Source organism: Hyphomonas chukchiensis (assembly GCF_000682695.1).
GTDB classification, from domain to species: domain Bacteria; phylum Pseudomonadota; class Alphaproteobacteria; order Caulobacterales; family Hyphomonadaceae; genus Hyphomonas; species Hyphomonas chukchiensis.
This window is the reverse complement of record NZ_AWFG01000018.1, coordinates 1-52770: the sequence shown is the minus strand read 5'-3', so window position 1 is coordinate 52770 and position 52770 is coordinate 1. Positions and strand designations below refer to the sequence as shown.

Genomic DNA, 52770 nt, shown 5'->3' with positions numbered 1-52770 from the left:
GGAAATTGCCCGCGTGGACTCCGTCATCCGGAAATGGGCACAGAGTTTCAGCGCATCGAAGGCTTTCGAAGATGCGGACAGGATCAGGATATCGACGCCCATTTCGGAAAGGTTCGACATGTCGCCGGCCTCGAGCAGCGTGGTCGCGGAATGCCCGGCATCGCGCAGCATGCTTGCCACGCGCGCCGATGTACGGGGATTGTCGTCGATCACGAAGGCCCGTGCCGCGCGGTTCAGCTCTTCTTCGCTGATCGCCTCAACAGCGCCCGCCTTCAGTCCGCTCGCCTGCCGCTGGCGCAGTTCTGATGCCACCGCATTGTACCGCATCAGCGCCCCAACGCGCGACATGAGCGCGAAATCGTCCACCGGCTTGGTCAGGAAGTCTTCCGCGCCGACTTCGAGCCCGCGGATACGGTCTTCCGTATCGTTGAGCGCGGTGACCATGACGACCGGAATGTAGGACGTGCGGGCATCGGCCTTCAGCCGCTGGCAGACCTCGTACCCGTCCATGCCGGGCATCATTACGTCGAGTAGGATGATATCGGGCAATTCAGTCCGGGCGAGGTCGAGCGCCTGCTTGCCGTTCTCGGCATGTAGGACATTGAAATAGTGGGCCTCCAGCTTCGCCTGCAGGAGGCGGCGGTTGGCCTCAATGTCATCGACGACGAGGATCCTGGCGCTCATGCCGGTTCCTTGGGCATCAGCGCTTCCACCGCCTTGATGAAAGTCATGATCTGGATCGGCTTGGAGAGATATCCCTCGCAACCGGCTTCCCGAACCCGCTGCTCGTCGGCCCGCATGGCAAAGGCCGTGACAGCCAGCACGGGGATATGGGCAACCTTGTCGTCATCCTTCAACCAGCGCGTGATATCGAGACCCGAGACTTCGGGCAGCTGGATGTCCATGATGATGAGATCAGGCAGCTCGCGCCGGGCAATTTCGACGGCCTTGGCGCCGTCTCGGCACTGGTAGGTTGCAAATCCATAGGCGTCCAACAAGTCGCAAAAGAGGCGCATGTTGAGTTCATTGTCCTCAACAACCAGCACTTTTCTGGTGCGCTTTTCCGCCATAATTCCCCGTAACGACTAATGATTCGGCCGGATTCTATTCGATCTATTTCAGCTATACCCCAAATACTTAATTTGGCTTTACACTAGCGTACACATCTCATTGCTGCGAGTCGCAGAACATGGCATGAACATTCTTGTCATGTACGCCCTTTGCCGTGATTGCCTGCATCTGGAAAACGGTGCCGTTTCAGCCTGTACGCGCTGCGGACGGGGCCGGATCATTGCACATCCCGCCCTGACGCAACTCAGCATTGCGCATCTCGACTGCGACGCCTTCTTCGCCGCCATCGAGAAGCGTGATGATCCGAGCCTCAAGGACAAGCCCGTCATTGTCGGCGGCGGCCAGCGGGGCGTCGTGTCCACCTGCTGCTACATTGCGCGCCTCTATGGCGTGCGGTCGGCCATGCCCATGTTCACGGCGCTAAAGCTCTGCCCGGATGCGGTCGTCATCAGCTCCAATTTCGGGAAATACCGCGAAGCAGCCGCGATGATGCGCGAGAAGATGGATGCGCTGACGCCACTGGTCCAGCCGGTGTCCATCGACGAAGCCTGTATGGACCTCTCCGGCACAGAGACGACCCATCACGCCCCACCCGCCGTCAGCCTGGCCCGCCTCGCCCGGGATATCGAACGCGACATCGGCATCACCGTCTCCATCGGCCTCTCGTCCAACAAGTTCCTCGCCAAGACGGCCAGCGAACTGGACAAGCCGCGCGGCTTCGCCGTCATCGCGCCGGAAGAGGCAGAAGCCCTGCTCGGCCCGAAACCAATCGACTTCCTGCACGGCGTTGGCCCGAAATTCGCCCAGAAACTCGCCGCCGACGGTTTCGATAGGGTACACGACATCCAGCAGGCCGAACTGAAGGCGCTGATCCGTCGCTATGGCGAGACTGGCATGTGGCTGAAACAACGCGCCCACGGCCTCGACAACCGCCCTGTGCGCAATGACGAGGAACGCAAGTCCGTCTCAAGCGAGACCACGTTCCGCACCGACATTTCCGATCCCGCCGCGCTCGAGGACCAGCTCTGGCAGCTCTGCGTGAAAACCGCCGACCGCGCCAAGGCTGTGGGCGTCGTTGGCGTGGTCGTCACGCTGAAGCTCAAGACCGCCAATTTCCGGGCCCTCACGCGCCGCATCTCGCTCTCGGAACCCACCCAACTCGCCCAGGAGATCTTCCGCGCCGGCCGGCCCCTGCTGGCACGTGAAGCCAATGGCCGCGAACGCTTCCGCCTCATCGGCATCGGCATTTCCGGCCTCGACGACCACCGTGCCGATACGGTCGACCTGCTCGACCCGAGCATTGCTAAGCGCGCTGCTGCCGAGCGCGCCTCCGACGCCGCAAGGGCGCGCTTCGGCACGGATGCCGTCGTCACCGGCCGGGCCGCCCGCATTGCGAAACTGCGCGAGTCAGATGGCTGACTTGCCCCCTTCCGCAACGTGCGGCATGCAGGGCCCACACCGTCATTCATGCACCGGAGCACTCCCCATATGACCACCCCAGAAGCCCGCCTCGACGCCCTCGGCATTGAACTTCCTGCCCCCATGGTGCCCGTCGCCAATTACGTGCCCTACGTGATCACCGGCAACATGCTGTTCGTCTCCGGCCAGGTCAGCGCCACGCCCAATGGCCGCATTACGGGCCGCCTCGGCGAGGACATGGAACTCTCCGCCGGCCAGCACGCCGCCCGCCAGTGCGGCATCAACCTGATCGCCCAGTGCAAGGCCGCTGTCGGAGACCTGTCGCGCATCAAGCGCGTCGTGAAGCTTGGCGGGTTCGTCAATGCCGCCGGCGATTTCACCGACATCCCGCAGGTCATCAATGGCTGTTCCGACCTGATGGTCGAAGTCTTCGGCGATGCCGGCAAGCATGCCCGTTCGGCCGTGGCCTGCCCGGTCCTGCCGCTTGGCGTCGCGGTGGAAGTCGACGGTGTGTTTGAAATCGAAGGATAGTTTCCGATGGCCCGGCACTTTGACCTGACAGCCTTCACCTATGCGCATCGCGGTCTCTGGTCCGCCGATGGCCACCCGGAAAACTCCCTTGCCGCCTTCGAGGACGCCATCAATGCCGGTCTCGGCATCGAGTATGATGTGCGCCCCTCGAAGGATGGCGAGGTCATGGTCTTCCATGACCCGACCCTGATGCGCATGACCGGCGTGGAAGCCGTGTTCGAGGACATGACGGCGAATGATCTTCAGGCCGTCCGCCTCGCCGGCACGGACCAACCTGTGCCCACTTTGCACGCCCTCCTCGACATCTGGCCAGCCAATCTGCCCCTGCTGACCGAGATGAAGATCGACGGCAACACGGACCCAGCCGCCTTCGCCCGCAAGGTCGGCGAGCTGCTGACCGGCCATCTCGGCCCGGCCGCCGCGATGAGCTTTTCGGAAGCCGCCGTCGACGCCCTGCCGGAAGCGGTGATGCGCGGCCAGCTGATCCATCCGATCAGCCGCACCAGCGAGGCCGAATTCGACGCCAAGCTGGCCCGCGCCCTTGCGCGCAAGGTCGACTACCTCGCGATCAATGTCGCCGATGCCGAGCGCGCCGCCGTCTCGCTCGCCGGCAAGCTGCCCTTTGTCGTCTGGACCGTGCGCACGATTGAGGATGTCCGCCGCATACATGTGCTGAACGGCGCCGTGATTTTCGAACACCTGCCCGTTCCGCTGGCAACATGACGCCGCGCGCCCTAGATTGATGGGCATGGACGACACCGCGCTCAAGATCACCATCGTCCCGGCCCTGGCCGAGGTGTCGCCCGACGAGTGGAACGTCGTCGCCAATCCGCCGGGCGCGCGTTACGACCCCTTCCTGACATGGGAATTCCTGGAGGCCATGGAGAGCAGCGGCGCCGCGACGCCGCGTACGGGCTGGGTGCCGCGCCACTTGCTGATCCGCGGCGATGACGGGCGCCTGCGCGCCGCCATGCCGCTCTATGCCAAGATGCATTCGCGCGGCGAGTTCGTGTTCGACCATAGCTGGGCCGAAGCGTTCGAGCGCGCGGGTGGGTCCTACTATCCGAAGCTCCTCGCCGCCGTGCCCTTCACGCCTGTTACCGGACGCCGCCGCCTCGTGCCCCCAGGACCGGACGAAGCCCAGCTGAAAGCCGCCCTCCTCGCCGGTGCCATCCAGCTCGCCGAAGAGAATGATCTCTCCTCGCTGCATATCAATTTCATCGATCATGACGATGCCGACGTGCTGGAGAATACCGGTCTCCTCTCACGCACCGACCAGCAGTTTCGCTGGGAGAATGACGGCTACGAAAACTTTGACGGCTTCCTTGCCGCCCTCTCATCCGCCAAGCGCAAGAACCTCCGCAAGGAGCGCGCCAAGGCGCAGGACGGGCTTGAGTTTGTCCACCTCACCGGCGACGCGATCACCGAGGACCATCTCGACCATTTCTTCCAGTTCTACATGGACACCGGCAGCCGCAAGTGGGGCACGCCCTATCTTACACGGCTGAGCTTCTCCCTGCTGCGCGAGCGCATGGCCGATGACTTGCTCTTCGTCTTCGCCCTGGAGGATGGCGAGCCCATCGCCGGCGCCATGAACCTGATCGGGTCCGACACGCTCTATGGCCGCTACTGGGGCTGCAGCGACCAGCGCCCGATGCTCCACTTCGAGACCTGCTATTACCAGGCCATCGACTTCGCCATCGCGCGCGGCCTCAAATACGTCGAGGCAGGCGCGCAGGGCGGCCACAAGCTCGCGCGCGGCTATGTGCCGGTGCTCACGCGTTCGGCCCACTGGATCGCCCATCCGGGCCTGCGCAATGCCGTCGCCGACTATCTGACCCGCGAACGCGATGCCGTTGAATCCGACATGGACTATCTCACAGAGCGCACACCCTTTAAGAAAGACTCATGACCCTTCACGACACCTACGATTCCACCAATATCTTCGCGAAAATCCTGCGCGGCGAGATGCCCGCCGTCAAAGTCTACGAGGACGATACGGCCCTCGCCTTCATGGATGTTTTCCCGCAAGCCGAAGGCCACACGCTGGTCATCCCCAAGGACGTTGAAGCCCGTAACCTGCTTGAAATGCCGCCGGAGAAACTCGGCCCCTACATGCTCGCCGTGCAGAAAGTCACCAAGGCCGTCGAAGCCGCGCTGAAGCCTGACGGCCTCGTCGTCACCCAGTTCAACGGCGCCCCCGCCGGGCAAACCGTCTATCACCTCCACTTCCACGTGATCCCGCGCAATGAGGGCGTGCCCCTCGGCCGCCACGGCGCCGGCGGCATGGCGGATATGGGTGAGCTGGAAAAGCTGGCGGTTAAGATTCGGGCGGCGGTTTAGAAAATCGGCCCGCTTGAGCCATGGAGACGGAGGTTGGCTGCACTGATTTCTTTCGATGGCCCAGTCTGGCGACTCTTGCCGGAAGCTCTGGTTGCAACACCCTGCGAACCAGCGAGGGCACCGGAAGGTCGTTTCCATCACTCGGGCCAGATCGCGGCGTACGCGTCGCTGACCGCCGAAGGCGCCCACGTGGCCATCAACCGCTATATTCAGGACGGCGTGAAGCGGAAACTCGTGTCATTGTGGCTAAAGTCGGATCGCGTGGTTGATCAGCGTGGAAACAAGCTTGCGTCTGTCGTCTGGCAAGATGTGCGCGCCGCTGGCGCAATTTCACCCACCTGGGCGTGGTCTGACGCGGCCCGAGATATTGGCGCGCAGGCCATGCTCTATTCTTCCAGATCGAGGCCGGACTTGGCTCACGTTGTCGTTTTCCAACCTGATTGCTTTACAACAATCGGATGAATGCACGCGCGTCCTTTTGAGGCTTGCCCGACTAAAGCCCCAGCTTCGCCTTCAGGATGTCGTTGACGGCTTTCGGGTTGGCCTTGCCACCTGAAGCCTTCATCACCTGTCCGACGAACCAGCCGAGTGTCTGAGGCTTCTCTTTGACCTTCTCGACCTGTTCCGGGTTGGCCGCGATGATCTCGTCGACCACCTTCTCGATGGCGCCGGTATCTGTCACCTGTTTCAGGCCGTGTTTCTCGACAATCGCCGCCGCTTCGCCCTCGCCCGCGATCATGCGCGCGAACACGTCCTTGGCAATCTTGCCGCTGATCGTGTCGTCGCTGATCAGCGCGATCAGGCCGCCCAGTGCCTCGGCCGAAACAGGGCTGTCGCCCAGCTCGAGCCCTTCCTTGTTGAGATAGCCGAACAGTTCCTGCGTCACCCAGTTGGCGGCCAGTTTCGCGTCACGGCCCTTGGCGACGGTCTCGAAATAGGCGGCCTTGTCGGCGTCCGCGATCAGCACGCCCGCATCATAGTGCGAAATGCCGTATTCGGACTCAAAGCGCGCACGCTTCTGGTCCGGCAGTTCCGGCAGGCTTGCCTTGATCTCGTCGATCCAGGCCTGTTCGATTTCGAGTGGCAACAGGTCCGGGTCCGGGAAGTAGCGGTAATCGTGCGCGTCTTCCTTGGAGCGCATGGAGCGCGTCTCGCCCTTTACCGCGTCGAACAGGCGCGTTTCCTGATCCACTGTGCCGCCGCCTTCGATGATCTCGATCTGGCGGCGCGCCTCGTATTCGATGGCCTGCTGGATGAAGCGGAACGAGTTCATGTTCTTCAGCTCGCAGCGCGTGCCGAGATGGCTGAAATCGCCCGTCTCGCGGAATTTCTCGTACTGGCCGGGCTTGCAGACCGACACGTTCACGTCGGCGCGCAAATTGCCCTTGTCCATGTCACCGTCGCACGTACCGAGGGCGATCACGATGGCGCGTATTTTCTTCACATAGGCGGCGGCTTCGGCCGGCGAGCGCACGTCAGGCTTCGACACGATTTCCATCAGCGCAACGCCGGACCGGTTCAGGTCCACATAGGTCGCGTTCGGGTCCATGTCGTGGATCGACTTGCCGGCGTCCTGTTCCAGGTGCAGGCGCTCGATACGGCACGGGAAGCTGTAGGCCTCGCCGCCATGGGCGGGCTCGACGTCCACATCGATCTCGCCTTCGCCGACGATGGGGTGCGCGAACTGGCTGATCTGATAGCCCTGCGGCAGGTCTGGGTAGAAGTAATTCTTGCGGTCAAACCGGCTGTAGAGATTGATCTCGGCCTTGAGGCCAAGGCCCGTGCGCACGGCCTGCTCGACGCATTTCCTGTTGATCACAGGCAGCATGCCCGGCATCGCCGCATCGACCAGCGAGACGTTGCAGTTCGGGTCGGCGCCGAATTCCGTCGAGGCGCCCGAAAACAGCTTAGCATTCGAGGCCACCTGCGCGTGGATCTCCAGCCCCATGACGACTTCCCAGTCGCCGGTGTCGCCTTTGATTACGTAGGGTGTGCGCGCTGACATGGCTTGCCTTCTGATCCAGTTGAAAATCTGGGTTCTTTTAGCGGCAAGCGGCCCGGCCTGTCGAGCCGCGAAGGCTGCTCATTAGGGCCTGACTTCCCTTTTGCGCCGGACTGGTCAAGAATGCGGCCAAGCGTAATAGCGCATCGGGAGGGAAAGCATGTTGTTCAAGATGATCCTGGACGGGTCCGGGGAAGAGGAACGGCCGATTGTGAGGGGCTTCCTGAAGCACCTGATCGCGGGCTTTTCGGTGGGCCTGCTGGTCGGCGCGGTCGGCCTGTTCATGGTGATCGCCGCGTTTGGCAACCTCAAGCTCGACATGCCCATCCTGTTCATCGCGGCCATGATGCTGCAATTCGGCCCCATCGGCGGCCTTGTTGGCGTCGGCATCTATCTCTCGCGCATCACTGACAGGTCGCGCGCGGACGATGAGGATGACGGCCCCGGGGGCGGCACGAAAGTGCGGGTTGAGGCCGCGGCCAGCGCCCATCCGGCGCCACCACGACTACAGGCTGCGACCGCCAGCTAGATCTTGCCTTCTTCCTTCGCGCGGCGATAGCGCTCGCGGCGGGCCGCCATCTTGTCGGCCACGGAGGCAGACTGAGGCACGCGGGTCGGCTTTTCACCTGCTGGTGTCGGCGCCACTTCAGGCTCGGCTGGCGCCTCTTCTTCCAGCTTGCCCTCGGCGATCAGCTGCTTGCGGCGGGCGGCCACGCGAGCCTCCCGTGCCTGAAGGGCCGCGCTCTTGGAATTGAACAGGCCGGACAGTTTGGACTTCTGCGCGCCCTTCAGCGGCGAGCCGCTTTCCGCGCGCTCGGCCCGTTTGGCGAGTATCCGCGAAATTCGGAAAGACACATACATGGCCACCAGAACGGCCACGAGCATCATGCCGGACATTCTGGGGTCAAACAGGTCATACCCGTTCTGCGCCATCATGGCCCACATCAGGCCGACCGAGACAACGAGCATGATGGCGAAGAGAATGAGAAAACGTTTCATGAGTCTAACCTAGCATTCCGAAACGGATTTGCCACGAAACGTGCAGCAATCGTGAAGCAAATGTGATCGCCTTATTCCGGCGCAGCAGGTGATTCCGACTGTGCGAGCAGGTCCTCGGCGCCGACAGCCTCTTCGACCACGCTGAACAGGCCCTGCAATTTGGTCTCGTCGGCGAATTCCGAACAGCCGGTGTAGAACTCGACCCGTTTGGTGAATTCGGTCGTGCGTACTTCGAGGATTTTCGAGGACGCATCTGTGCGGCAGCGGCCGTCCGTCATTGTGTTCGTATAGTTGCCGTTCAGCTCGGACAGGCCCTGCGATTGCAGCTGGTCGACCAGTTCCCGGAAACCTTCAGGCGTTGCGAACGCATCTTCCTTGACGATCACGTCCACATCCGGCGTGTCGCGATGGCTGCGCCGGAACAGCAGGATGCCGTCGTCAAACAGGTTGACCGAATAGGCCGGGCACGTGCCGTAGCAGGGTGTGACCGTGAAGATGAGGCCGGGCCCGCCAGCCGGCATGGCGTAGGCAGGCGCTTCCGGCTCGGGAGGCATTTCCGCCTCAACCGGGGCTGCAACGTCCGTTGCGGGCTCGGCAGCCGGAGCAGGCGCTTCTGCTGGCGCACAGGCGGCGAGCATGGTCGCGAGGCCCATGCCGGTAAATACGGAAACGATCGTTTTCATTGTCATCACCACCACTTGTCCGGCTTTGCGACGAAGCCCGCAGCCCGTTCCAGTTCGCCGCCGACGCGGAAGCATGCTGCCTCGTCGAGCGCTTTCCCGATGACTTGCAGGCCCAGCGGCAGGCCGCTTTTGGACAGGCCCGTCGGTACCGAGATGCCCGGCAGGCCGGCGAGGTTTGCCGTCACCGTGAACACGTCGTTGAGATACATTTCCACCGGGTCGCCGCTCTTCTCGCCAAAGGCAAAGGCAGGGCTCGGGCAGGTCGGCGTCAGCACCGCGTCACAGCCTTCGAACGCGCAAACGAAATCGTTGAGGATCTTGGTCCGCACCTTCTGTGCGCGCAGGTAATAGGCGTCGTAATAGCCGCTGGAGAGCACATAGGTGCCGATCAGCAGGCGGCGCTGCACTTCCGCGCCGAAGCCGCCAGCCCGCGTGCCTTCATAGGTCTGCGTCAGGTTGTTGCCTTCGATGCGCGCGCCATAGCGCATGCCATCGTAACGGGCGAGGTTCGAGGAGGCCTCGGCGGGTGCCACGATGTAATAGGCAGGCAGCGCGTATTTCGTGTGCGGCAGGCTGATCTCGACGATCTCGGCACCGGCATCCTTCAGCCAGGCAATGCCCTGGTCCCATAGCGCGTTCATCTCGTCCGACAGGCCGTCGATCCGGTATTCCTTCGGAATGCCGATCCGCATGCCTTTGACGCCCTTGGACACATCGCTGCGCCAGTCCGGCGTCGGGATGTCCAGCGATGTGGAATCCTTGGCGTCGTGGCTGCACATCACTTCCAGAAGGATGGCGCTGTCTTCAACGGTCTTGGCAATCGGCCCGGCTTGGTCGAGCGAGGAGGCGAACGCCACCATGCCATAACGGCTTGCCCGGCCATAGGTCGGCTTGATGCCAACCGTGCCCGTGAAGGCGGCCGGCTGGCGGATCGAGCCGCCTGTGTCGGAAGCTGTCGCCGCGAGGCAAAGGTTCGCTGCCACGGACGCCGCGGAGCCGCCCGACGAACCGCCCGGTGTCAGGCCCTGATTGTCGCCGGCACGGCGCCACGGGTTGATCACATTGCCGAAATGCGAGGTCTCGTTGGACGAGCCCATGGCGAACTCGTCCATGTTGAGCTTGCCCAGCATGACGGCGCCTTCGTCCCACAGGTTCTGCGTGACGGTGGATTCATAGGTCGGTGTGAATTCGCCGAGTATGCCGCTGCAGGCCGTCGTTCGCACGCCCTTGGTGCAATAGAGGTCCTTGATGCCCAGCGGCGCCCCTTCAAGACGCCCGGCCTCACCCTTGGCCAGTTTCGCATCCGACGCATCGGCCATAGCCAGCGCCTTCTCGGGCGTTTCCACGACATAGGCGTTCAGCACCCGGGCGCCCTCGATGGCGCTCACGAAGTCCTGCGTAATCTCGCGCGACGAAAACTGCTTGGCCTTCAGGCCATCAAGCGCTGCTGCGAGGGTGAGTTTGGTCAAATCGGTCATGTATAATCCCGCGAAGAAATCTGCCCGCCTGCTATGACGGCTTGGGGAGAAAGTTCAAGTCTCCGTGACCGCGCTTGTCAGTTTCGGCGGCCCGGCGCATCAATGGATTTCGGAACATTTGCCCGGAATTCCCCCTTATTCACCGGACAGCACACCCGATAAAGGACCAGATCATGCGCCTCATCGCCCTTACCCTCTCAACGGCCCTCCTCGCCGCCTGCACCAGTCACACGCCGACGCAACCCAATGCCAAGGGCGTCGCCCAGTTCGCGGGCGACGCGCGGCTCGGGGAAGAGGTCAACAAGGTCTGCTTCGCCTCCACCATCGACGGTTTCCACGATGCCACGGATGACACGGTCGTCCTCTCCAAGGGCCGCGACGACTACCTTATCGAAACCTTTGGCGGCTGCTTCAACCTGGACCAGGCCCAGCGCCTGGCCGTGGATTCCACAACCGGCTGTCTCGGCAAGGGCGACCATATCATCACCTCAGATTCCATCTCCGGGCATAGCGATACAGGCTTTGGCGTCCAGCGCTGCACCATCAAGGCGATGTACAAGTGGGATGCAAAAGCCGAGGCCCCCGCAGAAACCGAAGAATCCCAATAGCGTCGCACATGGCCTGTGCTAGACAGGTGCCCATGCCCTATCCAGCACAGGCCTCGTTCGTCGAGGTAAAGACCTCCCCCTTCCACGGCCGCGGCCTGTTCGCGGCCGCGCCCATTTCAGCCGGCCAGACCATTGCGGTCTACCCGCTGCTGGTGCTTTCGCATGAAGACACGGCCACCGTGCGCTCCACGCTGCTGCACCATTACGTATTCTATGTAGACGAGACAGACGACGGCACGATGCGCGCCGCCGTCGCTTTCGGTGAAATCTCGATGTGCAATCACAGCCCCGAGGCCAATGCCGATTTCGTCGTTGACGGCGAGGCGCACACTGTCACGCTCACGGCCCGCCGGGCCCTGCAGCCCGGCGATGAAATCCTCATCGACTACGAGGAATTCGCCGAAGAGATTATCTGAGGCCTAGACCTGGCCGGAATTCACCAGCGCGCGCAGTTCGCGGCGCAAGACCTTGCCAATCGGCGACTTCGGTAGCTCATCGACAAAATGCACCTTGCGGGGCCGCTTGTAGGCCGTCAGTTGCCGCGCGCAGTGCGCCAGCACGTCCTTCTCGGTCAGTTCCGGGTGACGGCGCACCACGAAGGCATGCATGACATCGCCTGTATCGCCATCCGTCACACCTGCAACCGCAGCCTCGGCAATACCCTTATGCTCGGCCAGAACCGCGTCGACTTCACTCGGGAACACGTTGAACCCGCCGACCAGCAGCATGTCCTTGCTCCGATCAACGATGAACAGGTAGCCCTCGTCGTCGAGATAGCCGACATCGCCGGTCTTCAGCATGCCGGACTGATAGGCCGCTGCCGTCGTCTCCGACCGGCCGAGATAGCCCGCCATGACCTGCGGCCCTGCCACGGCAATCTCGCCGACTTCGCCGGCTTTGGCAAAGCCGCCATCCTCGCGCAGGATCGCGACGCCCGTGCCGGGCAGCGGCAGGCCGGCCGAGCCGACCTTGGTGCGCGCGTCCGGCGGGTTCACGCTGATCAGCGTCGTCGCCTCGGTCATGCCATAGCCTTCAATGACGCTGGAACCGGTGAGGCCGGTCCATTCCTTGCGCACTTGCGGGCTCAGCGCCATGGCGCCCGAAATCGTCAGCGTCAGGCGGGGCGGGTTCTCGTAGAACCATTTCTCTTCCATCAGCTTGGCAAACAGCGTGCTGACACCCGGGAACACATCCGGCCGGAATTTCCTGAACGCCGCCTTCAGGTTCGACAGCGGCTTCGGGCTCGGCACCAGCACCAGATGGGCCGCATTACGCAGCGCGATGACGGACGCAAACAGGCCGAACACATGGTAGACCGGCAGGACCAGCAACATGGTCTGGCCCGGCTTGTCGATCATGTGAGGCGACAGGCTGGCGAACTGGTCGACATTGGTCACGAGGCCAGCTTCGGTCAGTCGCACGCCTTTGGAAATGCCCGTCGTGCCACCGGAATACTGGTAGATCGCGTCCTCATCGGCTTCGCGGTCGTCCGCATAGTCAGACACGGGCGTCGCATGCGCGGCACCAAGCTTCAGCGCTTCAGCCATAGGCACATGATCCACGATCAGGGGCCGGCCCATTTTCTTCACATGCTGAAGCATGAAATCCATCACGGCCTTTTTGGCCGGCGCGAAAAAATCTGTCAGCGACAACGACACGACGGTATGAATGCGTGTGCCGGTCAGCGCCTCTTCCGTCATTTCGGGAAACAGGCTCGACGTGATCAGGACGCAGGCCTGCGCATCGCGCAACTGGCGGCGCGTCTCATGCGCCGTGTAGAGCGGGTTCACATTGGTCAACACCAGGCCGGCGCGCAGAACGCCCAGCATGGCCACCACGTAGGAGATGCAGTTTGGCGACTGGATCGCCACGACATCGCCCTTCGAGAGGCGCAGCTCATCGCGCAGGTAGCGCGCAAGGTTTGCTGAATGCGTCTCGACATCGGCAAAGCTCAGTGTCGCGCTGGCGCCGTTCGGCAGGGCGGTGGAAAGGAAAGGTTCACGCGCATGGTCGCGGGCCGCCGCCTCCATGAGCGCTTCGATGCGGCGGGGCACATAGTTGCCCAGCTCTGTCTGGAAGGTGGCCGCTTCCCGGTTGTAGAATGTCGGGACCGGCTGGTCCTGATACGGAACGGCACTGATTGGCAAAGCGGCAGACATGTATTCTCCAGCCCCGTGGCAAATCGGGATCGTCCCAACCTGACACATTGCTTTTGAAACATGCTGAACCCGATCGATGAAATTTCACCGATCGGCGCACTATCTGCCTGTAAACACGGGCTTTCGCTTCTCCAGGAAGGCGGCGGCACTTTCGGCGGCATCTTCGGTCTCCATCAGGGACCGGATTTCCTTGATCGCCCAATTGCCCACATCGCGCCAGTCCGGGTCCAGCGTGCGGCGCAAGCCCGCCTTGATCGACTGCACGGCGCGCGGCGGGTTGGCGGCGATCCGGCGCGCTATCTCCATCGCCGTCGGCAACAGGTCATCCGGCGCGACGACCCGCGAGACAAGGCCGATCTCCTTGGCCGTCTGCGCGTCAATGATATCGCCCGTGAACAGCATTTCCGCCGCCCGTTCGCGCCCCACCACCTGTGCCAAGCGGCCAAGACCCGGCGCGTCGCAACAGAGCCCGCGCTGCACGAACAGCTCGCCGAACTTCGCCGTCTCCGATGCCACGCGGATATCCGCCATCAGGGCCAGCTCCATGCCCCAGCCGAGCGCAAAACCATTGACCGCGGCAATCACCGGAATGTCCGTATAGAGCAAGGCGTCCGCCGCCGGGGTCAGCCCACCCGTGCGGCGCCCGCGCGCCTTCATCTCGGCCGGGCCTTTCGCCTTCTGGCTCAGGATTTCCTTCACATCGTCACCCGTGCAGAAGCCGCGCCCCTCGCCGGTGATCACGATCACCCGCGCCTCGCTGTCCCGCACGGCGTCTTCCAGCGCCATGTAGAGTTCATAGTTCAGCGCATTCATCACCTGCGGCCGCCGCAGCGTCAGCAGCGCAACATGGTCCTTCATCTCAATGGTCATTACCGTCATGGCGGCCTCCCTAGTTATTTTGGGAGACTATGCGGGCGCTGTAGGGGCCTGAACAAGCGACGACGTCGGGTAAGGCTCAGGGCGTCATGCGCTTGTGGGCGAGCGTGTTGCCGCGCGCACTGTAGCTATAGTCGAGCCTGTCAGCGCCGGCATCGATGATGTCGAAACAGCGCGGTTCGTCATCACCCTCGGCTTTCAGCGTGAAGGACATGCCGTCAGCTTCCGGCGTCATCGCCGTGCAATCGGTCACGACCGTAATCGTCTCGTCGCCCAGCGGCTCATCATTGTAGACGCTGCTCATCTTGTCGCCGCTGATCGTGAAAACGTTCAGAGGGTCTTCCAGAGACTGCCATGTGCCCTGCATCATCGCCAGCAGGCGCGGCTCGTCCTCCATCTGCACGGCAGGGGCCGGCTCAGCGGCCACGGGTTCAGCCGGCGTGTCCTTCGGTGCCGGGCTGCAGGCGGCCAGCGCGGCGATCCCGGCGCCAGCGAATACTGCTCGAAACATCATGTCCATTCATCCCTTGCGATACGTTTGCGCCGCCAATCCCATCAGGACTCGCGGCGCAATGCACGTGACAAAGTTGAGGGGTCTAGCGCTTGAGGTGCTCAAGGCCCTTGATGGTGCCCGGTTTTACCGAAGGGTTCGACGCGTTGGTCTTCACCTTCTCGGCTTTCGGCTTGCGGACTTCCTTGTTCGTCTTCTTCTGACCTTTGGCCATGATCGTGTTCCTGTGTTCGGACCGGAAATTGGTCCTGCATCACAGGTGGGGGTGATCAGGTGCTTAAATAAGGCAGGCGCAGACTTATGTTTCGCGGCGCAGCGCCGGGCTGCCTACTCGACAGCCTTCGGCACGACGAAGAAGCCATCCTGGCTGCTCGGCGCATTGGCCAGAACCTGGTCCTGGATATCACCATCGGTCACCACGTCATCGCGCATGGGCAGCCTGGTCGCCACAACGGACGTCATCGGCTCCACGCCCTCGACATCCACTTCGTTCAGCTGGTCGATCCAGCCGAGGATGCCATTCAGCTCGCCAGCCATCTCTTCGAGGCGCTCTTCGGGCACCGCAATGCGCGACAGGCGGGCAACCTTGCGGACGTCTTCCTTGGTAACGCTCATTTTATGGGCTCCGGTGGCTAGGCTTCGTTCCCGCCCGAATACGCGATAGGCAACAAGGCTTCAAGGCGCTATGTGAGCGGCCAATGGCCGTTACAGATATCGATTCCCTGCCGCGCACCGGCGTCCTCCTCGGCATCGATCCCGGCACCAAGACCATGGGCGTCGCTGCAACCGACGGCATCCGCATGCTCGCAAGCCCGGTCGAGACCATCCATCGCGGCAAGGCGCTGGGGCCCATGATCACCCGTCTCTTCGAGATTTACGACGATCGCAAGGCCGTCGCCCTTGTCATCGGCCTGCCGCTCAACATGGATGGCAGCGAGGGCCGCCGGGCCCAGTCGACCCGTGCCCTCGCCTGGAACATCCTGCAGAAGCGGGACGTGCCGATCTTCTTCCAGGACGAACGCCTCTCCAGCGCCGAAGCCGAAAACGCCATGTGGGAGGCGGAAGTTTCCCGCAAGCGCCGCGACGACCGAATCGACGCGCAGGCCGCCGCCATCATCCTCAAATCAACCCTGGACCTTCTGGAGCGCCGCCCATGACATCCTTCATCTTCGCGCTCCTGCCGGTCATCATTATCGTCGCCATTGGGCGACTGATCGCAGCCAAGAACTGGATCACGCCCGAAGGGTGGCGCGCCATCGAGCGGATCTCCTATATCCTGCTCTTCCCTGCGCTCATCATCCGCTCGCTCGGCAATGCCCCGTTTGACACCGCGCCGTGGAAGCTCGCTGCTGCGCTGATCATCGCCCAGCTCGTCCTCGCTGCGATTGGTTTCGGCGCCCGAATGTGGCCCGGCATGGAACGCCCGGCTGTCGGCTCGATCATCCAGTCAAATGTCCGCTGGAACACGTTCGTCGCGCTCTCGCTCGGCTCCATCCTGTTCGGTGACGAAGGTCTCGCGCTTGTTACCATCGCCGCCGCCGCGATGATCCCCACGGCCAACGTACTCTCTGTCTACGGCCTCATCCTCAACGCGGAACATGCCTCCGGCACCAAGCCCCGCCCCTTCCGCGCCCTGATGACCAACCCGCTGATCATCGCCTGCGTCATCGGCGGCATCGTCGCCGCCACGCATTTCCAGAGCCCGAAAGTGCTCGATGACACGCTCCGCATCCTCGGTCAGGGCACCATCGCGCTCGGCCTGCTCAGCGCCGGTGCGGGGGTCGACCTTGCTGCCTTGCGCCGGGCCGGCGTGCGCACCTTCACCTGGGCCCTCGTGCGTCTCCTCGGCCTGCCGGCTGCAGCCCTCGCAGCAGGCCTCGCCATCGGCCTCAGCGGCACGCCCCTCGCCATCATGCTCATCTGCGCCAGCGTTCCGACCGCCACCAATGGCTATATCCTCGCCCGCCAGCTTGGCGGCGACGGCCCGCTTTCGGCCAACCTGATCGCTGTGGAAACCGTACTCGCCATGATCACCCTGCCGCTGATCTGGTTCACCGCGATACATTTCGGCCTCGCCTGAGGCTTGCCGCCGACCGGAATCGCGCCTAAACCGCCCCAAATCGAAAGGGCTTCCATGCCGATGGCGGGATACACTTACAGTTTCGATCACGCGCACTTGCTGGGAATCGAAGGCCTTCACCCTCTGGATATCACCCACATTCTGGACCTCGCCGACCGCTATGCGGATGCCACGCGCGCGGGCCAGCGCGCCGATCCGGTCCTGACCGGGCGCACGGTGGTGAACCTCTTCTTCGAGAATTCCACCCGCACGATGAGCAGTTTCGAGATCGCCGCGAAACGCCTGGGTGCCGACGTCATCAACATGCCGGTCGCCAATTCGAGCGTGAAGAAGGGCGAGACCCTGATCGACACGGCGATGACGCTGAACGCCATGAAGCCCGACGTTCTGGTCATCCGCCACTCGGCCTCGGGCGGCGCCAAGCTGCTCTCGCGCAAGGTCGACTGCGCGGTCATCAATGCCGGCGACGGCACCCATGAACACCCCACCCAGGGCCTGCTCGACGTCCTGACGATCCGGCGCAACAAGGGCCGCGTCGAGGGCCTCAAAGTCGTTATCTGTGGGGACATCGCCCACAGCCGCGTCGCCCGCTCCACCACGATGGCCTTGCACCTGCTGGGCGCAGAGGTTCATCTCTGCGGCCCGAAAACCCTGCTGCCACCCGGCACCGATACATGGGGCGCCGCAAGCGCGACAACCGACTTCGACGCCGCTCTCAAAGGGGCCGACGTGGTCATGATGCTGCGCCTGCAGATGGAGCGCATGGACGGCGCCTTCCTGCCGAGCCGCCGCGAATATTTCCGCTATTTCGGCCTGACGCAGGAACGCCTCGCGCTGGCCCTGCCGGATGCCACGGTCATGCACCCCGGCCCGATGAACCGCGGCATCGAGATCGAAAGCGCCATTGCGGACGGCCCGCGCTCCGTGATCACGGAACAGGTCGAAATGGGCGTCGCCGTACGCGAAGCCGTGCTGGACCTTCTCGCGGGGACACGACCATGAGCCTCTCGATCCACAATGCCCGCCTGCTCGACCCGGCCACCGGCCTGGACGAACCCGGCGCGATCTTCATCGACAAGGGCAAGATCAAGGATATCGCCAAGGGCCAGACCGGCCCTCACGCGGATGCAAAGGAAAGCCTCGATGCCGGCGGCCTCTGCCTCGCGCCCGGCCTGATCGACCTGCGCGTCAAGACCGGCGAGCCGGGCGACGAGCAGAAGGAAACGCTCGCCACCGCCTCACGCGCCGCCGTTGCCGGCGGCGTCACCAGTTTCGTCGTCATGCCCGACACGCGCCCCGTTGTGGATGATGTCGCCCTCGTGCGCTTCATCATCGAGCAGGCCCGCAAGACCGCAAAGGCCCGCATCTATCCCTCCGGCGCGCTGACGGTTGGCCTCAAAGGCGAGCAAATGGCCGAGATCGGGCTGATGGCGGACGCCGAGGCGATCATCTTCACCAATGGCGACATGCCCATTGCCAACGCCTCGATCATGAAGCGCGCCATGTCCTATGCCGCCAGCCGCAATGCGCTGGTCATGTCACGGCCGGACGAGCGGGCACTGTCCGGTTCCGGCGTCATGAATGCGGGCGCCCTCGCCGCGAGGATCGGCCTCTCCGGCATCCCGCCCGAAGCGGAATGGATCGGCGCGGCCCGCGATGTGATGCTGGCCGAAGCCACAGGCTGCCGCCTCGTGGTTGATCAGGTCTCCACCGAGCGCACGCTGCAGATCATCGCCGCTGCACGCGCCCGTGGCGCCAGCATCCACGCCACCGTTGCCGCGCATACGCTCTTCTTCAACGAACGCGACGTCGGCGACTATCTCACCTATTGCAAGGTCAACCCGCCCTTCCGTGACGAGGAAACCCGTCAGGGCCTGATCGCCGCCCTCAAGCGCGGCGAGATCGACGCGGTCGTCTCCGCACATGACCCGCAACCCCCGGAAGAGAAACGCCTGCCCTTCGGCGAAGCGGCCTTTGGCGCGGCGGGCCTCGAGACCACGCTCTCGGCGCTGATGAGCCTCGTCAATGACGCAGACCTGCCACTGCTTGACGCGCTCGCACCGGTCACCTGCCGTCCGGCAGACTTGCTCGGCCTGCCGCAGGGCCGCCTCAAGTCAGGCACACCGGCTGACCTCATCCTGTTCGATCCGGGCAAGCCCTGGCTCTGCGTGCGCGAAGACCTGCGCTCGCGTTCGACCAACTCGCCCTTCGACGGCCGGCGCCTGCAGGGCCGCGTGATGCGCACGCTCGTCGGCGGCGAAACCGTGTTCGAATACGCACCGGCAGGCTGATGCCTCGAAATGCAGCGACAGGGCATGTGTGCAGATGTGGTGGCCACTTCTGATTGACCGCCTGTCGGCATCCTGCCAGATGCATTTCATGGGGAATCTGCAACACAGAATCAAACGCTACGCGGTCGCCCTGGCCTGGGTTATGGCGGCCTCGACCACCCTGACGGCGTGCAGCGAGACGTCCAGCCTGCGCCAACCCTCCCCCGTTCAGCGCTGCATCAACATGAGCGGCGCGCTGGAAGCTCCCAACGAGGGCGAATGGGGCTACACGATCCGCCTTGAGGACATCGACCGGATCAAGGCCGCAGGTTTCGACACGATCCGGCTGCCCGTCAACTGGTCGGGTCACGCCGGCACCTGGGGCCGCTACAGGATCGAAGACCACCTTCTGGAGCGCACCGACGAGATCATCGACTATGCCCTCTCGAAAGACCTGAAAGTCATCCTCGACGTCCATCACTATTACGACCTGAACATGGACCCGGCGCGGCATGAGCGGCGCCTCGAAAGCATCTGGAAACAGCTTTCGGCACACTATGAGACCTATCCTGACACGCTGATCTTCGAAGTGCTCAACGAGCCGCACACGAACATGACGGCGAAACGGACCGATGACCTGAACAGGCGCATCGTCCGCCAGATCAGGCAGTCTCAGCCCCATCGCTGGATCATCCTTGCAACGCCGGACTGGGGCTCGCTCACGGGACTCCTTCAAAGCGCCCCGCCAGCCGATTCGCGCATCATCCTCTCCTGGCACTATTACGACCCGTTCAGCTTTACCCATCAGGGCGCAGAATTCTTCAAACCCACGCCGCCTGTCGGCGCCCATTGGGGCACCAAGGCAGACATGGACCAGGTCAAGGCCGACTTTGCCCGTGCCGCCGCCTTCCGGGATTTGCATAGCCATCCCCTCCTGCTCGGAGAATTCGGGGTCTATGATGCAGCGCCCATGGAAGACCGCGCCCGGTGGACACGCACTATGCGGGAATTGGCCGAGTCGAATGAGTTCGGCTGGTGCCATTGGGGATTCGCGTCGAATTTCCGCTCCTACGATCCTGACAAGGAGGCCTGGATTGAGCCGGTCCGCGCCGCATTGCTGGACGATTGATCCGAAACCCTTGCCGCAGGCTGGCAGGGTTCGTAGACCATCTGACAGAACATCGCAGGGAGAAAACGGATGCAGGCATGGATGGGATATGGCGCGGCGGCCGCCTGCGGTTATCTCGCAGGCTCGATTCCCTTCGGACTGCTGATCACCAAGGCCGCAGGTCTCGGCGATATCCGCAGCATCGGGTCAGGCAATATCGGCGCGACCAACGTGCTACGCACCGGCCGCAAGGACCTCGCCCTTGCGACGCTCCTGCTCGACAGCCTCAAGGCAGGACTTGTTGCCCTGGCCTTCACGTATTTCTTCGGCCGCGAGATCGGCTTCGTCGCAGGTGCCATGGCTTTTGTTGGCCATTGCTACCCCGTCTGGCTGGGCTTCAAGGGCGGCAAGGGCATCGCCACCTATGCCGGCCTGCTGCCCTTCACGACGCTGCCCGGCTTCTTCGTTGCTGCGCCCGTTTGGCTATTTCTCTTTGCGATCACGCGTATTTCGTCGCTTGCGGCCCTTACGGCGGCGGCTCTTGTCCCACCCGGCGCCTACCTGCTTGGCGAGGGCAATCCGGTCGTCCTCATCGGCCTGACGCTCCTCTCCCTCCTCGTGTTCTGGACCCACCGGACAAACCTGGGTCGCCTGCTCAAGGGCACTGAACCCAGATTCGGCACACCCAAGGCCAAACCTGAAGCATGAGTCCAGCGCGGCGCCTGTCCGAGAGTGAGCGTCGTGATTGGATCCGCGAGCGGGGCCGTGAAGTGACGGACGTAGCTGACTCCCTGCTCGCCCCACCGGCGCCCGGAATAAATGCACTTATTTATCAAGGGTCTTCTCTCGTTCGGCATACCGATACGTGCTCACGATCCTGTCCTCGCTCCGCTTTGCCCATGTCGCCGCCCTCGAGAACGGACCGTACGATGCTGAAATGCATGGCGACTCCCTTCCCGAAAGCCAGCTCGAACAGTTTCTCGATGCCCTTTCCATTATCCCATGCCCATCGAAGAAATCGCCCGGGCCTGCAGCCTCGGCGCCGCTCAATGTGCCGCCATCCTTGTCGAACTGGAGCTTTCCGACCGCGCCATGACGCTGCCGGGCGGGCGATCTGAGCACGGCCGCTGTGTTCTGAAAGCACCGCGCTGCGCAGGAAAATGCCGCCAGAAGCCGCCTATGGCTGGACGGCCTTCGCCATCACCTCTAAGCCTCCTGTCTGATCAACAATCCGGCGCAGGCATATGATGCCCATCCAAATGCGCAGACGTGACTGAGGTAATCCGGACTTGGCGAATTGGCTTCTCTACGCCGCGGCATTGGGTCTGGTGTCATCCGGGGCCCTTTCGGCGCACGCACAGGAAACATCCGAAGTGGCTGCGCCGGCTGACAAGCCGACGGAACATGTCGTTCTTGAAGCCGACTATATCTATGAAATCCGGGAAGAGAACAGCGTCGTTGCCGAAGGCAATGTCGAGGCCCTTTACGAAGGCCGCGTGCTGCGCGCCGACCGGATCATCTACAATAAGACGACAGATCGCGTCCGTGCCACAGGCAATGTCGTCATCGTGGATACCGACGGATCCCAGCAGTTTGCCGACGAAGTCGAAGTGAATTCCGATCTCGCGGACGGCTATGCCATCGGCTTTTCAGCCCGCCTGCCGGAAGGGGCGACGATCGTCGCCAATTCTGGGATTCGCAAGAGCAATGGCGTGAACGCACTGGAGCAGGTGATCTATACGTCCTGCGAGCTCTGTGGCGACGATACGACCCCAACCTGGTCACTGCGCGCCCGCCGTGCGGTGCTGGACACAGAAAGCCAGATGATTTCCTACCGCGATGTGGTGCTTGAGGTTGGCGGCATTCCGGTCTTCTACCTACCCTATCTGTCCCACCCCGATCCTACATCCGATAGGCGGTCCGGGTTCCTTGTGCCGTCGGGCGGCTTGTCGTCCAAGCTCGGCGCTTTCTACCAGCAACCCTATTATTGGGCGATTTCGCCGTCGCAGGACCTGACCATCTCACCGATGGTGAGCGCGAACGTGAACCCGATGGTGGAACTCGACTATCGCAAGCGGTTCTATTCCGGCGGTATCAAGATCAATTCAAGCATTACCCGCGAAGCCGATTTCGATAGCGACGGCGTCAGGTTTGGCGATGAGAAATGGCGCGGCCATATCTATGGCAAAGGCCTGTTCGCGATCAGTCCTGAATGGAAATGGGGCTTCGGGGTCGAGACCCAATCCGACGACCTTTATGACCGGCGCTATGATATCAGCGGCCAGGGGGAACGCCGCGGACTTTACACAAGCCAGCCGCGCCGACTGATGTCCCAGCTTTTCGCGGTCGGTCAGGGCGACAGCTACTATACAGATATCGCCGTACTCGATTTCCAGGGGTTGCGGGGCTCCGACGATTCCCGAACCCTGCCGACAGTCGCGCCTATCGCATTCACCGAAAAATACTGGGATCTTGGCGACTATGGCTTTGCCGCCGTCAATGCCTCGTCCGCCATGCTGACACGGGAAAGCGGCCTGAATAGCCAGCGCGTCAGCGTCGGCGGGGACTGGTCGGACCTGAACGTGCTGCCGGGCGGCTTCACATTCGAGCCCTTCGCAGAGATCCGTGGAGACTATTACGCGCTGAATGAAGACGTCTCGGGCGAACCCGATGTCAGCCGCGCCGTGGGCAATGCCGGTGCGCGCGTTTCCTATCCGCTGGTCCGCCCTGGTAAGATCGTGGACATCATGGTGGAGCCCACGGTGATGGCCGCCTGGGGATTCTCGAACGTGAACGGCACAGCCATTCCGATCGAGGACAGCATTCTCTATGAATTCGATGAAGGCGACCTCTTCGAGGCCAACGGGTTTGGCAATTACGATCTCTATGAGGGCGACGGGAAGGTCGCCGCCGGTGTGACCGCACGCGCCGTCTTTAGGAATGGCCCTGAATTCGCCACCACGCTGGGACGCCGCTGGCGCTCGCGGACCGACCCGAATTTTGACGTTGCCAGCAACCTGGATGGCACATCGTCTGACTGGGTTGGCTCGGCATCGGCCGATTTCGGACGGGCGCTGCGCGTAGATACGCGTGTGCGCCTAGATGATGACGGCTACAAGCTGAACCGGATCGACGCACGCCTCAGCACCTCCTACAAGCGGCTGCGCGGCGTCGCCCAGTACTACAACATCAATGAGCGCATCAGCCCCCTCGGCCGGCCCGATGAGGGCATCTTCATGCGCGGCGAGTTCCAGGTGACCAAGCGCTACTCGCTCATTTTCGGCCAGTTGCGCGACATTGTCGCCGACCTGAACGCGAGACGTGAATTCGGGATTGCCTATGAGGACGACTGCTCGCGATTTGAACTCGTCTACCAGCGGTCCGAGCTTAACGACCGGACGCTTGGTCCCACCGAAAGCATCCAGTTCCGCTTCTCGCTCAAATCCCTTGGGGAATTTGGTTCGAGCGAGTTCGACTGATTCGGAATGGTCCCTTGCCAGGCCTCGCGTCGGTGAGCCTAGAAACCTGATTTTTCTGTAACGATTAAGGCATGACTGTCCTGATCCGTTGCGCCTTGCGATAGGACTTGTATGGTCCGCTCCACATACATGAATTGGGCCCGGCTGGGGGCTCAACGGAGAAAATACATGGTCCGTCAGTTACTTGTCGCTGCCTCCCTGTTTGCATTGTCTGCCGCAGGCGTCGCCAATGCGCAGGATTCCACGGATTCCGGGCGCCTTGCGCTGGAAGGCATCGCCGCCGTCGTCAATGACAAGCCGATCTCCTACTCGGATGTACGCCAGCGCGCGCGCCTGCTCCTGCTCAGCCTGGGCGGCCAGCAACCCTCCCCCGAGCAGATCCAACAGATCACGGGACAGGCCCTTGAACAGCTGATCGACGAAAGCCTCCAGCTCGAGAAGGCCGCCGAATTCGACATGGAGATCGACGCGCGCGAAATTGATGGCGCCGTTGAAGACATGGCCCGTCAGGGCGGCACGACCGGCGACCAGCTCAAGGCCCAGCTGCTGGAGTCCGGCGTCAATCCCGCCAGCCTTGAAGAACAGATGCGCGCCGAGATCGCCTGGAACCGCGTCATGAGCGGCCTTTATGGTTCGCGTATCCGCGTCTCCGAAAACCAGGTGGACGACCAGCTTGAGCGCATGCGCACGGCCTCCAAAAAAACCCAGTATCGCGTATCGGAAATCTTCTTCTTTGCGCCGGATGAGGAAACCAAGGCCCAGGCCCTCGCCGCCGCCAAGACCGTTCTTGACCAGCTGAAGCAAGGCGCAGACTTCCGGGTCGCCGCGCAGCGCATCTCTTCGGCCCCAACGGCGGCAACGGGCGGCGACATGGGCTGGATTTCCACCGAAGACCTCGCGCCTGAACTGGCCGCAGCCGTCTCCGGCATCGACAAGCCCGGCCTGCTTGAGCCCATTCCCGTCGAAAACGGCGTCTACATCCTCCTCGTCGCCAACAAGCGCGAACCGAGCCAGGCCGTGACCAAGGTCAACCTCAAGCGCCTCTTCGTCACGGATGGCAAGGAGGAAGACCTCCAGGCCGCCATGGAACAGATCAAGACCTGTGACGACGTCCAGAGCGTTGCCAATTCCAAGACCAATCTGCGCGCGTCCGATCTTGACGAGATCAATATCGACGAGCTTGGCCCCGAGGGCAAGGATCTGGTCATGTCAGCCGATGTCGGCCAGCCCACGGCCATCTTCGCAGCGTCCGGCGGCCTAGCCACCATGTATGTCTGCGCCCGCAATGATGGCGCCGAGGCCCTGCCCTCGCGCGACGACCTGAAGGGCAGCCTGAAGAACCGCGAACTGGGCATGATCTCGGAGCGCGAGCTGCGCAACCTGCGCCGTGAAGCCACGATCATCTATCGTTAGGGCTTGCACGATCCCGCGTTTGGAACCACACCTCCGCACGTGAGCGAAGATGTCTCCTTTTTGCCCCTGGTGCTGACCATGGGGGACCCGGCCGGGTGCGGTCCTGCCATCACGGCAGAGGCCTGGCGCCAGCTTCGTGCCGACCCGAGCCTCGCCTTCTACGCCATCAGCGCCCCGAGCCTGTATCCGTCCGACCTGCCCGTCCGCGAGATCGCCTCGCCCGAAGAAGCCGCAGACGTGTTCCCGCATGCCCTCCCCGTGCTCGCCCTGAATGATGTGCCGGACATCCAGCCCGGCAAGCCGGACGCCGAGGCGGCCCCCGCCATCATCCGCTCCATTGCGCTGGCCACGTCCCACGCCCTGGATGGCGTGGCTTCCGGAGTCGTCACCAACCCGATCAACAAGGCCCTGCTCTACGGTGCGGGCTTTGCCTATCCCGGCCACACGGAATATGTCGCGCACCTTTGTGCCGATCCGAACAGTCCGCCCCCCAGGCCGGTCATGATGCTCGTTGGCGGCGGCCTGCGTGTCGCCCTCGCTACGATCCACATCCCGCTGATGACCGTTGGCTATGCGCTGACAGTCCCGGGTCTCGTGCAGATCGGCCAGATCGTTGCCGCCTCGCTTCGGCGGGATTTCGGTGTTGCCGCGCCGCGCATCGCCTTTACCGGCCTCAACCCGCATGCGGGTGAAGACGGCACCATCGGCAAGGAAGAAATCTCCGTCATCAATCCTGCCGCCCATGCCCTGCGCCTGTCTGGTATCGACATGTCAAACGCCCGCCCCGGCGACACAGTCTTCGCCGAAGCCCTTGGCGGCGCCTATGATGCCGTCATCGCCATGACGCATGACCAGGGCCTGATCCCGGTCAAGACGCTCGACATGTGGGGCGGCGTCAATGTCACGCTCGGCCTCCCTGTCGTGCGGACCAGCCCCGACCACGGCACCGCCTACGACGCTGCCGCCGCAGGCACCACGCGCCCCGACAGCCTCATCGCCGCCATCCGCCTTGCTGCCGCCATGGCCCACACACGGGCGACCGCCGCATGAGCGACATGGACCGCCCCGAACTGACAGACGCTCCGGCCCGCAAGGCGCTCGGCCAGCACTTCCTGTTCGATCCCAGCATTCTCCACCGCGCCGCCCTTGCGGCAGGTCCGGTGAAGGACCGTGTTGTCATCGAAGTCGGGCCCGGCCCCGGCGGCCTGACGCGCGCCCTGCTCGATGAAGGCGCCGGCACCGTCATCGCGGTCGAGACAGACCCCCGCTTTGCCGAGGCGCTGACACACTGGCCCGCCGCGCGCGATGGCCGGCTGATCGTCGTCCAGAAAGATGCCCGCAAGGTCAATTTCGAGAAACTGGTCGCCGAGGCCGGCGCCACCCGGCCTGCCATGATCATCGCCAACCTGCCCTACAATGTAGGCACGCCCCTGCTCGTCGGCTGGCTTAAGGCCGGCGACTGGCGCGGCGAGATGGCGCTGATGTTCCAGAAGGAAGTCGCCGAACGCATCTGCGCTGCACCGGATACGGACCATTATGGCCGCCTCGCCGTGCTCGCCCAGTCGGCGACGCGGCCCCACATAGCCTTCACGCTGCCGCCCGGCGCCTTCTCGCCGCCGCCCAAGGTCGACAGCGCCGTCGCGGTGCTTGAGCCTCTGCCCGCTGCCGAGCGGTTCCAGCACATCGACCTGCTCGAACAGATCACCGGCGCCGCCTTCGGCCAGCGCCGAAAGATGATGCGCGCCGCCCTCAAACCCTTCGCCAAAAAGCGCGGCCTGAAAGCCGCCGAATGGCTCCAGAGCGTCGACATTGACCCCACCGCCCGCGCCGAAACGCTGACGCAGGATGACTTCAGGCGGCTGGCGGCAAGTCTGGCCTGAACGTGCTCCCCACCCACCATCCCGGCGAATGCCGGGATCTCATGCCATTGAAGACCGGATCCCCATCGAGCCCCTCGCGGTTACGGTCATGCTTCTCCTCACAATCGCACAGACATTGCGAATCGACAGCGATGCGGCCATGCTTATGCCAGTCCACGCTCGCCAACGCAGGCAGGACCGGGCTCCGGGGCCATGCGTCCCTGTCCGACTATCCGATCAAAACGACAGGAGCAGTAAAATGCGGAAATTGAAAACGACAGGCCTGATGCTGGCCGGCCTTCTCATGCTGGCCGCATGTGGCGAGAATTCGAGTGCCGAGAAGACAGGCGAGAAGATGGATTCCGCCATCGAAGAAGCCGTCACGGGTGAAGTCGACCACGATGACGGCATGCTCGAAAATGCCGGCGAAGCGATCGACGAAGTGACGGGCAATGAAAACACCGACCCTGTCGACGCCGTCCACGACGCTGCCGAAGACGCCGCCGACCCGGAATGATCCAGGTCTGAAATGACCTAAAGCCATCCCCCTCTCGCTCGGCGATGAGGGGGATGCGCTTCTCAGTCCATCTAGCTACGCCTTACGCGTCAGCGTGCCCGACAGGTCCAGTGCGTCTGCGACCGTATTTGATATTGTGCCGAATTTCCGGACGTTCTTGTGCAGCAGTTCGAGCCGGTGATCCGTCTCGTCACTATCCACGACAATCTCGTAGGCGATGGACACCATTTTCGGCGGTGAATCCTGACGCATCCCGTGCAGGCTGATCTCGATGCCGCGCAGCTGGAATTCGAGCATCGGCGTCACGCGCTCGACGCCTTTCAGCATGCAGGCCGCCACCGAGGCCAGCAGGAGTTCTGCTGGATTGAAGGCATCACGCCTTCCCTTCATGTCTGTATCGATGACCAGCACGGCCTCTTTGGCCCGCGCCTCGCTGCCATGCGCATCGACCCGCCTCGCACTAACATTGTATTCAAGTATGCGCGTGTCCTTTCCGTCCGGTTTCAGGAAAGCACTGGGCGCCCGCTCGGCAGGTCGCGCCAGTCGAATACCAATCCGCCGCTCCAGCCGTAACCGGAGCAGCGGACTCGGTGACAGTCTAGCCGAGCTTGCAGACGCAGATCTTGTTGCCGTCCGGATCGCGGAAATAGGCGCCATAGAAGGTCGGCATCCGGTTGCCCGGTGCGCCTTCGTCAACGGCGCCGAGGCTGATCGCCTTGTTATAGACCTTGTCGACCGTTGCGTTGTCCGCGCAGGCCAGCGCCGGCATCACGCCATTGCCGCAGCTGGCGCTTTCCTTGTCATACGGATCGCCAATCGCCAGCATGGGCTGGCCCGGGCCGACGCCGTAGAATTGCAGGCGGTCGTTCGCGAAGAAGCGTTTCGCGCCCATTTCGCCCAGTACGGCGTCATAGAAAGCCAGGGCTTTTTCCTTGTTATTGGTTCCAAGCGTCACATAAGCCAGCATGCTGATTCCTCCCATTTCATGCGTTTCTTTTTGGCACTCTGACCACGGGCATGCGCTTCCGGCAAGATATGACGCAGGGACGCGGCTTGACGTTTACGTGAACGTCTGGTGTGACACCGGCCAGAACCGTTTGTTGCAATTGCAGGAGTTTTCCCATGTCCGATATCCGCTTTGACGGCAAAGTTGCCATCGTTACCGGTGCCGGCGGCGGCCTTGGCCGTTGCCACGCCCTCGAACTCGCCCGCCGCGGCGCAAAGGTCGTCGTCAACGACCTCGGCTCCAGCATGGACGGATCGGGCGGCAGCTCGGCCGCCGCTGAAGGCGTCGTGAAGGAAATCGAGGCCCTTGGCGGCGAAGCCATGGCCAATGGCTCCTCGGTGGCCGACGCTGCCGGCGTCAAGAAGATGATCGACGACACGATGGCCAAATGGGGTCGCATCGACATCCTGATCGCCAATGCCGGCATTCTGCGCGACAAGTCCTTCTCCAAGATGACGCAAACCGACATTGACCTCGTCATCGACGTTCACCTGCGCGGCTCGTTCATGCCGATCCACGCCGCCTGGGACATCATGAAGGAACAAAATTACGGCCGTATCGTCGTGACGACGTCCTCGACCGGCCTCTACGGCAACTTCGGCCAGGCCAACTATGGCGCCGCCAAGCTCGGCCTCGTCGGCATGATGAACACGCTGAAAATCGAAGGCGCGAAGAACAACATCAAGATCAACGCCGTCTGCCCGGTTGCCGCCACGCAGATGACGGAAGGCCTGATGCCGCCGGCCGTTCTCGAGCAGCTCAAGCCTGAATACGTGTCGCCCGGCGTGATGAACCTCGTCAAGGAAGATGCCCCGACCGGCGTCATCCTGTCGGCCGCTGCAGGCGCCTTCTCGATCGCGCGTATCGTTGAAACCGAAGGCGCCTTCGTCGGCGTCGGCGACGACCTCACCGCTGAAGCTGTTGCCGCCAAGTGGGACCAGATCACCGACACGTCCAGGACCCTGCCAGCCTTCAAGGCCGGCGGTGAACACGGCCAGCACATGTTTGCCGTCGTAGCCGGTGGTGTGAAGGCCTAAGGTTGCTTCAGGCGAGTTTTAAGCGCAGGATTCTCCTCACACGCTATTGAGGGGAATCCATGCGTTTTACTGCCATTACATTTCTATTTTCAGCCTTCCTGATTGCCACGGCGTGTAGCGCCCCTTCGCCCGCCGAAACCGCAAAACCTGCTGCAGAACCAGTCGCATTGCCCATCAGCGCCGAAGGCGAGACCTGCGGCGGCATCGCGGCCCTGCAATGCGAAGACGGCTATTTCTGCCTCGTTCCGGACGGCCTTTGCGTCAACACCGCCGACTATGCCGGCACCTGCCAGAAGATTAAGCCCGCCTGCACACGCGAATATGCGCCCGTCTGCGGCTGCAACGGCAAGACCTATCCGAATACGTGTGAAGCCCATGCCGACGGCACGAGCGTTGCCACCAAGGGCGCCTGCACTGGCTGACGCTGTAATGGCCTCCCCTTGGGGAGGCCATTTGCTCTAGTCCTGCATGGCTTTCAGATACATCGAGTTCTTCGGCTTGGAAAAGACGCGCTCAACCATCGGCGCAAAGAATTCCAGCGGCTCGCTCTCATAATCAGGGTCGAACGCGGCCTGGTCGTAGAGATGGCAGAACTGCGCGCAATATTCATAGTGCGGGCTGTCCTTGAACTGCTCACGCATGTTCTTGTCGAGGCCAAGATATTCAAAGAAGTAATAGCCCTGGAACGCACCATGATTGGCGACCATGAACAGGTTGGCCTCTGACACGAAAGGCTTCAGGATCGCCGCGGCGACATCCGGGTGGTTCATGCTGCCGAGCGTATCACCGATATCATGCAGCAGGGCGCAGACGACATATTCCTCGTCACGCCCGTCGCGATGAGCGCGCGTTGCCGTCTGCAGCGAGTGGGTCAGCCTGTCGACCGGGAAGCCACCATAATCACCGTCCAGCAGCTTCAAATGGTCCAGCACGCGCTTGGCGAGGCCCTTGTTGAACTGCTTGGCGTGCGTGGCGATGATGCCCCAGTCTTCCGGCGTTCCCTCCAGCATTTCGCGGAATTTTGCACGCTCTTCGATGTCGTGTCCGTCGGCCATGTTGTGTCTCCTCCATGTCTCGTTGGGCACACGATATACCACAGAATGGCAACAGGAAAGCGTATGGCCTGAAGGCGCGGTTTGGCCGCGAACCGAAATCGTGTCATTCTGTGTATTGCAAGAGCGAGGATACGCGATGCACGGGAGGAAAAAGTCGACACGCAGCCCGACAGGAAAATGGCTGCACCGCTTAGCCCAGGCCACCATGGCTGCCATGTGTCTGGCGAGCTCCCTTGCGGCGCATGCAAGTGAACGCCAGTCCATTCCGTTCAATTTTGATATGCATGGCAATATCGTTGTCCCACTGACCTTGAATGACAACACCGCCGCCATCGGCGTGATCGATACGGCGGCCACATATGCGATGATCGGCTTGGCAACCGCCAAACGCGCCGGCGTCGCGCCGCCCGATGCATCCATGGTCAATGTCCTTGGCCTTGAAGGCCCGCAGGCCTATCCGATCGTTTACCTGGACAGCATTGCGGCGGGTAATTGCCGTTTCACCGATGTGGCCGCAGCCCTTAACCAGCGCATAGAAGTTGTCGGCGTCAAAAACGTCGTCCCCCTGACGGTTCTGGAAGGCGACGTGGTAGACTTTGACTTCGTCGAGCGCCGCGTCCTCATCTATGATGGCCGGCCCGACTCGAACTTCACGAAGACCATAAGCCACCTGCCCATGCACCAGATAAGCGGGCTCTGGTTTGCCGAAGTGAAGCTCAATGGACGCAAGGGCTTGGCCCTTATCGATACCGGGTCTAGCGTTTCCTATATCAACAGCCGTTTTGCGGCCGATGCCGACATGAAGCCGAATGTTGAGGAGACTCAGCTTCTGCAAGGCATTACCGGGAATGGTATAGATGTACGGGTCGCCACGGGGCGGAAAATTCAGCTCGGCAAGCACAGTGTCTCCCGGCCTGACCTGATCGTCGCCGACCCGCCCCTGTTCGAGCATCTGAGCATGGTCGATACACCTGCCATGGTTCTGGGGCTCGACTACCTTTCCAACTTCAGGGTCCAACTCGACCGCCGCAGGAACTTCCTTGTCCTTAGCCTCCGGGCCCAGAAGAAGGACATGGTCAGCGTTCGCCAACGTGCCGCGGCGACGCACCTTCGCGACGATTGAGTTTTCAGCGCAAACAGGATTTAAGGCGAGGCATGGAATGCCCTGAGGATCTCGCCATGACCAACGCATCCTGCCACTGCGGCGCCGTGCAATTCACGCGGTAAACTGCGCCAGCCCAGGTGACCATTGCAATTGCTCAATCTGTCGCCGCTACGGCACGCTCTGGGCCTATTACAAGCCGGCTTGAGGTCCGTTTCACGACTTCGGAGGCCCGCACCGAAAGCTATATATGGGACGCCCAGTTGATCAGGTTCCATCATTGCCGGACCTGCGGATGCGTCACCCACTTCAGTCCGGTCGACCCGGCCCGCGACCGCATGGGGATCAATGCGCGTATGCTCGACCCTCCTGCCCTTGCCGATGCACGCCTGCGGCATGTCGATGGCGCCGGGTCCGAAAGCTATATCGGCGAGTAACCCAAACGTGCATTGCTGGCATCAGGCTCTTCTGAAATATCCGCTGTCACTTCCATGACTGTGTACCAGGAGCCGCTACGCAATGCCCGACTCTGAAATCTCCCCTGCGGCCAGCTTTGAGCCGCCCCTGCTGGATACAAGCGCGGGCCGCCGGTTGGCCGCCGAAGGCCTGGGCACTGCGCTGCTGCTCGCGATCGTGATCGGGTCAGCATCATGGGCGACAGGCTGGCCGACGGCAATTCGGCGATTGCCCTGCTTGGAAATACGCTGGCCACAGGGGCCGGACTTGTCGTGCTGATCACCATGTTCGGGCCACTCTCGGGCGCTCATTTCAATCCGGCCGCCACGCTGGCCTTTGCCTTGCGCCGGGAGATATCGCCGGCTCTGGCGGCCGCCTATATCGCTGTGCAGGTCGCTGGCGCAATCATCGGCGTCTGGACGGCCCACCTGATGTTTGCCGAACCCCTGCTTCAGATATCACAGACAGATCGCAGCGGCGGCGCGCAGGACTTCTCCGAAGGCATTGCCACATTCGGGCTCGTCCTCACCATTCTGGCTGGAATTCGCGTGCGGGCAGAGGCCGTGCCCGTCATGGTGGGGCTCTATATAACGGCCGCCTACTGGTTCACGGCGTCGACATCCTTTGCGAACCCGGCCGTCACAATCGCCCGCGCGCTCAGCGACACATTTGCAGGGATTGCGCCTGCATCCGTACTGCCCTTCATCGCGGCGCAGATTGCCGGGTCTTGCGTTGCGGTCGCCCTGTTCGCCTACCTGTTCCGGGATGCCTCACCCCGCGCAGCGAGAGAATAGCCCCGCCCGCCGACGGTCAGGGAATTTGCGCCGCGAAGAAGGCCGCAGCCCCATCGATGAATTCCTCCACCTGGGCATTGTTGTAGCCAACGTGCGTGTTCGCGCCCGGCACAAGGTAGAGCTCTGCATCGACACCATAGGATTGCGCGATCTGAACCATGTCGCACCCGCCCGCCAGGCTGAAGCCGGCATCGCCCATGGCATACCGGCACGGCACGGTGGGATCATACTCTTCATGCGCCGCATAGATGGGCGCCGTATCCGCATCGATCCAGAGAAAATCCGTCAGGCCGCCCGATATGCTGAAGACACCCTGAACATCCGAGGAAATGCCCGTATTCGTGCTGCTGTCGCCGGCAGTGCCATTATGCGCGGTCAGGAAATTGCGCACATTCGTCGACAGGCCATCCCCCATGTCCAGCGCGCCCGCGAATGAGGCCATGATACCGCCCGAGGAAATGCCACCGACGAAAACGGCATCGTCTCGCGTGCCATAGACATCGGCCCCTTCCGCATCCTGGCGCAGGAAGCGGACCGCGGCGCGCATGTCATACATGGCCTCAATGATCGCAATATCCGCGTCATCTTCCGTGACCGGCGTGGTTTCAAAAAAGCGATAATCGATTGACGCGGTGACATAACCTCGCCGCGCAAGGCTTTGAGCAACCGAAACGACGAGCGGATCCCGGCGACTGCCCTCCGTAAATCCGCCACCGAAGGCAAGCACGAAAACAGGCCGATCCGTCTCAGTATCCCCGACCGGCGTGTAGATATCCATGCGGAGCGTCTGGGTGCCCATGCTCCGGTCGGCTTCACCAAATACCACATCGGATGTCCGGTTCGTACTGGTGAACACTTCATCCACATAGCGCTGCGGCCCGGGTGGTGGTGGGGGTGGTGGCGGAGACGGCGTTACCGGAGGGGACGGCGGAGGAGGAGGTGGCGGCGGTGCGGGCGGCGGAGGAGGAGGTGAAGGCGGCACAACAACTGCTCCCGATGAAGAGCCCGAGCCTCCACCGCCACACCCTGCAAGACTGACTGACGCGGCAACAATGACCGCAGCTTTCCAAATCGACATGGCAAACTTCTACGGCACTTATTGAGACAAAGACAATTTCGGATTTGTAATCCTTTTGTCGCGGTCCGGGTCGGATCAATGATTGGGCAAATGCAAAATGCCCCTCCTTCCGGTCGGAAGAAGGGGCATTCCGTCAGACGCATCAGTCCCACAGCGCGCCCAGCGCTAGCCGGTCACGCCATGTTTCACGCGGGCCGACATGGGCCGGACCGCACCGGTCGCACGCATGATCGTGCAGCTGGCGGGCCAGCGCCCAGGTCGATTGCCCGGTGCGGACACCGGCCGTTTCGAGGACAGCCACGATACGCCGAAGCGCCGCATCGCTTGTGTCCACGTTCTGCTCGCCCCGCGCTTCCGCAAGACGCCAGCCAGCCGGATCCTGCCGCAGGGCAACAGCCACCGGCTCACCCGTCTCGCGGACAGTGAAGACCACCATCCGCCCGGCGGCGAGGTCGCCCGCGAAGTCCCGCAAGCAATTGCGAAACTCGAGCGCGACGCTGACCAGTGCCTTGCGGTCATTCACCGGCACGAAGGCCTCCGGCAGGCGCGGCGGCGCCATGATGGCGCCGAACCGGACTGGCTGAAGCGCCTCAGCCGCCATGTCGAACAGGGCAAGCGTATCGCGCGCCCGGTTCCAGCGGCTCGCCATGGCGACTGCCTCGCCTGCCCCATGAATGAGCAAGGCCAGGCGGAACGCCTCGGCAAGGTCCTCCACAGCGGCCGGCAAGGCCGGCAACCACGAAATGACCCCGGCCTGCCGCAACTGGATCGGCAGCTTGCCGATCAGCGCGAGCCGATCAGCACCGATAACCTTCATGTGCCGCAGCACACGCGCCGCCTCGTCCTCGGCAAAGAGGCTGAGGAAACGGGTATAGTCGCCCGCCTCCCACAGAATCTCGCCAAGCCGGCCGAGCGCCTTCATCAGGCCGCCCGGCGCTTCGCCCCGCATCAGGAGGCACGCAACGTCGCGATCACGCCCACGCTCAACCGCATGGATGATCTCGCTCATGCGCATCTCCGGCGCGCGGCCAAGCAGGATCGCGGCGGCATGGCGACGCGCCGTTGGCAGGGTGAAGAACCCGCTGTGCGGCGCTGGCCAGGCCTGAGCGATCAGGTCGGCATGGGGCCCGGCCAGGAAGCCGAGCAATGGCGTCTGGATGCCGGCACGCCCTTTCGGACGCGCATGCATCAGGGTCATGGGCGTGCCCATGATCCACCTCCTTTCAAATCGCATTTGCCAAGGTATGGCCTCAGCGCGAGCGGATCAGGTGTTCAATACGAGGTCAGGCGTCCACCGGCCAAAGCACGGGGGAGGCCGACAATGCCCCCCGCAGTCGCGAGGAGCTGATTGTGTTTTTACAACTCAGCTTCATCTCAAATCTCTTCCGGTTGGTCTGCCGGGCCATCCTTGAGCGGACGGCCCGGCAGTGAGTTGCGGCGTATAAGGCCTGGCATGGTTAACTGTCAACCCTTTACACAGACGACCTGACGAAGGGTGTGAATCACTTCCACCAGATCCGCCTGCGCGGCCATGACGGCGTCGATGTCCTTGTAGGCCATCGGCGTTTCATCAATCACGCCTGCGTCCTTGCGGCATTCCACGGCGGCCGTTGCCGCAATGTGGTCTTCCAGCGTGAACCGGCGCTTGGCGTCGGAGCGGGACATGACGCGCCCTGCTCCGTGCGAGCACGAACAGAACGATTCCGCATTTCCCTTCCCGCGAACGATGAAGGATTTCGCCCCCATCGAACCGGGAATGATGCCCAGCTCACCTGCGCCTGCGCGCACGGCGCCCTTGCGGGTAACCCAGACATCGGCCCCGAAATGATGCTCCTGCTCCACATAGTTGTGGTGGCAGTTGACCGCCTGCTTGGCCAGCGTGAACGGCGGCAGCATCTCCCGCATGGCGATCAGTACACGATCCATCATCACTTCCCGGTTGAGGCGCGCGTAGTCCTGCGCCCAGCCGACCGCGTAGATGTAATCGGCAAACAGGTCCTCTCCTTCCACAAAGAAGGCGAGGTCGCGGTCGGGCACGTGGTAGCCAAGCACACGCTTCTCCAGCGCCTCACGGGCTTCCTGGATGAAGTACGTGCCGATCACGTTCCCCGTGCCGCGAGACCCCGAGTGCAGCATCACCCAGACATGATCCGCCTCATCGAGACAAAGCTCGATGAAATGGTTCCCGCCGCCGAGCGAGCCCAGCTGCTTGGCAAAGGCTGTGCGCTGGATGCGCTTGTGCTTGCTGGTGATGGCCTCAAGCCGGTCCACCAGCCCGGAATTGCGCAGCGCCGTTGCTGCCCGGGCGGGCGCTTCCTTGTGGCTGCCCGCGCGCCCGTTGCCGACCGGCACCTTGCGCTCGATCTCGCTGCGCATCGCCGCGAGGCTGTCCGGCAGGTCGTTCGCCGTAAGGCTCGTACCGATCGCCATCATGCCGCACCCGATATCGACACCGACAGCCGCCGGGATGATCGCCCCCTTCGTGGGGATGACCGAGCCGACGGTGGCGCCGCGCCCAAAGTGCACGTCGGGCATCACGGCAAGGTGCGAGTGAACGAACGGGAGGCCCGCCACATTCTCAAGCTGGCGCCGGGCGCCCTCTTCAACGGGGACACCCTTTATCCAGGCCTTGATGCGCCCACCGGCGCTGGTTTCGAAAACGTCAAATTCACTCATCGTTCCAAAGTCTGGGACTTCCAAACTCCTCCTGACAAGCCCTCCGCGATTCCCTTTGGATAAAAGACAAAAAAAACCCTCCGGGCGTAAGGCGCGGAGGGCGGACAAAAACCGGTTTCCCGATCTGCGGACTGACAATCAGCCCTATCCAGCATCCTCCATGCGGACGCATTCGCCGCGCAGATTCTGCGCGTCAAACTTCGCTCTTGGTTGATTGGTATACCAGGTCATTGGTATCTCCGTTGCTGAATGGATGCGCCGTATGATGGAATCGGATTGCCCCGTCAAGCCCGCCTGAGAAAGAAAACCCCCGGACCAGTTGGTCCGGAGTCTGATGTATTTTATATAAACTATCTTATTGACCAAGGACTTGCCTCTATTTCGCGACACGTCCCGCCTTGTCGAAACGGGCGCGAAAATCGGTCAGCGTGACGGCGTAATCGTCTTCGTCATGGAAGGCATCGTCCGAGAGTTTCGGCTTTTCGCCCGCCTTGTACCAGGCCGCATATTCGGCCGTATCGCGGCTCATTTTCTCGTAATGGGTCGAATAGGTTTTGACCGTCATGACCGGTGCGGCCTCATCCATGTCGAAGCGCATCAGGCGCATCCAGCCGTCGCCAATGCCCACCGGCCAGGCCGATTTGACGCCGGCATCGATCGCCGTCTGGCCGCGATCCTGATAGTCGGCCAGCACCTGCCACACCTTGTTGCCAAACGCGTTATCGTCCACGCGGAAGGCCTGCCCATGTTCGTGGCCACAGAGAACGAGGAAAATCTGGTCACTCTGGCTGATCAGCTTGTCCCACACCATTTGCGGATTGTTGTTCTGCGGATCCACGGCATGCCCATCGACCATGGGGTTCGGCACGCGTTCGCCTTCCTTGGTCATGTAATCATGGGTGGAGATGATGGTTGGCAGGCCGGGATATTTCGTCATGACCGCCTTGGCCCAGTCGAGCGAGCTGTTCGGCGGATCGAACTGCAGGCCGATATGCAGGAAGCGATAGCCGCCCGCCTCGAAGACCTGCGCGCTGTCAGCGCCGCCATCGTGCGACGCGACATACCAGGGCTTGTCCTTGAAGAAGGCCGTCTCAGCGCCAAAGACGGACCGGAAATTGTCCAGCCCGGCCGGATGCACGACGCCCAGAGAGCCCGCAAGGTCCGACGGGTCCACCTCTGCCGGCTGGGTGGCCTTGGGCGGGAACTTGGAGTCGGTGAACATGGAATCATAATCATGATTGCCCGGCACAACCGAGAAGGGCGTCTTGCCGGCAATCAGGGAGAAGCCTTCATGCGCCTTGGGCATCTCGACGGTCTTCGTCTTCTCCGTCGGCGCGAAGAAACTGTCCATGATCGGATTTGGCACGGCCTTGAAACCACGGGCCTTATGATCTTCGTCCATGACGAGGGTCTGGTGCTGCCAGACATCACCGAGCGACGTGACAAAGGCGATGTCACCGCCCGCGCTCTCCAGGTTGTCAGCGACATAGTGCATCTGTTTCAGGAACAGCTCGCTGGCCTCGAAAGGGAAGCCTTCGGCGGCCTGGTGCGTGTAGTCGAGATAATTCTGCGTGTCCGGAAGGACAGCGATGGTGAATTCGGAATCGATGGCCGGCACCCCGGCTTCCACAGCGGGTGCAGCGGTTTCACCTGCCGGTGTCGTACAGGCGCCGATCAGCGCTGCAGCCATCAGAATGGCCGTCGCTGTCGCGTATCGCGGACGGAAAGGGAATGGAATCATGGTGCAGCCTCCTCGCTATTGCCTGACAGGCGTTAGCAAACCAGCGTGACACTTTCTTTCGGACCGGCCCGATCCCATCCAATTCTCTGAGGCCAGAACGAAAAAACCCCGGACGTTTCCGTCCGGGGTTTTCAGTATCTCAGTGAAGGCGCGAAAGGACTAGTCGTCCATCGCTTCCAGTTCAGCAGCGTGACGGGCCTTGTCGGCAGCGCCGCGAGCCGTTTCGTCACGGTCAACGAGTTCCAGAACAGCAACCGGTGCGTTGTCGCCATGGCGGAAGCCGGCTTTCAGAACGCGCGTGTAGCCGCCATTGCGCTCCTTGTAACGGTCGCCCATTACGTCGAACAGCTTGCGGACAGCGTCCTCATTGCGGATTTTCGCAATAGCCTGACGGCGTGCTGCGAGGTCACCCTTCTTGGCAAGCGTAATCAGCTTGTCCATGAGGGGCGCCATTTCCTTGGCCTTGGGCAGGGTTGTGACGATCTGCTCGTGCTCGATAAGGCTCGCCGCCATGTTCGCGAACATCGCCTTGCGGTGCGATGTCGACTTGTTCAGCGTGCGATGGGCTATTCCGTGGCGCATTGTCGTGTCCTCTGGAGGTGATCAGGCCCCCGTAAATCCTTAAGATCGGGTCCTATAGATGGTCGTCGTATTTCTTGGCAAGGCCTTCAATATCTTCCGGCGGCCAATCCGGCACTTCCATGCCGAGGTGCAGGCCCATGCCAGCGAGCACTTCCTTGATTTCGTTGAGAGACTTGCGGCCGAAGTTCGGCGTGCGCAGCATCTCTGCTTCCGATTTCTGGATGAGGTCGCCGATATAGACGATATTGTCGTTCTTCAGGCAGTTTGCCGAACGCACGGACAGTTCCAGCTCGTCGACCTTCTTGAGGAGGACGGGATTGAAGCCGAGGTCGGTTTCTTCTGCAGCCTGGCCCACTTCGAGGGTTGGCTCTTCGAAATTGATGAACAGCTGGAGCTGATCCTGCAGGATGCGGGCAGCATAAGCGACCGAATCCTCAGGCGTGACAGAACCGTCGGTCTCGATATCGAGCGTCAGCTTGTCATAGTCCAGCACAGTGCCTTCGCGCGTGTCTTCAACCAGGTAGCCAACGCGGCGGACTGGGCTGTAGATCGCATCAATCGGAATATAGCCGATTGGGGCATCTTCCGGACGGTGCGCATCGGCAGGCACATAGCCTTTACCGGTGGCAACGGTGAATTCCATGCGAACTTCTGCGCCGTCATCAAGCGTACAGATGACGAGGTCAGGGTTCAGGATCTTGCTGTCGGCAGGCGTTTCGATCTGGCCGGCTTTGACTTCGCCTGGACCTTTCGCCTTCAGCACCATGCGCTTCGGCGTATCGGATTCCATGAAGATCGCAACCTGCTTCAGGTTCAGCACGATCGTCGTGACGTCTTCACGGACGCCCGGGATTGCCGAAAACTCGTGAACCACGCCATCGATCTGGACGCCAATGATGGCAGCGCCCTGAAGCGAGGACAGCAGCACGCGGCGCAGGGCGTTTCCAAGCGTCGTGCCGTAGCCGCGCTCGAGCGGCTCGATCACCAGCTTCGCTTTGCGCTTCGTGTCATATCCAGCCTGAACCACAGGGCGGTTCGGACGGATGAGTTCTTTCCAGTTACGGTCGTTGACGGAGATAAGTTCTTTGTCAGCCATGGGCGACTTTCCTTGAAAGCGGCAAGCGGCGCAAAGTGCGCCGCTGGAGAGGTTTGATTAGACGCGGCGGCGCTTCGGCGGGCGGCATCCATTGTGCGGGATCGGCGTCGTGTCGTTGATCGACGTGACGGTCAGGCCCACGGCCTGGAGCGCACGCAGCGCGCTCTCACGACCCGAACCGGGACCGCGCACGTTCACTTCAACCGTCTGGAGGCCGTGCTCCTGGGCTTTTTTCGCAGCGTCCTCAGCAGCCATCTGGGCCGCATATGGGGTCGACTTGCGCGAGCCCTTGAAGCCAACGACGCCCGAGGACGACCAGGAAATAGCATTTCCCTGCGCGTCGGTGATCGTGACCATGGTGTTGTTGAAGCTCGAGTTGACATGAACAACACCGGAAGTGATGTTCTTGCGCTCTCTGCGGCGGACTCGTGTCGTTGTATCGCGGGCCATCTCGGTGTGATCCTATTATTTCTTCTTGCCGGCGATCGGCTTGGCCGGACCCTTGCGGGTACGGGCGTTGGTGTGCGTGCGCTGACCGCGGACCGGCAGCTTGCGACGGTGGCGCAGGCCACGGTAGCAACCAAGGTCCATCAGGCGCTTGATGTTCATCGACGTATCGCGGCGAAGGTCGCCCTCCACGAGATAGTCGGCATCAATCGCTTCGCGGATGCGGATAACTTCGGCGTCCGAAAGGTCAGCGACGCGGCGTGCAGGCTCGACGCCCACTTTTTCAATAATTTCGCGTGCCATCGCCGGGCCAATGCCATGAATATAGCGCAGCGCGATTTCGACGCGCTTGTTGGTCGGGATGTTAACGCCTGCAATACGGGCCAAAGCCGTTACTCCTGAAGCGACTGTTCAAACATAAAGAGCGCAAAGGGGCGTATGCCGCCCCGTCGCGCACTGGCGATTAAGCCTTAAGCTAAGAGATGAGGCTTATAGCCCCACAAATTCCCGCGTCAACAGCGGAATCCCAGCTTTAGGCGGTCTGTTTCAAGGCCGTGTCGATTTGGGACGCGACCTCATCAATTCCACCCATTCCGTCGATCTCAACGAGGACACCCCGTTCGGCATAGATCGGCAGCAAAGGCGCTGTATCTTCATAGTATTTTTCGAGGCGGCGCGAGAAAGTCGTTGGATTGTCGTCCTTGCGCCCCTGCTCCTCGAATCGTTTCGTGACACGGCTGAGCAGCTTGTCGTCGTCCACCAGCATGCGGATAACGAGATCCACCGATGTGCCGCGCGACTCAAGAAGCGTGTCGAGTGCCTCGGACTGGCCCACAGTGCGCGGGAAACCATCGAAAATGAAACCGGGCGCACCCGCCTGCACTTCCAGCTGCTCGTCGATGAGGGCAATCACGATCTCGTCAGAGACAAGGCCGCCTTCGTCCATGATTTGCGCAACCCGCTGGCCCAGCTCGGAACCCGAGGCCCGCGCGGCGCGCAGCATGTCGCCTGTCGACAGTTGAACGTATCCACGTTCCTCAACGAGACGCTTGGCTTGCGTGCCCTTTCCGGCCGCAGGCGGCCCGAACAGTATCAAATTCATTTCTTCCGGCCCCCGAGCTTCGACTTCTTGATCATGCCTTCATACTGGTGCGCGATCAAATGCGATTGAATCTGCGTCACCGTATCCATTGTTACAGAAACCACGATCAGAAGCGATGTGCCACCGATATAGAACGGAATTTCCGGGAAATAACGACGCAGTAGCTCGGGAAGAATACAGACAAAGACGAGATAGAGAGAGCCAATCGTCGTCAGGCGGGTCAGAACATAGTCAATATAGGCGGCCGTATTGGAGCCTGGGCGAATACCGGGAATGAAGCCGCCATACTTGCGCAGGTTATCGGCCGTCTCTTCCGGATTGAACATGATCGACGTGTAGAAGTAGCAGAAGAAGATGATCAGGCCGGCCTGGGTGATGATGTAGGTCCACGAGCCGGGCGAGAAGTGAGTCGCGAGGAAGCCGAGGATGCCGCTGCCGCCAGCATCTGCCGCGGTGCCCCCGAGGAAGCCAATGGCCGTCATGGGCAGCATCAGCAGCGCTGAAGCGAAGATGGGCGGGATAACGCCCGACGTGTTGATCTTGAGCGGCAGGAAGCTGCGCTGGCCCTGAGCAAAGCCATGGGACTGCTGGCGCTTCGGATACTGAATCAGCAGCCTTCGCTGTGATCGCTCCATGAACACGATGAAGACGACCAGCGCGATAACCATGACCGCAATCGCAAGAACGAACACAATATTGACCGAGGTCGTGCGCGCCTGCGTAATCAGGTTGAAGATGGCCTTCGGCAGTTCGGCAACGATGCCGGCAAAGATGATCAGCGAAATACCGTTGCCGATGCCGCGCGCCGTGATCTGTTCACCCATCCACATCAGCAGCATGGTACCGCCGGTCAGCGTGACAACGCCGGTCAGGATGAAGAACCAGGGCGCGATGCCCTCGATGCGCACGGCCGACAGGCCGCCCGCAATTGCGAACGACTGGACCAGCGCGAACGCCAGCGTCAGGTAACGGGTATACTGGTTGATCTGCTTGCGGCCCGCTTCGCCTTCCTTCTTGAGTTTCTCAAGCGTGGGTGAGGCCGATGTCATCATCTGGATGATGATGGAGGCGGTAATGTAGGGCATCACGTTGAGCGCGAAGACGCCCATACGCTGCACCGCGCCACCGGCGAACAGGTTCATGGACCCCAGAATGCCGTTCGACTGGCTGGCAAAGAGGCTGCGATACTGTTCCGGGTCGAGGCCGGGAATGGGGATGTAGGTGCCGAGGCGGTAAAGGACCAGAATTACAAGCGTGAACAGGATCCGGTTTTGCAGATCCTTCGCTTTTCCAAAGCTCGCAAAATTGACGTTGCGGGCCATTTGTTCTGCAGCATTCGCCATCGGCCGTTCAGCCTCCCTGAAAAAGCGTTCGCCGCCAAAATCGGCGGCGAAACAGTATTTGTGAAGGGGTATAAGGAAAAAACCGCTGATTAAACTTCAGCTGTGTCTTTCTTGGGCCCGGTCACCGTGACGGTTCCGCCAGCTTTCTCGATTGCTTCAATCGCAGCTTTCGAGGCGCCGGTCACCGTGATGGTCACGTTCTTGGGGGCATCACCCTTGGCCAGCAGGCGAACACCGTCGCCCAGCTTGTTGACCACGCCAGCGGCGACGAGGGTTTCCTCGGTCACGTTCTTGGCGTCGAGTTTGCCTTCTTCGATCGCCTTTGCCAGACGGCTCAGGTTGATCCAGGCGTGCGACTTCGAATTGCGGGCCGTGAAGCCGCGCTTTGGAAGACGCATGTAGATTGGCATCTGGCCGCCTTCGAAGCCGTTCACGGCAACGCCGGAACGCGCCTTCTGACCCTTGACGCCGCGACCGGCAGTCTTGCCCTTGCCCGAACCCACGCCGCGACCAACGCGCATGCGGTTCTTGGTGGCGCCCTCTGCTGGGGACAAATCGTTGAGTTTCATCGCTTTATCTTCCGATATTATTCTGTGAGAGGGCCGACTGCGCAAACCTGCGCTACTCGCCAACCACCTCTACCAAGTGAGCCACTTTGCGGATCATGCCGCGAACCGGCGCAGTGTCTTCGAGTTCCTTCGTCCGGCCAACCTTGTTGAGACCGAGGCCAATCAGCGTCTTGCGCTGGCTGGGATCGCGGCCGATGGGGCTGCCCTTCTGACGGACGGTGAGCATTTTCTTCGCCATGTCGCCTGTCCTTCTAGCTTACGATGTCAGCCATGCCGGCTTCGGAAGCGCCATCGGTACGACGACCGACAACGTCCTGAACCTTCAGGCCACGCTTGGAAGCGACGGTACGCGGGCTCGCCTGCTCTTTCAGAGCGTCGAACGTGGCGCGAACCATGTTGTAAGGGTTCGACGAACCGATCGACTTGCCGACAACGTCCTGGACGCCGAGCACTTCCATCACGGCGCGCATCGGACCACCGGCGATAACGCCGGTACCGGGAGGCGCTGCGCGGAGCACAACCTTGCCAGCGCCGTGACGGCCCTTGCCATCATGGTGCAGGGTGCGGCCTTCGCGAAGCGGCACGCGAACCATGTTGCGCTTGGCTTCTTCGGTTGCCTTGCGGATCGCCTCAGGCACTTCGCGGGCTTTGCCCTTGCCGAAGCCTGCGCGGCCCTTCTGGTCACCGACGACGACGAGTGCAGCGAAACCGAAGTTCTTGCCGCCCTTCACCGTTTTCGCAACGCGGTTGATGCCGACGAGCTTGTCGACGATCTCGGAAACTTCTTCCTCACGATCGCGACGACGGCCTCTTCCTCTTTCTTCAGCCATAGGGCCTCTCCTTAGAATTTGAGACCGCCCTCACGGGCGGCGTCTGCCAGGGCTTTCACCCGGCCGTGGAACATGTAGCCGCCGCGATCAAACACGACGTCCTCGACACCGGCCTTCTTGGCGCGCTCAGCGAGCGTCTTGCCAACCAGGGCGGCAGCAGCAGAATCTGCACCGGTCTTTGCCTTGCCCAGCACATCCTTTTCCAGGGTCGATGCCGAGGCGAGCGTGATGCCCTTCTCGTCGTCGATGATCTGGGCCGAAATGTTCTTGTGGCTGCGGGCAACCGACAGACGCGGGCGCCCTTCGGCGACCTTCCGGAGTTTGGTGCGGACCCGCTGTGCGCGGCGCTGCATTTTTTCGCGTGGACTTTTCATCGGCTTACTTCTTCTTGCCTTCCTTGCGGCGGACATATTCGCCGGCGTAGCGAATACCCTTGCCTTTATACGGCTCTGGCGGACGGTACTTGCGGATTTCGGCGGCAACCTGGCCAACCGACTGCTTGTCCGCGCCCGTGATCACGACTTCCGTTGGCTTCGAGGAAGCCAGCGTGATGCCATGCGGCGCCTTGTAAACGACATCGTGCGAGAAGCCGAGAGCCAGTTTCAGGTCATTGCCCTGCATCTGGGCGCGATAGCCAACGCCGACGAGTTCGAGCGACTTCGTGAAGCCTTCCGAAACGCCTTGCACCATGTTGGCGGCGCGAGCGCGGGCTGTGCCCCACTGGGTTCGAGCGGTCGAGTCGAGCGCTTCGGCGAAAGTCGGCAGGCGGCGTCCGCGTGCTTTCTCTTGCGCGATGCGATCTTCGGCAGCCTTCACCAGATCGGCGCGTGGCATGACGGACAGTTCACCGTTTTCGAATTTAGGTGTGATCACTTCCGCGACCGTGAACGTCATTTCGCCTTTGGGGCCCTTGGCCTTGATCGTCTGGCCTTCGACGGAAACCGTCGTGCCATTCGGGACCGGGATTGCGAGTTTTCCAATACGTGACATCAGCGCTCTCCTAGAATACCCGGCAGAGCACTTCGCCGCCGACATTTTTCGTCCGGGCAGCATTGTCCGACATAACACCCTGCGAAGTCGACAGGATTGAAATGCCAAGGCCATTGCGCACGAGCGGAATGTCAGAGACCGAAGAGTACACGCGGCGACCCGGCTTGGAGATACGTTTGATCTCCGAGATGACCGGTTGGCCTTCGTAATACTTAAGCTCGATTTCAAGATTTTTGTGGCCGTCTTTTTCCACTTCCGCATAGCCACGGATGTAACCCTCATCAGCGAGGACATCGAGGACACGGGCGCGGACTTTCGACGCCGGGGTGACAACTTTAGACATGCCGCGCATCTGGGCGTTCCGGATGCGTGTCAGCATATCACCGAGGGGATCTGAAAGGTTCATTTAGCTCTCCCTCCTTACCAGCTGGATTTCACGAGACCGGGGATCATGCCAGTGGAACCAAGGTCCCGCAGCGCGATCCGCGACATTTTGAGTTTGCGATAGTAACCACGCGGACGGCCGGTCACTTCACAGCGATTACGAACACGGTTCGGCGCCGAGTTGCGTGGAAGTTCCGCCAGCTTGAGGCGCGCCTTGAAGCGCTCCTCCAGGGACAGGTTCTCGTCCATCGCGATTGCCTTCAGTTCAGCACGTTTGGCCGCATAACGGTCAACGAGCTTCTGGCGCCGCTTGTTCTTCTCGATTGCGCTCTTCTTTGCCATATCAGCAGATCTCCTGGCGCTAGTTCCGGAACGGGAAGCCACACTCGGCGAGGAGTGCCTTGGCTTCTTCGTTGGTTGAGGCGGTGGTGCAGACAATGATGTCCATACCGCGAATCTCTTCCACCTGATCGTAAGCGATCTCCGGGAAAACGATGTGTTCTTTGAGGCCCATGGCATAGTTGCCCATGCCATCGAAGCTCTTGCCATTCAGGCCGCGGAAGTCCTTCACGCGCGGAAGCGCAATGTTGGTCAGGCGGTCAAGAAACTCGAACATGCGATCACGGCGAAGCGTGACCTTGCAGCCGATCAGCATGCCTTCGCGCAGCTTGAAGCCGGCGATGGACTTGCGGGCCTTGGTGGCCACAGGCTTTTGGCCCGCGATCAGTTCCAGTTCGGCAAGGGCGGCTTTGATCTTCTTGGAGTCGGAGACGGCTTCGCCTACGCCCATGTTGATCACGACCTTGTCGAGTTTCGGAACCTGCATTGGGTTCGTGTAGCTGAACTGCTCTTGCAGTTTGCCCCGGATCTCATCGCGGTACTTCGTCTTGAGACGGGGTTCGTATGCCTTAGACATCGATGGATTCCCCTGAACGCTTGGCAAACCGCGTTTTGCGGCCATGCTCGTCTGTCTTGAAGCCGACGCGAACGGGCTTGCCGTCGCGTGGGTCAACGTGTGCAACATTGGACACGTGGATAGGCGCTTCAAAATTCTTGATGCCGCCCGGATCCATTTGTGTTGGCTTCTGGTGGCGCTTCACGACGTTGACGCCGCGAACCACAACACGGTCCTCGTCGACGAGCACTTTAAGCACTTCGCCTTTCGAGCCCTTGTTGCGACCTGCAATCACCAGCACCGTGTCGCCTTTTTTGATCTTCGCAGCCATGACTACAAAACCTCCGGCGCCATGTTGGCGATCTTGACCTGGTTCTTGCCGCGAAGTTCACGCGGGACCGGGCCAAAAACGCGGGTTCCGATTGGCTCACCATTGTTGTTGATGAGCACGGCAGCATTGGAGTCGAACCGGATGGTCGAACCGTCTGCACGATTGATGTCTTTCGCGACGCGAACGACGACGGCCTTGCGGACATCACCCTTCTTCACGCGGCCGGTCGGGATCGCTTCCTTGATGGAGACGACGATAACGTCGCCCACGGAAGCGTAACGGCGACCAGCACCACCCAGCACCTTGATGCACTGGACCCGGCGAGCGCCGGAGTTATCGGCGACGCGGAGATTTGATTGCATCTGGATCATGCGTCACTCCCTTCGCCGGAAACGAGTTCCCAACGCTTCAGCTTGGAATGCGGTGGGCATTCCTGGATGGTTACGACCTGTCCCTCGACAGCCACATTGGCTTCGTCGTGGGCGTGATACTTTTTCGAACGACGAACGATCTTTTTCATCACCGGGTGGGTGAAGGTCCGTTCGACGCGAACGATGGCTGTCTTGTCCTGCTTCGTCGAGACAACGACACCTTCCATAATACGTTTAGGCATGTTCTCTCTCCTAGGCCTGACCTGCCACGGCCTTTTCGCGAAGGATCGTCTTGACGCGAGCAATGTCGCGACGGATCTCCTTGGCGCGGGCCGTCTTCTCAAGCTGGCCGGTGGCCGCCTGGAAGCGCAGGTTGAACTGTTCTTTTTTCAGCTTGATCAGCTCGTCTTTAAGCTGGTCGGCGCTCTTGGTTCTTACATCAGAGGCTTTCATGATCAGATCCCCTCAATCCGCTTGACGACTTTCGTCTTGATCGGAAGCTTGGCTGCGCCGAGGCGCAGGGCTTCGCGGGCGACATCTTCCGGCACACCGTCGATCTCGAACATGATGCGACCGGGCGAGACGCGGGCGACCCAGCGGTCGACCGAACCCTTACCTTTACCCATCCGGACCTCGATCGGCTTTGCCGACACAGGCACATCCGGGAATACGCGGATCCACACTTTGCCCTGACGCTTCATGTAACGCGTCACAGCCCGGCGGGTGGCTTCGATCTGGCGTGCCGTAACACGCTCAGGCTCGAGAGCCTTGAGGCCGAACTCGCCGAAAGCCAGCGTGAAGCCGCCTTTCGCCGTGCCGTTGATCCGGCCCTTGAAGGCCTTCCTGAATTTGGTTCGCTTCGGCTGACGCATCTCTTACGCTCCGGAGGCTTGCGCACCGGTAGCCGGTCCGCGTTGGTTAGCATTGGCACGAGCGCGCGATTGGCCCGAAGACTCGAGGCGCTTGTCCTGCGCCATCGGGTCGTGCTCCATGATCTCGCCTTTGTAGACCCAGACCTTGATGCCGATGATGCCGTAGGTGGTCGCAGCTTCCGCTGTGCCATAGTCGATGTCGGCGCGCAGCGTGTGCAGCGGCACGGAGCCTTCTGCATACTGCTCGGTCCTCGCAATTTCAGCACCGCCAAGACGGCCGGAAACCATGATGCGGATACCTTCAGCGCCAAGACGCATGGCCGACTGGATCGAGCGCTTCATCGTGCGGCGGAACGAAGCCCGGCGCTCGAGTTGGCGTGCAATGTCGTCAGCGATCAGCGTGGCGTCGATTTCCGGCTTGCGGATTTCAACGAGGTTCACGCGCACTTCGTCCGTCGTCATCTTGCCGAGCTCTTTGCGGAGCACTTCGATGTCGCCGCCCTTCTTGCCGATCACCAGGCCCGGACGGGCCGTATGGATCGTGATGAGGCATTTCTTGTGCGGGCGCTCGATGATGATCTTCGAGATGCCGGCTTGCTTCAGCTTCGCGCGGATCGCCTTGCGGATGGCAAGGTCCTCGTGGAGCAGACGGCCGAAATCGGCGCTGTCAGCATACCAGCGGCTGTCTGCCGTCCGGTTGATACCCAGACGAAAACCAATTGGATTGACTTTCTGACCCATCAGGCGGCCTCCGCTTCCATGCTTGTGTCACGAAGGACAATGGTAACCTGTGCAAACGGCTTCAGGACGCGAGCGGCACGGCCGCGGGCGCGGGCCCGGATACGTTTCATCACGAGGTTCTTGCCCACGTGGGCTTCGGCAACGACCAGGCTGTCGATGTCGAGACCGTGATTGTTTTCTGCGTTGGCGATCGCGCTTTGCAGAAGCTTGCGAACGTCCTTGGCAGGACGCTTCGGCGAGAACTGCAGCTCGGCCAGTGCCCGCTCGACCGGAAGGCCGCGGATCTGCTGGGCCAGCAGGTTCAGCTTCTGTGGGCTCGAACGGTACATGCGCAGGACAGCGCGCGACTCGTTGGAAGCCTGCTTCGGAGGATTCTTGGTCTTACCCATGACTACTTCCGCTTCGCTTTCTTGTCTGCACCGTGGCCGTAGAACGTACGGGTTGGAGCAAACTCGCCAAACTTGTGGCCGACCATCTCTTCCGAGACCGTGACCGGGATGAATTTGTTGCCGTTATGGACCTGGAAGTTCAGGCCGATAAAATTGGGCAGGATTGTCGAACGACGCGACCAGGTCTTGATGACCGTCCGCTTCTCGGAGGCGCGAGCCTCTTCGGCTTTCTTCAGCAGATAGCCGTCAACAAATGGGCCTTTCCAGACAGAACGTGACATGTCTCGCGGCTCCTCTAGCGTTTCGCGTTACGGCGGCGGATGATCAGACGATCCGTCGCTTTGTTTGAACGGGTCTTCGGACCGCGGGTTTTCTTGCCCCATGGCGTCACTGGGTGACGACCGCCGGACGACTTGCCTTCACCACCACCGTGCGGGTGGTCGACCGGGTTCATGACCACGCCGCGAACAGACGGGCGCTTGCCCATGTGACGCTTGCGACCGGCCTTCGAGAGGACCTGGTTCATGTTGTCCGGGTTGGACACGGCGCCGATCGTTGCGAGGCAGGTGTCGAGCACCATGCGAAGCTCGCCGGACGTCAGCTTGATCTGGGCATAACCACCGTCACGGCCAACCAGCTGGGCATACGTACCAGCCGAACGGACCATCTGGGCGCCCTTCTGGGGCTTCAGCTCGATATTGTGGATGATCGTGCCGACCGGGATGTTCTTCAGCGGCAGCGTGTTGCCCGGCTTGATATCAGCCGTTGCCGACGTGACGACCGTGTCACCGACTTCAAGGCGCTGTGGGGCGATGATGTAGGACAGCATGCCGTCTTCGTACTTGATCAGCGCGATGAAGGCCGTGCGGTTCGGGTCATACTCGAGGCGTTCGACAACAGCCGGCATGTCCCAGCGGTTACGCTTGAAGTCGACCATACGGTACAGCTTCTTGGCGCCACCACCGATGCGGCGTGCCGTGATACGGCCACGGTTGTTGCGTCCGCCCTTTTTGGACAGGCCTTCGGTCAGCGCCTTGACGGGCTTGCCCTTGTGCAGGTCCGAACGGTCGACCAGCACGAGCTGGCGACGGCCTGGGGACGTTGGATTGAATGTCTTGAGTGCCATAGTCTACGTCCTTCCCCTACAGGCCCGTCGAAATGTCGACAGATTGGCCTTCAGCGAGCGTGACATAGGCTTTCTTGATGTCGTTGCGACGACCAAGGTGACCTTTGAAACGCTTCGTTTTGCCCTTTTGGAGCACGGTGTTCACGGCCGTGACATCAACCTTGAAGAGGGCCTCGATGGCCTCCTTGATCGACTTCTTGTCAGCGGTGATCGCGACTTCGAAAACGATCTTGTTCTCTTCAGCGACCAGCGTCGATTTCTCGGTGATGATCGGCTTGCGAATGATGTCGTAGTGATGTTGCTTCGGATCAGCCATGACTATTCAGCCTCTGCTGCGATTGCGGGTTGGGCCAGCGTGCCGTCGAAGCGCGCCTGGATGCCTTCAGCGGCTTCCTTCGTGATGACGAGCGTCTTGCGGCGCAGGATGTCATAGACGTTGAGGCCGGCGACAGGCAGCACGTCCACGTTCGGGATGTTGCGAGCGGCCTTGGCGAAGTTTTCGTCAACCGTGATGCCGGAGATGATCAGCGCGTTCTCGATGCCGAGACCGGCGAAGTGAGCCGCCAGGTCCTTGGTCTTGGCTTCTTTCAGCACGGCCGTATCGATCACCATGATCATGTCGGCGACAACTTTCGACGACAGGGCATGGGCCAGGGCCAGCTTGCGGACCTTCTTGGGAAGGTCATGCGCATGGCTGCGGACGCGTGGGCCGTGGGCAACGCCACCACCGACAAAGATCGGTGCGTTGCGCGAGCCGTGGCGAGCGCCGCCCGAACCTTTTTGACGGATCGACTTCTTCGTGGTGCGAGCCACTTCCGACCGCGTCTTGGTCTTGTGCGTGCCAGCCTGGCGCTTGGCCAGCTGCCAGCGGACCGTGCGGTGAAGCAGGTCCTTGCGGATGTCTTCGATGCCGAAGATGGCATCATCAAGCGTGATGTTGCCAGCCGCTTCACCGGCAAGGGTTTTGACTGCGAGTTCCATTATTCAGCACCCTCTGTCTGGGCAGGAGCGTTTGCCGACTTGAAGGAACCGGCTGCAGGCGCGTCGGCGTGCAGGGCCTTCTTCACGGCATCGCGGATTTCCACGAACGAACCGTCATGACCGGACACGGCGCCCTTCACGAGGATCAGGCCGCGCTCAACGTCCGTGCGCACAACCGTCAGGTTCTGTGTGGTGATACGGTCGGTACCGAGGTGGCCGGCCATTTTCTTGTTCTTGAACACGCGGCCCGGATCCTGGTTCATACCGGTCGAACCGTGCGAACGGTGCGACAGCGACACACCGTGCGTGGCGCGAAGGCCGCCGAAGTTCCAGCGCTTCATCGCGCCGGCAAAACCTTTACCGATCGCATAGCTGGAAACGTCAACCTTCTGGCCTGGCACATAGTGGTCAGCCTGAACTTCGGCGCCGATTTCAGGCAGGTCGCCCGAAACGCGGAATTCCTTGAGTTTCGCTTTCGGCGCAACGCCGGCTTTCGCGAACTGGCCGCGCAGGGCCTTGTTCGTGCGCTTGGCTTTCTTGTCGCCGGCGCCGAGGATGACAGCCTTGTAGCCGTCAGTGCGGGTGACTTCGCCGCCTTTCTTGGTGGTGACGGCGCGCTCGTCTTCGGTGCGCACGCCAACGACCTGACAGCCGTCGAGCGAAAGAACGGTCACGGGAATGTGGCGGCCGTCTTCGTCAAAGATGCGTGTCATGCCCAGTTTGCGGGCCAGCACGCCGGAACGGGGGGCTGGAAGAGCCATTAGCGTGCTCCCTCAAGCTTGATTTCAATGCCAACGCCGGAAGACAGGTCGAGCTTCATAAGCGCGTCAACGGTCTGTGGGGTCGGGTCGACAATGTCGAGAATGCGCTTGTGGGTGCGAATCTCGAATTGCTCACGGGATTTCTTGTCGACGTGGGGCGAACGGTTCACGGTGAAACGCTCGATACGGGTTGGAAGCGGGATTGGACCCTTCACTTCAGCACCGGTACGCTTGGCAGTATTCACGATCTCTTTCGCCGACATGTCGAGCGCACGGTGATCGAAGGCCTTGAGCCTGATCCGGATATTTTGTCGTTCCATCGTTCGTCCGTCCACACAAAACACTTAAGCCCAGGGCGATGGCTCGTCAGCATCGAGCGCCCGGGTTGGGTAGGGTTAAATTGTCAGTTTCGAGGGAGCGTTCGCTAATTAAGCGCGGCCTTCCCGGCGAATTGGTGCTTCTATGGGAAGGAATCGCACAGGTCAACAGCCGAAACAGGGAATTTGCAGACCAAATCCGCACAGGGGCCGGGGCGCATCAAGCCTCTACCCCTACCCCCGACGCAAACCCCTTAAAAGCCCCTCTCCCCCGGGAGAGGGGTTGGGGTGA

71 protein-coding genes and 1 pseudogene (1 of these 72 only partly in view) are annotated in these 52770 nt (G+C 61.7%); 27 read left to right on the top strand and 45 right to left on the bottom strand.

Annotation, left to right across the window (positions count from 1 at the left end; genetic code table 11):
* Positions 1-684 carry the beginning of a PleD family two-component system response regulator gene (locus HY30_RS07290; protein ID WP_034738515.1) on the bottom strand. It extends 684 nt beyond the left edge of the window, so 684 of the gene's 1368 nt are visible here — the first part of the coding sequence; the start codon lies at positions 682-684; its stop codon lies beyond the left edge, outside the window.
* Positions 681-1070 (bottom strand): response regulator, encoded by a 390-nt coding sequence (locus HY30_RS07285; RefSeq protein WP_034738512.1) that lies wholly within the window; start codon positions 1068-1070, stop codon positions 681-683. The genes HY30_RS07290 and HY30_RS07285 overlap by 4 nt, the downstream gene beginning before the upstream one ends.
* Positions 1071-1194: 124 nt before the next feature.
* On the opposite strand from HY30_RS07285, the gene HY30_RS07280 reads away from it, so the two are divergent.
* The 6 genes from HY30_RS07280 (at position 1195) to HY30_RS07255 (ending at position 5826) form a co-directional block, all read left to right on the top strand.
* Positions 1195-2490, top strand: a complete 1296-nt coding sequence (locus tag HY30_RS07280; RefSeq protein ID WP_241765672.1) for a DNA polymerase IV — start codon at positions 1195-1197, stop codon at positions 2488-2490.
* A 69-nt stretch (positions 2491-2559) separates the two neighbouring features.
* Positions 2560-3021: a RidA family protein gene (locus HY30_RS07275; protein WP_034738507.1), complete on the top strand. Its 462-nt coding sequence runs from the start codon at positions 2560-2562 to the stop codon at positions 3019-3021.
* Between the two features lie 6 nt (positions 3022-3027).
* Positions 3028-3744 (top strand): glycerophosphodiester phosphodiesterase family protein, encoded by a 717-nt coding sequence (locus tag HY30_RS19140; RefSeq protein WP_051615051.1) that lies wholly within the window; start codon positions 3028-3030, stop codon positions 3742-3744.
* Between the two features lie 19 nt (positions 3745-3763).
* On the top strand, positions 3764-4933 hold the full coding sequence (locus HY30_RS07265) for a GNAT family N-acetyltransferase (RefSeq protein ID WP_164473925.1): 1170 nt from the start codon (positions 3764-3766) through the stop codon (positions 4931-4933).
* The gene (locus tag HY30_RS07260) at positions 4930-5364 is read left to right on the top strand and encodes an HIT family protein (protein WP_034738506.1); all 435 of its coding nucleotides are present in this window, start codon (positions 4930-4932) and stop codon (positions 5362-5364) included. The genes HY30_RS07265 and HY30_RS07260 overlap by 4 nt, the downstream gene beginning before the upstream one ends.
* 33 nt (positions 5365-5397) lie before the next feature.
* On the top strand, positions 5398-5826 hold the full coding sequence (locus HY30_RS07255; RefSeq protein ID WP_051615049.1) for an RES family NAD+ phosphorylase: 429 nt from the start codon (positions 5398-5400) through the stop codon (positions 5824-5826).
* A 31-nt stretch (positions 5827-5857) separates the two neighbouring features.
* On the opposite strand, the gene gatB is transcribed toward HY30_RS07255, so the two are convergent.
* Positions 5858-7369, bottom strand: coding sequence for an Asp-tRNA(Asn)/Glu-tRNA(Gln) amidotransferase subunit GatB (gene gatB, locus HY30_RS07250; RefSeq protein WP_034738502.1), 1512 nt, complete (start codon positions 7367-7369; stop codon positions 5858-5860).
* 157 nt (positions 7370-7526) lie between these two features.
* Between gatB and HY30_RS07245 the strand changes: the two genes are divergently transcribed.
* Positions 7527-7895 carry a hypothetical protein gene (locus HY30_RS07245; protein ID WP_034738500.1) on the top strand — a complete coding sequence of 123 codons (369 nt, stop codon included), beginning with the start codon at positions 7527-7529 and terminating at the stop codon, positions 7893-7895.
* Here the strand turns inward: HY30_RS07245 and HY30_RS07240 are convergent.
* The 3 genes from HY30_RS07240 to gatA all read right to left on the bottom strand — a co-directional run bounded on the left by HY30_RS07240 (position 7892) and on the right by gatA (position 10526).
* Positions 7892-8365: a hypothetical protein gene (locus HY30_RS07240; protein WP_034738498.1), complete on the bottom strand. Its 474-nt coding sequence runs from the start codon at positions 8363-8365 to the stop codon at positions 7892-7894. The two genes, HY30_RS07245 and HY30_RS07240, sit on opposite strands and share 4 nt — an antisense overlap.
* A 71-nt stretch (positions 8366-8436) precedes the next feature.
* The gene (locus HY30_RS07235; RefSeq protein ID WP_155839275.1) at positions 8437-9048 is read right to left on the bottom strand and encodes a DUF6438 domain-containing protein; all 612 of its coding nucleotides are present in this window, start codon (positions 9046-9048) and stop codon (positions 8437-8439) included.
* 5 nt (positions 9049-9053) lie between these two features.
* A complete protein-coding gene (gatA, locus tag HY30_RS07230) occupies positions 9054-10526 on the bottom strand; it encodes an Asp-tRNA(Asn)/Glu-tRNA(Gln) amidotransferase subunit GatA (protein WP_034738494.1) in 1473 nt (490 codons plus the stop codon).
* 173 nt (positions 10527-10699) lie between these two features.
* Between gatA and HY30_RS07225 the strand changes: the two genes are divergently transcribed.
* Together HY30_RS07225 and HY30_RS07220 are read left to right on the top strand one after the other, a co-directional pair.
* Entirely contained in the window at positions 10700-11134 is a 435-nt protein-coding gene (locus HY30_RS07225; RefSeq protein WP_034738492.1) for a DUF6491 family protein, read from the top strand.
* A 32-nt stretch (positions 11135-11166) separates the two neighbouring features.
* On the top strand, positions 11167-11550 hold the full coding sequence (locus HY30_RS07220) for an SET domain-containing protein (RefSeq protein ID WP_034738490.1): 384 nt from the start codon (positions 11167-11169) through the stop codon (positions 11548-11550).
* 3 nt (positions 11551-11553) lie between these two features.
* Here HY30_RS07220 and HY30_RS07215 read toward each other — a convergent pair whose 3' ends face one another.
* From HY30_RS07215 to gatC, 5 genes are all read right to left on the bottom strand, one after another.
* Complete coding sequence (locus HY30_RS07215) at positions 11554-13293, bottom strand: AMP-binding protein (protein WP_051615047.1); 1740 nt, start codon at positions 13291-13293, stop codon at positions 11554-11556.
* A gap of 99 nt (positions 13294-13392) precedes the next feature.
* Positions 13393-14172, bottom strand: coding sequence for an enoyl-CoA hydratase/isomerase family protein (locus HY30_RS07210; RefSeq protein WP_034738488.1), 780 nt, complete (start codon positions 14170-14172; stop codon positions 13393-13395).
* A gap of 76 nt (positions 14173-14248) precedes the next feature.
* On the bottom strand, positions 14249-14683 hold the full coding sequence (locus HY30_RS07205) for a hypothetical protein (protein ID WP_034738486.1): 435 nt from the start codon (positions 14681-14683) through the stop codon (positions 14249-14251).
* 82 nt (positions 14684-14765) lie between these two features.
* Positions 14766-14894, bottom strand: coding sequence for a hypothetical protein (locus HY30_RS20570; protein ID WP_277812963.1), 129 nt, complete (start codon positions 14892-14894; stop codon positions 14766-14768).
* A gap of 113 nt (positions 14895-15007) precedes the next feature.
* Positions 15008-15295, bottom strand: a complete 288-nt coding sequence (gene gatC / locus HY30_RS07200; RefSeq protein ID WP_034738484.1) for an Asp-tRNA(Asn)/Glu-tRNA(Gln) amidotransferase subunit GatC — start codon at positions 15293-15295, stop codon at positions 15008-15010.
* Between the two features lie 83 nt (positions 15296-15378).
* Here gatC and ruvX point away from each other — a divergent pair, with 83 nt between their 5' ends.
* The 13 genes from ruvX to HY30_RS07140 all read left to right on the top strand — a co-directional run bounded on the left by ruvX (position 15379) and on the right by HY30_RS07140 (position 27406).
* A complete protein-coding gene (gene ruvX, locus HY30_RS07195; protein WP_034738480.1) occupies positions 15379-15837 on the top strand; it encodes a Holliday junction resolvase RuvX in 459 nt (152 codons plus the stop codon).
* Positions 15834-16760 (top strand): AEC family transporter, encoded by a 927-nt coding sequence (locus HY30_RS07190; protein ID WP_034738478.1) that lies wholly within the window; start codon positions 15834-15836, stop codon positions 16758-16760. The genes ruvX and HY30_RS07190 overlap by 4 nt, the downstream gene beginning before the upstream one ends.
* A 54-nt stretch (positions 16761-16814) precedes the next feature.
* The gene (locus tag HY30_RS07185) at positions 16815-17762 is read left to right on the top strand and encodes an aspartate carbamoyltransferase catalytic subunit (RefSeq protein WP_034738475.1); all 948 of its coding nucleotides are present in this window, start codon (positions 16815-16817) and stop codon (positions 17760-17762) included.
* A complete protein-coding gene (gene pyrC, locus HY30_RS07180) occupies positions 17759-19051 on the top strand; it encodes a dihydroorotase (RefSeq protein WP_034738473.1) in 1293 nt (430 codons plus the stop codon). Before HY30_RS07185 ends, pyrC begins: the two co-directional genes overlap by 4 nt.
* Positions 19052-19085: 34 nt before the next feature.
* Positions 19086-20159, top strand: a complete 1074-nt coding sequence (locus tag HY30_RS07175; RefSeq protein ID WP_051615045.1) for a glycoside hydrolase family 5 protein — start codon at positions 19086-19088, stop codon at positions 20157-20159.
* 69 nt (positions 20160-20228) lie between these two features.
* Complete coding sequence (plsY, locus tag HY30_RS07170) at positions 20229-20846, top strand: glycerol-3-phosphate 1-O-acyltransferase PlsY (protein WP_034738470.1); 618 nt, start codon at positions 20229-20231, stop codon at positions 20844-20846.
* Positions 20847-21003: 157 nt separating this feature from the next.
* A complete protein-coding gene (locus HY30_RS07165; protein ID WP_034738468.1) occupies positions 21004-21234 on the top strand; it encodes a hypothetical protein in 231 nt (76 codons plus the stop codon).
* Positions 21141-21386 (top strand): DprA-like winged helix domain-containing protein, encoded by a 246-nt coding sequence (locus HY30_RS20665; RefSeq protein ID WP_162176905.1) that lies wholly within the window; start codon positions 21141-21143, stop codon positions 21384-21386. Before HY30_RS07165 ends, HY30_RS20665 begins: the two co-directional genes overlap by 94 nt.
* 41 nt (positions 21387-21427) lie before the next feature.
* Complete coding sequence (locus tag HY30_RS07160) at positions 21428-23617, top strand: LPS-assembly protein LptD (protein ID WP_034738467.1); 2190 nt, start codon at positions 21428-21430, stop codon at positions 23615-23617.
* Between the two features lie 168 nt (positions 23618-23785).
* Positions 23786-25030 carry a peptidylprolyl isomerase gene (locus HY30_RS07155; protein WP_034738466.1) on the top strand — a complete coding sequence of 415 codons (1245 nt, stop codon included), beginning with the start codon at positions 23786-23788 and terminating at the stop codon, positions 25028-25030.
* Between the two features lie 60 nt (positions 25031-25090).
* A complete protein-coding gene (pdxA, locus tag HY30_RS07150; protein ID WP_422119994.1) occupies positions 25091-26080 on the top strand; it encodes a 4-hydroxythreonine-4-phosphate dehydrogenase PdxA in 990 nt (329 codons plus the stop codon).
* On the top strand, positions 26077-26910 hold the full coding sequence (gene rsmA, locus HY30_RS07145; protein ID WP_241765670.1) for a 16S rRNA (adenine(1518)-N(6)/adenine(1519)-N(6))-dimethyltransferase RsmA: 834 nt from the start codon (positions 26077-26079) through the stop codon (positions 26908-26910). The genes pdxA and rsmA overlap by 4 nt, the downstream gene beginning before the upstream one ends.
* A gap of 238 nt (positions 26911-27148) precedes the next feature.
* A complete protein-coding gene (locus HY30_RS07140; protein ID WP_034738465.1) occupies positions 27149-27406 on the top strand; it encodes an antitoxin in 258 nt (85 codons plus the stop codon).
* Between the two features lie 75 nt (positions 27407-27481).
* On the opposite strand, the gene HY30_RS20460 is transcribed toward HY30_RS07140, so the two are convergent.
* A complete protein-coding gene (locus HY30_RS20460; RefSeq protein ID WP_034738542.1) occupies positions 27482-27886 on the bottom strand; it encodes an OsmC family protein in 405 nt (134 codons plus the stop codon).
* 118 nt (positions 27887-28004) lie between these two features.
* The gene (locus HY30_RS07130; RefSeq protein ID WP_034738464.1) at positions 28005-28373 is read right to left on the bottom strand and encodes a VOC family protein; all 369 of its coding nucleotides are present in this window, start codon (positions 28371-28373) and stop codon (positions 28005-28007) included.
* Between the two features lie 155 nt (positions 28374-28528).
* Between HY30_RS07130 and HY30_RS07125 the strand changes: the two genes are divergently transcribed.
* Together HY30_RS07125 and HY30_RS07120 are read left to right on the top strand one after the other, a co-directional pair.
* Positions 28529-29449, top strand: a complete 921-nt coding sequence (locus tag HY30_RS07125; protein ID WP_034738463.1) for an SDR family NAD(P)-dependent oxidoreductase — start codon at positions 28529-28531, stop codon at positions 29447-29449.
* Between the two features lie 59 nt (positions 29450-29508).
* On the top strand, positions 29509-29871 hold the full coding sequence (locus HY30_RS07120) for a Kazal-type serine protease inhibitor family protein (protein WP_034738461.1): 363 nt from the start codon (positions 29509-29511) through the stop codon (positions 29869-29871).
* A 36-nt stretch (positions 29872-29907) separates the two neighbouring features.
* Here the strand turns inward: HY30_RS07120 and HY30_RS07115 are convergent, their stop codons facing one another.
* Positions 29908-30504: an HD domain-containing protein gene (locus HY30_RS07115; RefSeq protein ID WP_034738459.1), complete on the bottom strand. Its 597-nt coding sequence runs from the start codon at positions 30502-30504 to the stop codon at positions 29908-29910.
* 205 nt (positions 30505-30709) lie between these two features.
* Between HY30_RS07115 and HY30_RS19975 the strand changes: the two genes are divergently transcribed.
* From HY30_RS19975 to HY30_RS07105, 3 genes and pseudogenes are all read left to right on the top strand, one after another.
* Positions 30710-31627 carry a pepsin/retropepsin-like aspartic protease family protein gene (locus HY30_RS19975; protein ID WP_034738457.1) on the top strand — a complete coding sequence of 306 codons (918 nt, stop codon included), beginning with the start codon at positions 30710-30712 and terminating at the stop codon, positions 31625-31627.
* 242 nt (positions 31628-31869) lie between these two features.
* Complete coding sequence (locus tag HY30_RS19970; RefSeq protein ID WP_155839273.1) at positions 31870-32043, top strand: aldehyde-activating protein; 174 nt, start codon at positions 31870-31872, stop codon at positions 32041-32043.
* An 82-nt stretch (positions 32044-32125) separates the two neighbouring features.
* A pseudogene (locus HY30_RS07105) lies at positions 32126-32856 on the top strand (MIP/aquaporin family protein).
* Positions 32857-32872: 16 nt separating this feature from the next.
* Here HY30_RS07105 and HY30_RS07100 read toward each other — a convergent pair.
* From HY30_RS07100 to rpsJ, 31 genes are all read right to left on the bottom strand, one after another.
* Positions 32873-33712, bottom strand: coding sequence for an alpha/beta hydrolase (locus HY30_RS07100; RefSeq protein ID WP_206741430.1), 840 nt, complete (start codon positions 33710-33712; stop codon positions 32873-32875).
* 364 nt (positions 33713-34076) lie between these two features.
* Entirely contained in the window at positions 34077-35144 is a 1068-nt protein-coding gene (locus tag HY30_RS07095; RefSeq protein WP_034738453.1) for a hypothetical protein, read from the bottom strand.
* A 254-nt stretch (positions 35145-35398) separates the two neighbouring features.
* Positions 35399-36610: an RtcB family protein gene (locus HY30_RS07090; RefSeq protein WP_034738450.1), complete on the bottom strand. Its 1212-nt coding sequence runs from the start codon at positions 36608-36610 to the stop codon at positions 35399-35401.
* Between the two features lie 376 nt (positions 36611-36986).
* Positions 36987-38300: a metallophosphoesterase family protein gene (locus HY30_RS07085; protein ID WP_051615061.1), complete on the bottom strand. Its 1314-nt coding sequence runs from the start codon at positions 38298-38300 to the stop codon at positions 36987-36989.
* A gap of 210 nt (positions 38301-38510) precedes the next feature.
* Positions 38511-38933 carry a 50S ribosomal protein L17 gene (rplQ, locus tag HY30_RS07080; RefSeq protein ID WP_034738447.1) on the bottom strand — a complete coding sequence of 141 codons (423 nt, stop codon included), beginning with the start codon at positions 38931-38933 and terminating at the stop codon, positions 38511-38513.
* A 52-nt stretch (positions 38934-38985) separates the two neighbouring features.
* Positions 38986-40029, bottom strand: a complete 1044-nt coding sequence (locus HY30_RS07075; protein ID WP_034738446.1) for a DNA-directed RNA polymerase subunit alpha — start codon at positions 40027-40029, stop codon at positions 38986-38988.
* Between the two features lie 57 nt (positions 40030-40086).
* Positions 40087-40479, bottom strand: a complete 393-nt coding sequence (rpsK, locus tag HY30_RS07070; RefSeq protein WP_034738444.1) for a 30S ribosomal protein S11 — start codon at positions 40477-40479, stop codon at positions 40087-40089.
* 15 nt (positions 40480-40494) lie between these two features.
* Positions 40495-40863 (bottom strand): 30S ribosomal protein S13, encoded by a 369-nt coding sequence (gene rpsM, locus HY30_RS07065; RefSeq protein ID WP_034738443.1) that lies wholly within the window; start codon positions 40861-40863, stop codon positions 40495-40497.
* A 145-nt stretch (positions 40864-41008) separates the two neighbouring features.
* Positions 41009-41578, bottom strand: a complete 570-nt coding sequence (locus HY30_RS07060; RefSeq protein WP_034738442.1) for an adenylate kinase — start codon at positions 41576-41578, stop codon at positions 41009-41011.
* Positions 41575-42921 (bottom strand): preprotein translocase subunit SecY, encoded by a 1347-nt coding sequence (secY, locus tag HY30_RS07055; RefSeq protein WP_034738441.1) that lies wholly within the window; start codon positions 42919-42921, stop codon positions 41575-41577. Before secY ends, HY30_RS07060 begins: the two co-directional genes overlap by 4 nt.
* A gap of 89 nt (positions 42922-43010) precedes the next feature.
* Positions 43011-43490 carry a 50S ribosomal protein L15 gene (gene rplO / locus HY30_RS07050; RefSeq protein ID WP_034738440.1) on the bottom strand — a complete coding sequence of 160 codons (480 nt, stop codon included), beginning with the start codon at positions 43488-43490 and terminating at the stop codon, positions 43011-43013.
* A gap of 52 nt (positions 43491-43542) precedes the next feature.
* Complete coding sequence (gene rpmD / locus HY30_RS07045) at positions 43543-43728, bottom strand: 50S ribosomal protein L30 (protein WP_034738439.1); 186 nt, start codon at positions 43726-43728, stop codon at positions 43543-43545.
* 13 nt (positions 43729-43741) lie between these two features.
* Positions 43742-44320, bottom strand: coding sequence for a 30S ribosomal protein S5 (gene rpsE, locus HY30_RS07040; protein ID WP_034738438.1), 579 nt, complete (start codon positions 44318-44320; stop codon positions 43742-43744).
* An 11-nt stretch (positions 44321-44331) separates the two neighbouring features.
* The gene (gene rplR / locus HY30_RS07035; RefSeq protein WP_034738437.1) at positions 44332-44694 is read right to left on the bottom strand and encodes a 50S ribosomal protein L18; all 363 of its coding nucleotides are present in this window, start codon (positions 44692-44694) and stop codon (positions 44332-44334) included.
* A gap of 4 nt (positions 44695-44698) precedes the next feature.
* Positions 44699-45310 (bottom strand): 50S ribosomal protein L6, encoded by a 612-nt coding sequence (gene rplF, locus HY30_RS07030; RefSeq protein ID WP_034738436.1) that lies wholly within the window; start codon positions 45308-45310, stop codon positions 44699-44701.
* 10 nt (positions 45311-45320) lie between these two features.
* Positions 45321-45716: a 30S ribosomal protein S8 gene (rpsH, locus tag HY30_RS07025; RefSeq protein WP_034738435.1), complete on the bottom strand. Its 396-nt coding sequence runs from the start codon at positions 45714-45716 to the stop codon at positions 45321-45323.
* A 14-nt stretch (positions 45717-45730) separates the two neighbouring features.
* Positions 45731-46036, bottom strand: a complete 306-nt coding sequence (gene rpsN / locus HY30_RS07020; RefSeq protein ID WP_034738434.1) for a 30S ribosomal protein S14 — start codon at positions 46034-46036, stop codon at positions 45731-45733.
* A gap of 19 nt (positions 46037-46055) precedes the next feature.
* Positions 46056-46610: a 50S ribosomal protein L5 gene (gene rplE / locus HY30_RS07015; protein ID WP_034738433.1), complete on the bottom strand. Its 555-nt coding sequence runs from the start codon at positions 46608-46610 to the stop codon at positions 46056-46058.
* Complete coding sequence (gene rplX, locus HY30_RS07010) at positions 46603-46920, bottom strand: 50S ribosomal protein L24 (RefSeq protein WP_034738432.1); 318 nt, start codon at positions 46918-46920, stop codon at positions 46603-46605. The genes rplE and rplX overlap by 8 nt, the downstream gene beginning before the upstream one ends.
* A 2-nt stretch (positions 46921-46922) precedes the next feature.
* Positions 46923-47291 (bottom strand): 50S ribosomal protein L14, encoded by a 369-nt coding sequence (gene rplN, locus HY30_RS07005; protein ID WP_034738431.1) that lies wholly within the window; start codon positions 47289-47291, stop codon positions 46923-46925.
* Positions 47288-47533 carry a 30S ribosomal protein S17 gene (gene rpsQ / locus HY30_RS07000; protein WP_034738430.1) on the bottom strand — a complete coding sequence of 82 codons (246 nt, stop codon included), beginning with the start codon at positions 47531-47533 and terminating at the stop codon, positions 47288-47290. The genes rplN and rpsQ overlap by 4 nt, the downstream gene beginning before the upstream one ends.
* 10 nt (positions 47534-47543) lie before the next feature.
* Positions 47544-47744, bottom strand: a complete 201-nt coding sequence (gene rpmC, locus HY30_RS06995) for a 50S ribosomal protein L29 (protein ID WP_034738429.1) — start codon at positions 47742-47744, stop codon at positions 47544-47546.
* 2 nt (positions 47745-47746) lie between these two features.
* Positions 47747-48163, bottom strand: a complete 417-nt coding sequence (gene rplP / locus HY30_RS06990) for a 50S ribosomal protein L16 (RefSeq protein WP_034738428.1) — start codon at positions 48161-48163, stop codon at positions 47747-47749.
* A 3-nt stretch (positions 48164-48166) separates the two neighbouring features.
* Positions 48167-48904 carry a 30S ribosomal protein S3 gene (rpsC, locus tag HY30_RS06985; RefSeq protein WP_034738427.1) on the bottom strand — a complete coding sequence of 246 codons (738 nt, stop codon included), beginning with the start codon at positions 48902-48904 and terminating at the stop codon, positions 48167-48169.
* Entirely contained in the window at positions 48904-49293 is a 390-nt protein-coding gene (gene rplV, locus HY30_RS06980) for a 50S ribosomal protein L22 (RefSeq protein WP_034738426.1), read from the bottom strand. The genes rpsC and rplV overlap by 1 nt, the downstream gene beginning before the upstream one ends.
* Positions 49294-49295: 2 nt before the next feature.
* Entirely contained in the window at positions 49296-49574 is a 279-nt protein-coding gene (rpsS, locus tag HY30_RS06975; RefSeq protein ID WP_034738424.1) for a 30S ribosomal protein S19, read from the bottom strand.
* Positions 49575-49588: 14 nt separating this feature from the next.
* Complete coding sequence (gene rplB, locus HY30_RS06970; RefSeq protein WP_034738423.1) at positions 49589-50419, bottom strand: 50S ribosomal protein L2; 831 nt, start codon at positions 50417-50419, stop codon at positions 49589-49591.
* 16 nt (positions 50420-50435) lie between these two features.
* A complete protein-coding gene (locus HY30_RS06965; protein ID WP_034738422.1) occupies positions 50436-50735 on the bottom strand; it encodes a 50S ribosomal protein L23 in 300 nt (99 codons plus the stop codon).
* A gap of 2 nt (positions 50736-50737) precedes the next feature.
* Positions 50738-51400, bottom strand: coding sequence for a 50S ribosomal protein L4 (gene rplD, locus HY30_RS06960; RefSeq protein WP_034738421.1), 663 nt, complete (start codon positions 51398-51400; stop codon positions 50738-50740).
* Entirely contained in the window at positions 51400-52161 is a 762-nt protein-coding gene (gene rplC, locus HY30_RS06955; RefSeq protein WP_034738420.1) for a 50S ribosomal protein L3, read from the bottom strand. Before rplC ends, rplD begins: the two co-directional genes overlap by 1 nt.
* A complete protein-coding gene (gene rpsJ / locus HY30_RS06950; RefSeq protein ID WP_034738419.1) occupies positions 52161-52481 on the bottom strand; it encodes a 30S ribosomal protein S10 in 321 nt (106 codons plus the stop codon). The genes rplC and rpsJ overlap by 1 nt, the downstream gene beginning before the upstream one ends.
* Positions 52482-52770 lie beyond the last annotated feature (289 nt).

Excerpts from the sequence above, each read along its gene's own strand:
- HY30_RS07285 (WP_034738512.1), bottom strand. The coding sequence starts at position 1,070 with ATGGCGGAAAAGCGCACCAGAAAAGTGCTGGTTGTTGAGGACAATGAA.
- HY30_RS07280 (WP_241765672.1), top strand. The coding sequence starts at position 1,195 with ATGAACATTCTTGTCATGTACGCCCTTTGCCGTGATTGCCTGCATCTG.
- HY30_RS07275 (WP_034738507.1), top strand. The coding sequence starts at position 2,560 with ATGACCACCCCAGAAGCCCGCCTCGACGCCCTCGGCATTGAACTTCCT.
- HY30_RS19140 (WP_051615051.1), top strand. The coding sequence starts at position 3,028 with ATGGCCCGGCACTTTGACCTGACAGCCTTCACCTATGCGCATCGCGGT.
- HY30_RS07265 (WP_164473925.1), top strand. The coding sequence starts at position 3,764 with ATGGGCATGGACGACACCGCGCTCAAGATCACCATCGTCCCGGCCCTG.
- HY30_RS07260 (WP_034738506.1), top strand. The coding sequence starts at position 4,930 with ATGACCCTTCACGACACCTACGATTCCACCAATATCTTCGCGAAAATC.
- gatB (WP_034738502.1), bottom strand. The coding sequence starts at position 7,369 with ATGTCAGCGCGCACACCCTACGTAATCAAAGGCGACACCGGCGACTGG.
- HY30_RS07245 (WP_034738500.1), top strand. The coding sequence starts at position 7,527 with ATGTTGTTCAAGATGATCCTGGACGGGTCCGGGGAAGAGGAACGGCCG.
- HY30_RS07240 (WP_034738498.1), bottom strand. The coding sequence starts at position 8,365 with ATGAAACGTTTTCTCATTCTCTTCGCCATCATGCTCGTTGTCTCGGTC.
- HY30_RS07235 (WP_155839275.1), bottom strand. The coding sequence starts at position 9,048 with ATGAAAACGATCGTTTCCGTATTTACCGGCATGGGCCTCGCGACCATG.
- gatA (WP_034738494.1), bottom strand. The coding sequence starts at position 10,526 with ATGACCGATTTGACCAAACTCACCCTCGCAGCAGCGCTTGATGGCCTG.
- HY30_RS07225 (WP_034738492.1), top strand. The coding sequence starts at position 10,700 with ATGCGCCTCATCGCCCTTACCCTCTCAACGGCCCTCCTCGCCGCCTGC.
- HY30_RS07220 (WP_034738490.1), top strand. The coding sequence starts at position 11,167 with ATGCCCTATCCAGCACAGGCCTCGTTCGTCGAGGTAAAGACCTCCCCC.
- HY30_RS07215 (WP_051615047.1), bottom strand. The coding sequence starts at position 13,293 with ATGTCTGCCGCTTTGCCAATCAGTGCCGTTCCGTATCAGGACCAGCCG.
- HY30_RS07210 (WP_034738488.1), bottom strand. The coding sequence starts at position 14,172 with ATGACGGTAATGACCATTGAGATGAAGGACCATGTTGCGCTGCTGACG.
- HY30_RS07205 (WP_034738486.1), bottom strand. The coding sequence starts at position 14,683 with ATGATGTTTCGAGCAGTATTCGCTGGCGCCGGGATCGCCGCGCTGGCC.
- HY30_RS20570 (WP_277812963.1), bottom strand. The coding sequence starts at position 14,894 with ATGGCCAAAGGTCAGAAGAAGACGAACAAGGAAGTCCGCAAGCCGAAA.
- gatC (WP_034738484.1), bottom strand. The coding sequence starts at position 15,295 with ATGAGCGTTACCAAGGAAGACGTCCGCAAGGTTGCCCGCCTGTCGCGC.
- ruvX (WP_034738480.1), top strand. The coding sequence starts at position 15,379 with ATGGCCGTTACAGATATCGATTCCCTGCCGCGCACCGGCGTCCTCCTC.
- HY30_RS07190 (WP_034738478.1), top strand. The coding sequence starts at position 15,834 with ATGACATCCTTCATCTTCGCGCTCCTGCCGGTCATCATTATCGTCGCC.
- HY30_RS07185 (WP_034738475.1), top strand. The coding sequence starts at position 16,815 with ATGCCGATGGCGGGATACACTTACAGTTTCGATCACGCGCACTTGCTG.
- pyrC (WP_034738473.1), top strand. The coding sequence starts at position 17,759 with ATGAGCCTCTCGATCCACAATGCCCGCCTGCTCGACCCGGCCACCGGC.
- HY30_RS07175 (WP_051615045.1), top strand. The coding sequence starts at position 19,086 with ATGTGGTGGCCACTTCTGATTGACCGCCTGTCGGCATCCTGCCAGATG.
- plsY (WP_034738470.1), top strand. The coding sequence starts at position 20,229 with ATGCAGGCATGGATGGGATATGGCGCGGCGGCCGCCTGCGGTTATCTC.
- HY30_RS20665 (WP_162176905.1), top strand. The coding sequence starts at position 21,141 with ATGCCCATCGAAGAAATCGCCCGGGCCTGCAGCCTCGGCGCCGCTCAA.
- HY30_RS07155 (WP_034738466.1), top strand. The coding sequence starts at position 23,786 with ATGGTCCGTCAGTTACTTGTCGCTGCCTCCCTGTTTGCATTGTCTGCC.
- rsmA (WP_241765670.1), top strand. The coding sequence starts at position 26,077 with ATGAGCGACATGGACCGCCCCGAACTGACAGACGCTCCGGCCCGCAAG.
- HY30_RS07140 (WP_034738465.1), top strand. The coding sequence starts at position 27,149 with ATGCGGAAATTGAAAACGACAGGCCTGATGCTGGCCGGCCTTCTCATG.
- HY30_RS07130 (WP_034738464.1), bottom strand. The coding sequence starts at position 28,373 with ATGCTGGCTTATGTGACGCTTGGAACCAATAACAAGGAAAAAGCCCTG.
- HY30_RS07125 (WP_034738463.1), top strand. The coding sequence starts at position 28,529 with ATGTCCGATATCCGCTTTGACGGCAAAGTTGCCATCGTTACCGGTGCC.
- HY30_RS07120 (WP_034738461.1), top strand. The coding sequence starts at position 29,509 with ATGCGTTTTACTGCCATTACATTTCTATTTTCAGCCTTCCTGATTGCC.
- HY30_RS07115 (WP_034738459.1), bottom strand. The coding sequence starts at position 30,504 with ATGGCCGACGGACACGACATCGAAGAGCGTGCAAAATTCCGCGAAATG.
- HY30_RS19975 (WP_034738457.1), top strand. The coding sequence starts at position 30,710 with ATGGCTGCCATGTGTCTGGCGAGCTCCCTTGCGGCGCATGCAAGTGAA.
- HY30_RS07095 (WP_034738453.1), bottom strand. The coding sequence starts at position 35,144 with ATGGGCACGCCCATGACCCTGATGCATGCGCGTCCGAAAGGGCGTGCC.
- HY30_RS07090 (WP_034738450.1), bottom strand. The coding sequence starts at position 36,610 with ATGAGTGAATTTGACGTTTTCGAAACCAGCGCCGGTGGGCGCATCAAG.
- HY30_RS07085 (WP_051615061.1), bottom strand. The coding sequence starts at position 38,300 with ATGGCTGCAGCGCTGATCGGCGCCTGTACGACACCGGCAGGTGAAACC.
- rplQ (WP_034738447.1), bottom strand. The coding sequence starts at position 38,933 with ATGCGCCACGGAATAGCCCATCGCACGCTGAACAAGTCGACATCGCAC.
- HY30_RS07075 (WP_034738446.1), bottom strand. The coding sequence starts at position 40,029 with ATGGCTGACAAAGAACTTATCTCCGTCAACGACCGTAACTGGAAAGAA.
- rpsK (WP_034738444.1), bottom strand. The coding sequence starts at position 40,479 with ATGGCCCGCGATACAACGACACGAGTCCGCCGCAGAGAGCGCAAGAAC.
- HY30_RS07060 (WP_034738442.1), bottom strand. The coding sequence starts at position 41,578 with ATGAATTTGATACTGTTCGGGCCGCCTGCGGCCGGAAAGGGCACGCAA.
- secY (WP_034738441.1), bottom strand. The coding sequence starts at position 42,921 with ATGGCGAATGCTGCAGAACAAATGGCCCGCAACGTCAATTTTGCGAGC.
- rplO (WP_034738440.1), bottom strand. The coding sequence starts at position 43,490 with ATGAAACTCAACGATTTGTCCCCAGCAGAGGGCGCCACCAAGAACCGC.
- rpmD (WP_034738439.1), bottom strand. The coding sequence starts at position 43,728 with ATGGCGAAGAAAATGCTCACCGTCCGTCAGAAGGGCAGCCCCATCGGC.
- rpsE (WP_034738438.1), bottom strand. The coding sequence starts at position 44,320 with ATGGCTGAAGAAAGAGGAAGAGGCCGTCGTCGCGATCGTGAGGAAGAA.
- rplR (WP_034738437.1), bottom strand. The coding sequence starts at position 44,694 with ATGAAAAGTCCACGCGAAAAAATGCAGCGCCGCGCACAGCGGGTCCGC.
- rplF (WP_034738436.1), bottom strand. The coding sequence starts at position 45,310 with ATGTCACGTATTGGAAAACTCGCAATCCCGGTCCCGAATGGCACGACG.
- rpsH (WP_034738435.1), bottom strand. The coding sequence starts at position 45,716 with ATGAACCTTTCAGATCCCCTCGGTGATATGCTGACACGCATCCGGAAC.
- rpsN (WP_034738434.1), bottom strand. The coding sequence starts at position 46,036 with ATGGCAAAGAAGAGCGCAATCGAGAAGAACAAGCGGCGCCAGAAGCTC.
- rplE (WP_034738433.1), bottom strand. The coding sequence starts at position 46,610 with ATGTCTAAGGCATACGAACCCCGTCTCAAGACGAAGTACCGCGATGAG.
- rplX (WP_034738432.1), bottom strand. The coding sequence starts at position 46,920 with ATGGCTGCGAAGATCAAAAAAGGCGACACGGTGCTGGTGATTGCAGGT.
- rplN (WP_034738431.1), bottom strand. The coding sequence starts at position 47,291 with ATGATCCAGATGCAATCAAATCTCCGCGTCGCCGATAACTCCGGCGCT.
- rpsQ (WP_034738430.1), bottom strand. The coding sequence starts at position 47,533 with ATGCCTAAACGTATTATGGAAGGTGTCGTTGTCTCGACGAAGCAGGAC.
- rpmC (WP_034738429.1), bottom strand. The coding sequence starts at position 47,744 with ATGAAAGCCTCTGATGTAAGAACCAAGAGCGCCGACCAGCTTAAAGAC.
- rplP (WP_034738428.1), bottom strand. The coding sequence starts at position 48,163 with ATGCGTCAGCCGAAGCGAACCAAATTCAGGAAGGCCTTCAAGGGCCGG.
- rpsC (WP_034738427.1), bottom strand. The coding sequence starts at position 48,904 with ATGGGTCAGAAAGTCAATCCAATTGGTTTTCGTCTGGGTATCAACCGG.
- rplV (WP_034738426.1), bottom strand. The coding sequence starts at position 49,293 with ATGGGTAAGACCAAGAATCCTCCGAAGCAGGCTTCCAACGAGTCGCGC.
- rpsS (WP_034738424.1), bottom strand. The coding sequence starts at position 49,574 with ATGTCACGTTCTGTCTGGAAAGGCCCATTTGTTGACGGCTATCTGCTG.
- rplB (WP_034738423.1), bottom strand. The coding sequence starts at position 50,419 with ATGGCACTCAAGACATTCAATCCAACGTCCCCAGGCCGTCGCCAGCTC.
- HY30_RS06965 (WP_034738422.1), bottom strand. The coding sequence starts at position 50,735 with ATGGCTGATCCGAAGCAACATCACTACGACATCATTCGCAAGCCGATC.
- rplD (WP_034738421.1), bottom strand. The coding sequence starts at position 51,400 with ATGGAACTCGCAGTCAAAACCCTTGCCGGTGAAGCGGCTGGCAACATC.
- rplC (WP_034738420.1), bottom strand. The coding sequence starts at position 52,161 with ATGGCTCTTCCAGCCCCCCGTTCCGGCGTGCTGGCCCGCAAACTGGGC.
- rpsJ (WP_034738419.1), bottom strand. The coding sequence starts at position 52,481 with ATGGAACGACAAAATATCCGGATCAGGCTCAAGGCCTTCGATCACCGT.